This is a genomic window from Bacillus sp. FSL R5-0512 (assembly GCF_038593295.1).
GTDB lineage: Bacteria > Bacillota > Bacilli > Bacillales > Bacillaceae > Bacillus > Bacillus safensis.
The window spans coordinates 287,028-344,698 of sequence record NZ_CP151982.1 but is presented as its reverse complement, the minus strand read 5'-3'; the positions used below and the strand labels follow the sequence as shown (position 1 = coordinate 344,698).

Sequence of the window (57,671 nt, the reverse complement as noted above, 5' to 3'; positions counted from 1 at the left end):
TCAAGTGTATCTCATCGCAGGCAGTGTATTAAATAAGCGGACAGAAGATGAAAATATCACCAACACGATGTATGTCTTTAACCGCCAAGGGGAGCTTTTGTTAGATTATGATAAAATTCATTTATTCCGCTTAATGGATGAGCATAACTATTTAACCGCTGGTGATCAGCTTGGTTTATTTGACTATGGTGAAGATGTGACGATTGGTGCAATGATTTGCTATGACCTCCGTTTCCCGCAGCTTTCCAGAACACTTGTGAACAAAGGAGCGAAGGTGCTCGTCAATACGGCGCAATGGCCGTCAGCAAGAGTGGACCATTGGCGCAGCCTGCTCATCGCAAGAGCGATTGAAAACCAGTCATTTATGATTGCTGTTAACAGAACAGGCACAAGCAGAGACACGGAATTCCCTGGACACTCTATGGTAATTGATCCACTCGGCCGCATCCTGCTTGAAACAAGCGATAACGAAGATATTTATTATGCGGAAATTGATCTTCAGCTAGTGGATGAAGTCAGACAGCAAATTCCGGTTATGACGGATCAGCGTCTGGACTTATATTAAAAAGCAGGGTACTCCCCTGCTTTCAGCGTGTAGACAAACCCTCGCATTCGGTGTGAGGTCTGCGCTCCGGTGCTCACGAATGTCAAATTCGCTCCGCTCCGGTGCTCGCCCTTCCTAGACTTCAAAGGTTTTCTATCACGCTGAAAAGAAGATAAAGGGCTAAAATCAAGATCATTTTAGCCCTTTGTCACCAATCTTAAAGCAGGGTGCTCCCCTGCTTTTTGCGTTTAATTAAACGTTTGTTTAAGCCTTCCCTTGATTCTGATAAAGGTCCATGAAGGCTTGAGCGGCTTTCGTTAAATACCTTTCTTCCACATATGCAAACACAAGTGTGCGGGTTGGGCATGAATCAATGTGTAAATAAATGACCCCGTTCCTATCCTCTTGTGCCACCATTTTCGGCACAACGGTCACACCTAGTTCGTTTTTGACCAATGCCTGTGCTGTTTGAATATGACTTGTTTCAAAAGCCGCTTTTGGCTGAAAACCGTGATGACGGCACAGCTCCATGACCACTTGCCGAAAACCGTATCCCTCTTTCAGCATAATAAATGGGGTACCTTCAAGAAGTTGAAAGGGAACGATTTCGTGACCGGACTCTTTTTGCCCTGCTTGCTTGATAATCTCGTTCAATTCCTCTGATAACCATGGCTGAGCAGCTTGCGGAACTGCAAGAAGGAGCGGCTCTGTCAGCATTTGTTTCGTTTTCAATGATTCATGCTCGACAGGCATAGATAAAACAGCCAAATCCAGTTTTCCAGCCAATAGACGTTTTTCGATCTCACGAGGAGACTCTTCTATCAGTTGAACGTGAACATGAGGATACGTTTGACAAAAAGTTTTTAATAAACCGGGCAAGACATAGCCCCCAGTCACTGCTGGCGCTCCAATGTTCAGCTCTTTCCCGATTTCATAAGCTGCCTCTCCCATTTCACGCAGCAAATCATCTCTTTCCTTCAAAATATTCTCAGCCCTTTTAATGAATCGTCTCCCTTGAGGTGTGGGCGTTACTTGTCCATACTTTCGAATAAATAGCGGTGTGTCTAATTCCTCTTCCAGCTTCTTCATTTGCTGGCTTAAAGAAGGCTGTGCAATATGAAGTTGATCCGCTGCTTTTGTAAAGCTTTGCTGCCGGTACACTTCCATGACATATTCCATCATTCGTATATCCACTTTCATCACCTCATAGGTTTTAACTATCCATGTCATATCTTTTATGTCTTAGACAAATAACAGAAGGAATTCTACGATAAAGAGACCACAAAGGGGGAAAAGAAATGAATCCATATGCTAAAGCCGAGAACCAATTTTCACAAAATGCCGAGAACTATCGAGATTCACCTATATTTGCGGCCGGAGAAGAGCTGGAATGGATGAAAACAACTGCAAATGCGAAGGGACATGAGCATTTACTTGATATTGGCTGCGCGGCAGGACATACCGTTTTTTCCTTTTCAGACGTCATCTCTAAAGGGGTCGGCATTGATGTCACGCAAAAAATGATTGAGATTGCAGCAGCACTTGCGGAAGAACGCTGCCTGAACCACATTACTTTTGAGCAGGCAGCCGCAGAAGCATTGCCCTTCTCTGATGAATCATTTGATTTAGTGACGTGCCGATTTGCTGCTCACCACTTTCCAAACCTTCCGGCAGCCATGTCTGAAATCAGCCGAGTCTTAAAAAAAGGCGGCCAATTTCTGCTCGTCGATCATTATGCACCTGAAAACCCTGCACAGGATTCATTTATTAATCACTTAAATAGACTGAGAGACCCTTCTCATGTGCGGGAAAGCTCGTTATCAGAATGGAAAGAGCTTTTCGATGACAACCAATTGACTCAGAAAGAGATTCGTTCCTGGGACCTGCATATTGATTATCAGGACTGGATTATACGTGGACGCACGCCAGAGAATACTCAAAAGGAGATCGTTTCCCACCTTCAAGCCGCAGACCCTGACACAAAGCAGCTGTTTCAGCTTCAATTCGATGCGCAGCATCAGCCCATTTCCTTCTGTTTAAAAGCTGCACTGCTTCAGGGAATCAAGAATTGACCTTATAGAAAAAGTCTACCATTGTCGGTAGACTTTTTTAATCTTCACTGTCTCACAGGTATTGCTTTTCATGTTCGTGACACGTCTCTCCTTACGACAAGGAGTGCTAGATCGTGTTTCTATTATATGATAAATGAACGAAGATAGGTGAGGCATTTTAGATCCTCTGAATAAAAAAAGAACCTACCCTCATTGGAATAAGTTCTTCACTGCACGCATAACTTACGGTGCAATATCCTCTAATACTTTCTCGCGCGTTTCTATCATTTTAAAAGCAAGAATTGCTCCCACTACCGTCACACTTGCAAAAAGAATAAAAATAGTTGAAACACCGCTTACCTCTAAAATAAAACCTATCATAATAGGAGCGATCGCTGAGGCCAGCCTAAGCCACGCTGTAGCAAATGCCGTTCCAATCACCCTCATACGTGTCGGATAAATTTCAGGTGTATATAGATAAAGAAGTACTGTAATTGTCCCCATCATTCCGTAAGCTGCGGACCCTAAATAGATGACACTTTCTGGAGAAGTCGCTCCGCTGATCCATAAAGCCGTTAATAAAACACCTGTTAATACAAATGCAATGGTTGCCCAGCGCTTTCGTCCTACTTTATCAATTAAAAATGCACAAGCGAATACCCCTATGGTTTGTAAAATATTTGTGAGAGATGCTGCCCTTAATGAATCTCCGACTGGCAAATGGTAAACCGTATTATAAAGACTCGGTAACCAGTTATTTAAACCATTCGATACAAAGTAGGCAGAAAACCATAGTCCCCATACGACCAATGTTCTTTTACGGTAAAAAGTTGAAAATAGCTCTTTCCAGTCGCCTTTTTCAGTACTGCTGGATACTTGATTTGCGACAGGCATTCGTTTGTCAGTACTAGCTTCAATTTCTTCAATAATTCTTTCGGCTTCATCTAACCTGCCTTTCGAAATAAGCCACCTTGGCGATTCACGCAGCATGAAAAAGAATACAAAGACGATTAAACCTCCAATGCCTCCAATCAAGAACATCCATTTCCACCCAAAGCTAGGTACAACGAATGCGCCAATTTGTGCTGAAATCATTAATCCTAATGGAAAAATCATCTCATAAAGCATAAAAAATCGACCTCTTCCTTGGGCTCGGGACAACTCATTAATATATGAGGCTGCTACCGGCACCTCTCCTCCGACTCCAATCCCTTGTATAAAACGGAAAATAAAAAGGGCCATAAAATTACCTGAAAATACACATGCGATACTCATAATAGACATGAGGAACACCGTCCACTTTGCACTAAATACACGGCCGCGCCTTTCTGCTAACCACCCAAAGAAAATAGCACCAATCGCTTGTCCTATATAACCAGACCCAATAAGAAGACCAATCTGTGCAGGTGATAAATTCCACATGCCGATGAGGACCGGGAGAACAAACGCTAAAGATAGCGCATCAAAAGCATCAAAAAAGGTAGCAGATCCCATAATGATCCGAGGTTTTAAATGCCACCTCGAAAAAGGCACACTTTCCATCCTGGTCAATAGCTGTGAAGCTCTATCAACAACTTGCTCATCACGAGAATTTGAATTTCCGCTGAGTTCTAACGTCATGGTATCTCCTCCTTATTAGAGGAAATGATGCAAAAGTACATGCCGAAGAGCGCTGAAGAAATCGCTTACATTTTAAATCAAGCTGAAATTCTGCAGCGTTCATACGAGTTTTCAGCATCTATCACATCTTTTTTGGCGTTCCCGTGGTGCCCCGATCTATATAATACATAGGGAAAATATGCTCCATCGCCTCTAACTGTTCTCCTTCCAACAACTGTGTTAGTAAAGAAACAGCTTTTCTTCCCATTCCAACTAAATCAACATGAACAGAAGATAAAGAAGGGGTTAGAAAACTTGCAATGGGCACATCATCGGCACCAACGACAGACAAATCATGAGGTATTGACACATTTGCGTTTTCTGCCGCTTTCATGACCCCTATCGCCAAAAAATCTGAAGAGCAAACAACTCCAGTCATGTGCTGGTTTCCTTGGAGAAATTGAGAAACCACTTCTACTACTTTTCCCCCATCAAATTCATCTAACTCAAACACAAGCTCTTTGTTCATTGTTAATCCTAAACGTTTCAGTGTGCGCTCATACCCCTTGTAGTACCTCACGCTATGCATCGAACTCATTGGACCATTGACCAGCCCAATGGTTCGATGACCTTTATCAAATAAGGCCGTTACAGATTGACAAACACCTTCTTCATCATCTGGCCTGACACATGGAAATGGTGAATCCTCTAAGTAACTTCCGACAACGATAATGGGAATAGCCAAACTTTTTAGCCAATCCATGCTCAATTCTTCATTTCTTGGAGAAAATAAAATGGCACCATCTACAGCCTGCGTCTCAAGTAACCGCTGCTGCTGAACAGATGTAAATGACATCAGCATATTGAATTCGGTCTCATCTAATTCCTTCGCTATTCCATCTAAAATCGTTGAAAAAAATGGATTATTCAAAATATATGAACCGCGGGGAACCACTACAGCAATATTCCCAGTCTTTCTTTTCACGAGCCCTCTCGCTCCTAAATTAGGGCGGTAGCCTAACTCATCAATCACTTGTTTGATTCTTTCAGCCGTTTGAGCACCTACTCCTGGTTTACCACTTAATACTCGGGAAACAGAGGCTATAGACACTCCTGCTTTCAATGCTACATCTTTAATACTTACTGACACATTTCATACCTCCGGGAGTCTGTTGTTTTATACCCTATTATAACCTGACTCACCTTCATCATGAAATCAATGGTCTGTTATCTACTGACGTTTTCCTTAAGCAAACCAACACTTTGAAGGCCCTGGCGAATCTCTTCTTTTTCCTTTTGAGTTAAAGGTAATACCGGCTTCCTAGCAAGCGAACTGCTGATCAAGCCTCTCTGGAACATCGCTTCCTTCATTCGCAGATGAGAGGTAGAGGAAGGTTCATCCATTTTATATACAGCATGCTTTAATTCAAAGATTCTATCGTACACTTTATTAGCTGCTGCAAGGTCTTGTTCTTCCACACATTTCACAAGTTCAGCGATCAAATCTGGCACAAAACAGCCGAAACCGACAAGCGCCCCATCAATCCCTTGAACTAATGTTGGCAATAAATATTCATCGTGACATGTGAGCAGCGATACATCTGGTGCATGCTTTTTCAGTGCGCGCACATCGACTTCATATTGTGCCATGTCTCTTTGACCAATTTTGAATGAGACAACATTTTCAATTTCCGACATTTCTAGTATTTGATTCGTTGTATATGAGGTTTTTGTCCACGTTGGATATTGATGGACGATGATTGAAATGTCAATCGCTTCTGCAACATCTTTAAAGAATTGGACAGGTGATTCAGGCTGCATACCGAATCTCAGCCATGAATGCGGCGGCATGAGAAGGATACCTTCTCCGCCAGCTTCTTGAACTGCTTTTGCATGCTGGATTGCTTCAATTGTCCCTTCAGCTGAAACCCCTGAAATGACAGGTACTTCCCCTTTTAATTCGTCGGCTGCAATACGCACAGCTTCAGCTCGTTCATGTGGCAGCAGGGTCATAATCTCGCCCGTATGTCCATTGACAACGATCCCGTTAATCCCTTTGTGCTCCGCCACCCAGCGAACAAGCTTGCGAAATGCAGGTTCATCAATTGAATAGTCATCTTTAAAAGGAATTAAGACAGCCGGGAATACACCGCTCCATTTTTCTTTATTTTTCATCAACAAATTCCTCCCCATTCGATTATAGTAAACGTTTACCGTAAGCGTTTACGTAAACAATCATAGAATGTCCTCACGGAAGTTGTCAACATTATTTTTTAAAGATTATAATAATTCAAAAAACTCTTATTGAAATTTAGATACTATTTTATTTTTCCGAAAAAGAAAATGATCTATATCAAAAACCTCATCATCATGAACTGATTGAAGGAGGATCACCGCTTTTTCCAAACGGCTGCACACCAAAAAAAGGATAAATACATTTTGGTTGTCAAAACATCATCATATGTACGAAGGAAAAGAATTCAATAGAAAAAAAGTCTATCCTAAACGGTAGACTTTTTTTATTTCGAATATAAATCCCAGCCAAGCTTGAGTGTGTCCACAATATAATTGGCGACTTCCTCAGCCTCTAAATGATCTGTTTCCACTCTTGAATTATGAAGAGAATAAATCTCCCGGCGCTCCTCAAACAGCTCTTTCATCTCATCAAGCGTCCGGTTGTGAAGAACAGGGCGGTTTTCAATTAAAATATCAAGCCGCTGCTTCCAATTCTCCCAAGACAAGTCAAGGAAAAGAACGGTACAATGCTTCAAGCAGGCGCGTTTGATTTCTTCCTGTTTGAATGCCCCCCCTCCAAGGGAAACGATCTTGAGCTGTGTATGTTCACATAAATCGACGATATAATCCTTTTCAGCCTGCCTGAAGAATGCTTCTCCTTTTTGCTGAAACATCTCTGGAATCGTCATGTTGTACTTTTTCTCAATCTCCTGATCGACATCAATAAAATCTCTATATAGCTTTTTGGCAACCAGCTGCCCAATGGTTGTTTTCCCAACACCCATAAAGCCAATGAGGACAATATTCCGCTGTCTTACAGGAATTTCTCTATTGATTTTCATGGTCGTGACACGTCCTCCCTACGACAAGGAATGCTACATAATGTTTCTATTATATGATAAATGGAGCGCGAAAAGATAGGCAATCTTAAAAATTGTGTTTGACGACGTAGCCGAGCTGTTCAGAAAGCCTCTGTGCCTGTTCTTTCACTTTTTGCTGCAGCTTAGGAATGACTTCTTCAGTAAACCGATGGGTTGGACCAGATATGGATAAACAAGCCTTCACTTCTCCATGAATGTTAAAGACTGGTGCCGCTACTGCCGCAGATCCTACCTCTCGTTCATCGATACTGCAAGAAGTATACGTGTCAAGAATATGTTTACGTTCCTCTTGCCAGTCATCTCTCTTCACATGATCAGCCTCAGACGCTAATACTTTTTGTTGAAATTCTTCACTTTGAAATGCCAATAATACCTTTCCGCCTGCACCTGCGTACAATGGCAGCTTCTCACCAATCTTGACAAGATGGCGAATCGATTGCAGCCCTTCCGCTTGTTCGATACAAACCCTGCTTGTTGAATCCAGTACATACAGGTTGACGGTTTCCTTTGTTTCATCACGAAGTGAGTACATGAGTGGCTTAGCCAGTTCCCTCAATTTAATGGACTTTCCTGCAATGTATCCAAGGAGATAAAGCCTTTGACCCAATCGGTATTTCATTGTTTCTTGATTCTTCTCCACAAAATGATTCATTTCAAGCGCCTTGAGCAGTCTCGTTGTCGTAGACATTGCTAAATTCATCTCTTTTGAAATATCCGTTAGCGTCAGCTCTTGACGTTCTTCACTAAAACAATAAAGAATATCCAAAGCACGCTGAACTGTACGCAGTCCTGATTCTTCTTTTGACTTTTTATCAGCCATGTTCATTTTCTCCTTTTCCCCTTTGATTTCTTATCGACATCAACGATCGATTTTGCTATAATCCATTTTAAACGTTCCACTAAAAGAAAACAAATTCCACCAGTCAGAATAAAATCACTTGAAGATATTTGATGGAGGAGATATTTGAATGTACCTGCTCGTTTTTACACTTCTTATCAGTCTATATATTGTTCATCAACTATTTCCTGCTCCTATACTCTCCTATTTTGTTGGTCTGCTGGCCGCTGCCTCGCTCACCATTTCTTTTAAGAAAGCAAATGGGCTTTATTTGAAAACAGGTGCTGTATTTCTCATCATTGGGTTGTTCTTATTCTTCTTATCCGGCCAGCCATTGCACACGTTTTTTCTTCACTTTCATTCCATGCTGGGCTTGCTTTCTCTCTTTTTCATGCTGCCTTTTATTCATTCTCTCATACATGTTGGACATTTCGATACACAATTAAATAAACTGCTCACACTGCATACAACGAGCTCAAACCAGCTTTATCGCAAGAGTTCATTTGTCACGCATATTCTCGGCATGTTTTTAAATATCGCGACGATTCCTTTACTATATACATCGCTCAAACCGTCGCTCGAATCTCTAAAAGAACAAGTGAAACAACATCTTTATACACGCAACCTCTTGAGGTCATATGCATTATGTTTAAGCTGGAGTCCTGTTGAAGTGCTGGTAAGCGTCACCATTGATGCAACCAAACTAAAATATTATCAAATTGCACCTATTACTTTTGGTTTAATGGTCGTCGTGCTGGCGATAGATTGGATGCTTTTTTCTCGTCAAAGCAAACGATTACCAAACATCATTCAGTCTTCAGAAACAAACGCCAATCCTCATCGAATTAAGCGAAAAACCCTTCAGCTCGCTTTCATGCTGCTAGGTTTTATGACAGTCGTCTCACTTGTCGATGCATGGATTGGGAAAGGCTATTTATTCGCTGTAGTACTGACGATTATTCCATTTGCTCTATTATTCTCTTCTATTATCAAAAAAAGAAAACAATATATCGCTGCCTCTGTGCCTCATTGGAAAGAAAGAACCCGTCAGCTCTCCAACTATATGTGTCTATTTTTAAGTGCAGGCTTCTTTGTCGATATGCTCCTTGCGACAAACAGTATGCAGCCGATTCAAGCATTTATTGTCAGTATATCAGACCATGCCATTTGGGTTTATTGTGTCATTGGGTTGTATTTTCTGATCACCGCCCTTTGCGGTTTTCACCCGCTTGTCTCGCTTGCTTTGTTAGTCAGCATGATGGCACCAGTCATCCATGAACTGCCTGCTCTTCCGATCGCAATCATGCTGATCGTTGCTGGCACATCAACTGTTATGTTTAGCCCTTTTAATGTTTCTGTCTCCTTATTGGCTGATTTGATGAAGGTCAACCCTTACCGTATCACTCGCTGGAATATATGGTTTGCCAGCCTTTATATCAGCATGGGCATCGCATGTGCAGCGATCATCACCGTTATCTTTTATACATAAAAAAGAGAACTCACCCTTGAGTTCTCTTTTGCTTTCTCACTATGGTTTTAATTGAATACGTTCAATTTTACCTACGATAAAGATGTACGACAATGCCCCGCCTAAAGCGACTAAACTGACGAATAAAATTCCTCCATTGTAGGAGCCTGTCGCCGACACGATGAATCCGATAATCAGCGGAGTGATGATCCCAGCTAAATTAGCAAAAAAGTTAAATACGCCGCCAGCCAGCCCAACCATTTCCCGCGGTGCCACCTCAGACAGCATCGTCCAAGAGATATTAGACAGTCCTTGCGCAAATGAAGCGATGGATAAAATGGTCAGCACAAGCGGGATATTTGTTGTAAAGTTTGCTAAAACAATGGTACTCGTCATCAGCAAGCCCACCACTACTGGCAGCTTTCTGGCTACATTCACTGATACGCCCTTTTTGAGCAGCCAATCAGACACATAACCTCCAAACAAGACCCCAAAGAATGCAGCAATATAAGGAAGAGAAGCAGCAAAACCTACCTTGAGAAACGCCATATTTTTCGCCTCTGCCAAATAGGTCGGAAACCACGTTAAAAAGAAAAAAAGGGTAGACGCAACAGAGAATTGCCCAATATAAAGCCCGATCAATTTACGATATTTTAGAAGGGCGGCAAAGTCCGCCCATTTCAGCTTCTCCTGTGATGCGACTGTCAGCCCATCGCCTTGCCGGATTAATTCTAACTCATCTTCATTTATCTTCGGATGCTCTTTCGGTTCGTGATAATACTTGTACCAAAAGAAAGCAAATATGATACCGAGCGCACCTGCCGTAATAAAGACGGTTCTCCAATCGAAAGTCGTCATGATCCAAAATAGAAGAGGTGTCGCAAAGGCAAGACCCACATACTCTCCAGCAGTATAAACACCTGTTGCAAAAGCCCGTTCCCGCCTTGGAAACCATGTGGTGACAATACGGTTATTTGCAGGAAAAGCGGGAGATTCTGTAATCCCAATAAACAAACGGCAGCCGAATAAAAAGGCAAAGCTGTTCGCAAACGCCTGTAAGCCTGTGAAAATAGACCAAGTAACGAGTGATATCCCATACGTTACCTTTGAGCCAAATTTATCGAGAATAAAACCGCCTGGTATTTGCATCGCTGTATATGTCCAGCTAAATGCCGAAAAAATCAAGCCTAATAAGGCAGGATTTAATTGCAATGAAGATTGAATCGCAGGAGCAACAATGGATACACTGGCTCGATCAATATAATTAATAGCGGTAATAAAAAACAACAGAATCAATATGCCAAAACGGGCTTTCGTTGGTTTCACATATGCGGGCTGCAATTCATTCCCCTTCAGTTCTGAATGCACTTTCATAACCATCCTCCTTTGTTTCCGCAGCGTGCGGTTCGGTTGAGCGTATTAAATTACCCCTTTTTCTTCTAACTGCTTACACTCTTCTTCTGTTAAGCCAAGCATATTTGTTAAAATCTCATAATTATGTTCGCCTAAATCAGGTGCAATGTGACGGATACTTCCAGGTGTTTTTTCAAACTTCGGAATGATCCCAGGCACCTTCACTTTTCCAAGACGAGGGTGATGCACCTCGACGATATTCTCTCGTGCTTTAAATTGTGGATGCTCAAAAATATCTCGAATACTTAAGATTGGGCTCACAGGTACGCCATGTGTATCTAAAATTTCTAATACGTCATCCCTTGTTTTCGACGCGATCCATTGCGAAACGATCGCATCCATTTCTTTGTTATGCTTCAGCCTGGATGCATTGACCGCGAATTTTTCATTCTCTAGTAAATCTAATCGATTCATCGCCTCTGCCAATCGATTGAAGGTCGAATCTGTACTCGTCACAAGAACCAAATAATGACCATCCTTTGTCTCATAGGTACCGGCAGGGCTTGAATGTCCGCTCAGCCCCGGTGAACGCTCACGCACCTTCCCAAGCTTGTCATATTCTGCAACCAAAAACTCTAACATACGAAACACAGATTCATAGAGGGCCAAATCCACCATTTGCCCAGTTCCTTCTGGATGTGTATCCCTGTAATACATCGCTGTCACAGTAGCAAACGCCACATAGATGCCAGCAATATAATCAGTGAGAGAAAAGGAAGGGCTGACTGGATGCCGGTCTGGAAACCCTTGAATATATGTAAAGCCGCTAAACGCCGTCGCTGGTGTTCCAAATCCGGCTTTGTCCTTAAACGGGCCCGTTTGACCATAACCCGATACACGAATCATAATTAAACGAGGGTTGATTTCTTTTAACACATCGTACCCAACGCCCCATTTTTCCAGTGTTCCAGGGCGGAAATTTTCAATCAGCACATCGACCTGACCAGCAAGTTTTTTAAAAATGTCCTTTGCTTCGTCTTTGTGCAGATCCAGTGTAAGGGATTTCTTATTCCGCGAGAGACCTGACCATCTAAGTGGTTCTCCATCTGCAAAAGGGCCGACATGCCGCAGCGTATCGCCTTTGCCAGGAATTTCGACTTTGATGACCTCTGCACCAAAATCCCCTAGAAGCACCGCGCCATAGGGTGCAGCAATCATCGTAGAGACGTCTAATATTTTTATTCCTTCGAGCGGTGTATTCATATTCATTGCTTGACTCCCTTTCATTCAAGTGATGAAGGGCTAAAATCATTCCTAATTTTAGCCCTTTTCATCTTTCTGATTGACCCGGAAAGCCCTGATGATCCAAAAGGAGGACTTACCGGTGCAGGTTTTTAATCCTTTGGAAGCTGCCCTTGCGGTGTGTAGAGCCAAATGAGCCATAAAGGTTCATCTCCTGTATTGACATGCTGGTGCGGGACACCGTCTGGAATGAACATGAAATCATTTTGTTTAAAGGACTGCCTTTCTCCATCACAAATGACTTCGCCAGATCCTTTAATCACAAAATCAAATTCCTCTGAACCCGGGTGATTGTGCACTGAACTTGCTTCCCCTGGTTCAAAAATGGTGAGACCCGCCATCATATGCTCTGATCCAACAGTATCTGGTGTAATGGTTTGAAATACCTTTCGAATCATTTGCTCCTCTGGACGATCTAAGCCTAACCATAATGGGTTCCCATCTTGAAACGGATTCAATACTTTAATTTTCATTGTTAATTCCTCCCTCGTTCTGTTTAATTCACGCTGACATGTGAGCGCTTTGAATTTGGTGAATAAATGTCATTAATATTCCAATGTCCATCCGTAGGAACAGGATCATTTTTCATCGCTACATCAATAACGCAAGGCTCCTGAGAAGCAATGGCTTCAGCTAAAGCTTCTTTGAATTCAGAAGCAGAGGTGATTTTAATCCCCTTCATCCCATAACCTCTCGCAACGGCAGCAAAATCCGGTGAATAGCTTTCTCCACCTTTTCTGAAAACAGTGCCGTACGTCGTTTCATAGTGCGCCATTTGCAAACCGGCTATTGTTCCAAATGCACTGTTATTCATCACAATCCACACAACAGGAATGTTCTCTTCAACTGCTGTTGCAAGAACGGATGGATTTTGACCGAAGCCGCCGTCTCCAACGAGTGACACAACAACACGGTCAGGCTGGGCAATCTTTGCCCCAAGTGCGGCAGGTGCTCCAAATCCCATCGTTGCAAAGCCGCCTGGCGTTAAAATGGTACCTGGCGTGAGCACAGGAAATTGCTGTCCGACCCCATTTTTGTTCCAGCCAACATCCGTTGTAATAAAGGCATCTGGCGGCAATACTTCCCGTACTTCCTGCAAAATACGCTGCGGCTTCATTGGGAAGGATTCATCTTGAACATTCGTCAGATTGCTAGCCTGAAAATCCTTACGATATAACGCAATTTCCTTTTTCAATTCAGGACGATCCAGCCCTTTTGGCAGTCTCTCTCTCGCCACTCGATTGAGTACAGTCAAGGCTTGCTTAAGATCGGCTACTGCTCCAATTTCAACAGGATAGTTACGTCCAATTTCATTCGGGTCAATGTCAATATGAATGAGCTTGGTTGATGGGAAACGGAATGTATAATCTGATTCCCACGAGCTCGCATCAGCTTCAGCAAAACGGGTGCCTAAAGCCAATATATAATCTGCTTCTTTGCACTGATCATTGATAAATTTTGTCCCCCAAAACCCTGTCATTCCAAGAGTCATTGGATGATCATCCGGCATGGCTCCTTTCCCCATCAAAGAATGGGCGACAGGGATACTCAGATGATCAGAAAATGCCTTTAATTCTTCAGCTGCATCAGCTAAAATAATGCCTCCCCCTACATATAAGAGCGGTCTTTCTGCCTGCAGCAATCGATCCAATATCCGATTGGCCGTTTGATCATCAATAGAAGGTTTTTCAATGGTGTGTGTATGATGGTTGATTTGTTCAAACAAGGACACATCTAGGTCCTTTGAGAACACATCCATTGGAACAGAAATAAGCACCGGGCCAGGACGGCCGCTTTCAGCTAACTGAAATGCTTTTGATAAAATCTCTGGAAATAATTCTGGAATATCGACTCGCCATGCTCTTTTCACAAACGGCCGGTAAATTTCGTATTGAGAGGCATCGGAATGAAGATTGATCTCTTGATGTGGGTGCTTTCCGTAATAATGACTTGGGACATCTCCTGCAATGACAACCATTGGAATGGAATCAAGTGCTGCATTCGCTACCCCTGTTGCCGCATTGGTGAGTCCGGGTCCTAGATGACTGAGAACAACAGCCGTCTGTTTCTTTGCCCGCGCATAACCATCAGCTGCATGTGCCGCTATCTGTTCATGCCTGACATTGACAAATTGAATCGAGCTTTTTTCAAGCGCTGATAAAAAAGCAATATTCGTATGACCGCAGAGACCGAAAATATGCTCGACTCCCCGATTTTCTAAGTACTGAATAACCTGTGTAGAAATATTCTTCTTCATGTTTCTCTCCTCTCACGGTGCAGCTATGAATCTGCTACTCACTTATTCTTTGAAAACACAATAGATAGAACATTGTTCAAATCCTGTATCGCCACTTGCCCGGGAGCTGAGCTTTCTTTCCCTACAGCAAAGGTCATGACAGATCCAAAAAGTCCGCCAATCATTCTTGTAAAAGCCCCGTATTCTCCCATTGCCATTGAAATAACGGGAATTGACAGCTGCTTTTTCGCATGGCTGGTCGCCGAGAGCAGTGTTAATGCATCGTCATAGGAATGCGGCATCACTGCGATCTTTGCGATGTCGGCGCCGACTGATTCTGCATTGACGAATAGCTGCACGAGACGATCTACCTCAGGGGTACGCTGGAAATCGTGATACGACACAATCAAGGTGATCCCATTTCTTTTAGCCGCCTGACTGACTTGCTGTATGTGTGTCACATCATGCATCAATTCATAATCAACGGCGTCCACAAGCTGAGTGGAACAAAGCTCGGCAAGCAGAGAAACCTTCTCAGATTCTGAGAGTGATATACTTTCGCCGCCCTCCTTTTCAGAGCGAATCGTGAATAAAAATGGGATACCCTTTGCCTTTTCTACCATTCCCTTAAGAGTTTCTATCACTTGTTCCTTGTCATGAAGGTGATGAAAAAAATCCGCCCGCCACTCTATCACATCAGGATTTTTCTCAGTTAACACCTCGACCTCATGAAATAATTCTTCCTTTGTTTGTCCGATGAGCGGCGTACAAATCATTGGCTGACCGCCTGCCTGCACACTTTTTACCTTTTGCTGAAATGCATTCACATCCATACGCCCCTTTCACAAACCCTGTGGAAGCACGACCATTTTGGTTTCGGTCATCTCCTCAATGGCGAAACGCGGACCTTCTCTTCCAAGGCCACTTCGCTTAATCCCGCCATAAGGCCAATGATCCAGTCTAAAATTCGATGTCCCATTGATGACAACCCCGCCAGTTTCAAGCTCTTTTGCTGCGTGTAACGCCACATCCAGCTGATTCGTAAAGATCCCTGCCTGCAAACCATATCGACTATCATTTGCTTCTTTAATGGCCTGCTCCAGCTCCTCATAAGGGAGAATGCTGACAACTGGCCCGAACACTTCCTCACAGACGACCTTGGCCTGTTTCGGAGTGTTTAGCAAAATAGCCGGTGTGATGCTCGCTCCATTTCTTTTCCCCCCGCATAAAAGGTGGGCACCCATGCTCTCTGCCTCTTGTATCCATGCCTCAACACGCTTTGCCGCCTGGACATCAACCATACAGCCGATATCACTCTCACTGGACAGCGGATCTCCAACGACAAGCTGCTCTACTTTTTGTTTTAATACCTCAGTAAACGACGGCATCATTTGCTGATGGACATAAATTCTTTGAACAGAAATACAGCTTTGACCGGAATTACTAAAGCCTGTTTTGGCACACATGGATGCGGCTTGTTCAATATCTGCATCGTGATGAACAATCGTCGCGCCATTCCCTCCGAGTTCGAGCAGTACCTTTTTCAATCCCGCAGAGGTTGTAATGTGTTCGCCTCCGGCAGCCCCGCCGGTAAAAGAGATGAGATTCGTTCTTTCATCAGTGACTAACTGTTTCCCGGCCTCGACCCCGCCAATCACAAGCTGCAAACCAGCCTCAGGAAATCCTGCTTCGAGAAGGAGTTTGACAAATGCTGTGGCAACAGCTGATGTTTGCGGTGCGGGCTTCAAAATGATGACATTCCCTCCCGCAAAGGCCGGACCGACTTTGTGACAAATTAAGTTGAGCGGTGCATTAAAAGGGGTAATCGCCAGCACAACTCCGACTGGCACTTTAAATGTCATGGCCATTGCTCCCTGTCCACGTGATGATACATTGCCAGGAATGGTCTCACCTATTAATCGATTCGCTTCTTCCGCCGATTGCGCCAGCGTCTCGATTGATCGCGAGACTTCATCTCTTGTATTTTTAAGCGGTTTGCCTAATTCTAGCGAAATCAGTTTTGCAAAATGGTCTTTTTGTTCTTCAAGCAAGGTGGCTGCTTTTGTTAGAAGCTTTGAGCGTTCGATTGCCGATATTTCCGCTATTTGTTTTTTAGCCTGCTGCGCACTAGAAAGTGCCTGTTCTATGTCTTCTGATGAGGCGAGATAGGATGTTCCGATCCTTTCTCCTGAGTAAGGATTGATGATATCTGTTTTCACACGACCGGTATCCAGCCACTCGCCGTTTATATATGACAACGCTTTTAAACCACTCAAATTTTTTCTCCCTCCTTCAAGTGCCGCGTTCCATGTCCTGCATAACGAACCAATCTTTCTTCATTCGGACAAGGTCCTTTCACGAGGGCTCCCTTTGTGAGCTCCTCATATGCATGCGCCACGATGCCCATTCCTCTGGATAAGGAAAAAATGCCTTTTGCTGCTTCTGCTGGAATGTTTAATTCACATTGGATGGCAGCAGATACACCATCTATATTCATCGTGATTTTCTTCCCTTTCAGTTGTTCAAGCTCATGTCTAATCGCTTCGGCCAACCGTAAATATGTGCCGCTGATAAGACCTTGCTGGACATATGTGTGACTCAGGTCATATAGACGTCTCACCCTCGGATCATCATCATGAAGCTGATGGCCGATTCCCGGAATTTTTTCCTTGCGATTTAACCATGTTTGACACACTTGCTTTGCCGCAGCCTGTATATCCTTTTGATCATCGTAGACCGCTTTGGCCTCGTATAACATACGCATGGCCTTCTCTCCGGCTCCGCCATGAATGTCACCTAATAGATTCACCCCTGTTGCAACAGAGGAATTAAACGAAATGCCGCAAGTCACCGCCATTCTAGCTGCTGCAATAGATGGCGCTCTTGGTCCATGGTCCGCACCTGCGACAAGAACACTTTCAAAAAGAGCTGCTTTTGAATCATCCAATAATTCACCAACAAGCAGTAAATAGAGCATTTGTGGATACGACAATTCACCAATCAGTTCTTCAATCGGGTACCCTCGTAGTTCAATTGAATTTTTTTGAATATGACTAATCTCAGTCTCCCACCATGCGCCTCCCTCTTTGTAAATTTCCAGTGCACTTCGATTTTTCATTGTGTGAATCATTCCTTTAGCTTCTTATTTGGAGATGAATCACCCCTTTATTCCATTCAGTGGAACCTGATTTCACTTTTCGGAATGTGGTTTCATTGTAAGCGCATTCTTTTTGTTCGTCAATTATTTTTTCTGAAAATACTGTCAATAGAAGTGAAATTAAGTGAATCGAACTAATTATGTTTGCTTTTTTTGATCAAAAAAAGCGATATTTAGTTAAATGGACTTAAGTATATCGTTCTACTAATTTAATGAATTTTTGGTTATTTTGTCAAATCCACTTGAAATTCGACATAAAAAAAACCTCTCCATCATCGGAGAGGTTTCTTTTTATTTCCACCAGTCATCAAACATGGAAGCGGGTACTTGGCGTTTATGCTCTGATTGAACATAACGCTTTTCAATCGCTTCTGCTGCTTGATCTGAGACTGGTTTTCCTTCTAAGTAATCATCAATTTCATTGTACGTAATGCCGAGCTCTGTTTCATCCGTTTGCTGAGGTTTATCATCCAGCAGATCGGCTGTTGGTTTCTTTAAATACAGGCGTTCCGGTGCTTCTAGCGCTTCTAAAAGCGCCCGGCCTTGGCGTTTTGTCAGACCTGTGAGCGGAAGAACATCTGCACCGCCATCACCATACTTCGTGAAGAAGCCGGTTACTGCTTCAGCTGCATGATCTGTACCGATGACAAGCAATCCTTCCTCACCACCGACAGCATATTGCGCGATCATTCTCATGCGTGCTTTGACATTCCCTTTATTAAAGTCAGACAATGGTCCACCCGTTTCCTTTTGATATTGATCACTGAATGCTGACACGGCAGGTGCAATATCATATTTCCACGACTTGTCTGGCTGAATAAATGATAGGGCGAGCTGTGCATCATCTTCATCCTGCTGCACACCATGCGGAAGGCGTACCGCAATAAAGACCGCATCCTCTTTTCCTTCTTGACGAAGCTCACTGACAGCAAGCTGTGCAAGACGTCCAGCAAGCGTTGAATCCTGCCCGCCGCTAATACCGAGAACAAATCCTTTTGCCCCGGTTTTTTTCAAGTACTCTTTTAGAAATCCAACCCGTTTTTCGATCTCCTGCTTTGGGTCAATTGAGGGCTGCACATGCAACTCTTGGCTGATCTTTTTCTGCAAACTCATACACTTTTCCTCCTAAGCATCCTCTACATGAAGAGAACAGGTTTTACTCCCAATTCATTGATTTAATAACGTTTTTTGAATCTTCATTATACCATGTTTTCATCAAGAACATTTTGTTAGACGTTCCCCTATTTCTTAGATAATCAAACATTCACAAGTGAAAAAGACCATGTCTTTTTTGACTGGTCCTTTTCTTTTTTAATCGATTTCTACCCGTATGGATGTACAGCTTGATCCATTACACTTCCCAATATCAGCAGGACATGCAGACACGGCCACAATGAGGTCCATTTCAGCCCGCAGGCGAATGTAGTCACCGGGCAGCGATTTTGGCAGCTCGACAGACAGCTTTCCTTTTTCATCAATGACTGTATTCATAAAGGCGTTAAAAGGATAGTACATATCCTCCTTTGGAATTCCAAAGGGCTCAAAGGCAGTCCGCAAATTGTCGTAGCATGTATGCATGACCTCTAAGTGCGTCCGGCCGTATAAAAGCTGATACATCTCTTGCCGGCAGGCGGGCATGTATAAATCATGGCATTCTACTGTATCTTCAATGATCGTAAACATCGGTTTATATAAATTAGAATAAAGCTTATCGCCTTTTTTCACTTTAGACGAGAACAAACTGTCCATCGTCGCACCTTGGTCAAATTTTTCATAAAAATCTTTTTCATGATAGGCCATCACATCTGCTACTTGCTGGCCTTCGACATCAACCACTCGCATACATTGGCCTTTTCCTAAACGAAAGCCGAGTCTACCCTTTGGTAAAATGACATGTTCTCCGTTCATCACATGCACTCCTTTCCATGACAGTATGCCCAAAATGTCCCCTTGATCATGTATAAAAAAAAGACGCGGTCACAAGCTAATGTCATTGAAATAGAAAGGTGTTGCACTTGCATTGAAAGAAGAACAATCTTTATCTTGGTGGCAGCTTTCTCTCATCGGAGTCGGCTGTACAATTGGCACTGGGTTCTTTCTTGGTTCCAGCATCGCCATTACAAAATCCGGTTATTCCGTCTGCATCTCTTTTTTGCTTGCTGCAGTCGGAACGTATCTCGTCTTTAAACATTTAGCTGCGATGACAGCTGATAATCCTGATAAAGGGTCATTTTGTTCCTATGCTCGTAAAGCATACGGACGCTGGGCAGGGTTTAGCAATGGCTGGGTGTATTGGTTTGCAGAAATGCTGATTACAGGAAGTCAGTTAACCGCCATTTCTCTGTTTACCCGCCACTGGTTTCCTTCTGTTCCGCTTTGGGTGTTTTCTGCGATTTATTCCGCTCTTGCCCTGCTCGTGATTATCATTGGGCTTTCTTCTTTTCAAAAGACAGAAAATGTTCTTGCGGTACTGAAAACAGCGGCGATTTTTCTATTTATGATTCTTGCGGTGCTTGTATTATTCGGCATTTTGACAGAACATAAACCGACCCTTCATCTGCCTAACAAGGATCACGAATGGATGCCTCTTGGTCCGCTTGGTCTTTGGAATGGATTGATTTACGCATTTTATGCATTTGGGGGAATTGAAGTCATGGGGCTGATGGCGGTTCATTTAAAGGACCCGAAGGATGCGGCAAAAGCTGGACGTGTCATGCTGATCATTCTAGCAGTCATCTATATCGTCTCAATCGGACTTGCTCTCTTGCTTGTCCCAGTGACAGCCTTTAATGAGAACAGCAGTCCATTTATTACTTCATTAGAGCCGTTTCATTTATCGATCTTTCTTCATATCTTTAATGGCATTTTCATTATTGCTGGTTTTTCGACATTGGTTGCCTCTCTCTATGCGGTCACAACGCTGCTCGGCACAATGTCAGAGCATCAGGATGCACCTGCTTGTTTTAAACAAAAAGATCCATCGCATGTGAGATGGTCTTCGATTATCTTAACTGCTGCTGGCTTAATTGTCTCGATTTTGCTTGCACTCTTTTTGTCCAAACACATCTACGAGCATCTCACAACAGCAGCCGGTCTTACCCTGCTGTACACATGGATTTTTATTCTGTTCTCAAGTAAAAAGCTATCCAAGCCATCCACCCGCCAAACGTGCGAAATGATTCTTGCGCTGCTCTTAATTGGAGCCGCTGTATCAGGCACATTAACGGAGGCAAGCGGACGACCTGGCTTTTTTATCAGCCTTGGGATCATTGCAGTGATTGCCATCATGGTGCTATTTATGAGGAAAAAGTGGAAGCAGGATCAGACCGCATCATAATTTCATCATGTTTTTTAATGCAGTAAATGGACATTTGGCGGAGGCTGGTTTCTCCGCCTCTTCATCTGGGAGAAAGTATTGCTTCCATTCATGATTGGTCGGATCCCCGTACCATTTTAATGATGGATGAACACTGACCTCATCATATGCTTTGAGCCGCTTGCGAACGAGCTGGCTCATTTTTTGTCCAAACTTGGTCGATCCATTCATTTTCTCAAACACCCACCTAGGCTGAAATGCCATCAAGAGATAAGGGAAGTGGCGGCTTTTTCTGAGCTTATGAGCAGGTGTGGAACACAAAATAAAATACGCCTCACCATGGAAGCAATACTCCCACTCATGATGATGAGTATCTAACGGGATCTCCTCAGGCCACGGTTCTTCATCTTTATGATGCAGCCGCTTAAGCAGCGACCAAAACTGCTGCTCAAACTCTTCAAGCGAACTTTCCTTTAAGTCCTGCGGTGTTTCAAAAAAACAGATAAATGAAGCATATTGACCGGTTTCTTTCGCACAGCCTTGATATTCTCTCAGCAGCTGGGCTAATTCATCAACCGCTTCATCTTTCCTAGGGTCACCGACAAACCCATAGCGTAAATGATCGAGAAAAAATCCCTGTCTTCCGGGTACACATGGGAATGTATCGGCTTCATCTCCTACCATCTTGCCAAATTGTGTGAAAGCATCCTGCTTCCATTCTTCTAGTGATCGTAGATTTTGATCAAGGCAACTTTTTGCATACAGCTGGGCCATTTCTTTACACCTCGTTTTAGCGTCTTCTCCATAGCCTATGAGGTGCAAATGGCTGTGGTGACTGTCCTGAAACGACTTTCCTAGCGCATGACAAAATGGGGTTTCCATTCAAATTGAGCAGGTATTTGTTTCTTTTATTCTATTATGTATGATCAGACTAGTGTAAGTTAATAGAGAGCCTTTCGCCATACCTACGATCGATTATTCATCAAAAAAACGGAATCCAGCACCCAATAAATAAGGGCTGCGCAGAAGCTAAACAGATAGACTTTATAGCTCATGAACACAACAAGCCCATAATCAATCCATAAAGCCAAAGCCGAACAAACCAGCCATGCCGCAATAAAATAAATCAGTAAGTCACGGCTTCGAAACCTCTTAGGATGCCGGTGTAAAACAAACTGAATCGGTGCAGCAAAAGTGACATAAGCGGACAAAATGAACAGACTGGTCATCTCCACATAACTAAAGCCCACTTCAGGCGGCATGAATAAAAACGTATAAACGAATGTTGCTGTGATGACTGATAAAATCAACATACACACATAGTTGAATACTTGCAAAAATATACGCATAGCAGAAGCTCCTTCAAACCATTTAATATTCCACCATTATTCAAGAATGTGTTATGTCTGTCAATCCTTACAAAAAAACAGACTGAATGTGTCAGTCTGCTTCAGATTATTGACAAAGGGCTAAAATGATCTTTATTTTAGCCCTTTGTCTTCTATTCAGCGTGATAGAAAACCTTTGCAGTCTAGGAAGGGCGAGCATCGGAGCAGAGCGAATTTGACATTCGTGAGCACCGGAGCGCAGACCTGACAAAGAATGCGAGGGTTTGTCTACACGCTGAAACAGACTGAATGTGTCAGTCTGTTTTTCTACCCAATCAACGCCATGATCCCCTGATACCCAAAATAGGCGCCGAAACCAAGTAAAGATAGACCTGCAAGAACGGATAAGCCATGTAAAACACGTTCACTTAAATAACGCCTAAACGAACTAGCAAGCAGCGCCATACTGAAATCCCAGATCAGCATGCCGATAAAAATAGCCATACTGTACATGAGCATTTGGGAAGCTCCATACTTTTCGATCGTATTGGCTAAGATGCTGCCATAGATGCCAAGCCAAAACAAAATACTGAGCGGATTAGAAAGAGAAATGAAAAATCCGGTCATAAACGATTTGCCAATTGATGTGTTTTCGCTGTCTTTTTTCGGACTCTCCTGCAAATTGATTTTACGCAGACTTTCAATGCCGGTATAGGTCAAAACGAAAAAGCCGAACAGCCACAAAAAGGTTTTTACAAGAGGTGCAGTCAAAAGCTGGGCGACACCAAAATAGATGAGAAGCATATAGACAATATCCGCAGCCATAGCCCCTACACCAAAAATCCACGCATGCCAAAATCCACTTTTAATCCCTCTGTCGATTTGGGCTGCATTGACTGGCCCAACAGGCGCTGAAAGTGACAACCCTAAAAAGATATAACCAAAAAACACCGCCACATAGACGTCCTCCTTTTGATGCTGACTTGTACATGTTATTCAAACTTTCTGCGTTTTAGTACAAGTCCTTTGTCATCATTTCAGGCGGATGCTTAGCGGTCTGCTTTCAGTGCCGACTGCTGCGCGTGTATTGTTTCTTTTTTCTTAGAACGATTCATTTGAATCGTAGCTGCAAACAGAAGAACAGCTAAGAAGGCAAATACAAAGACGGCACTTGCCGCTCCTGCCCATTCCAGACTAAATCCAATCAAAAAGGACAAGCAGGCTCCGCCTAAGCTTGCGGCTGCAATAAAATAACTCGTCGCCTCATCGATGGCATTTTCAATCATTAAGGCAGATGCTGTCAGTGCGATTGGGAACATGCCCGCTGCGCAAAGGCCGATGAAAAAGATGAGAATCAACTGCGCGGTGATGTGGGTTGTCAGAGCGAATATCACAAGCAGCAGAATCATCAGAGATGCGCTTAGCTTTAAAAAACGCAGCGGATGCAGCTGATCGGCTTTTCTCGCAATTACGGTTCTGCCAATGACGATCGCTGTCCAGAAAGTAGAGACCGCAAAGAGGCCCCAATTTTCTCCCCCTTTTTCCAGCATGATCGACGGCAAAAAATTCGCAAAGTTCGTTTCAATCCCTGCGTAGAAAAAGGCAAAGCAAATCATGATCACCACAATCATTCGATTATTTCGATCAACAAGCAAGGACGGTTTCCTCGTCCCTTCTGTGGAAGGAGCATCCATCTGTCCGTGAGGCAGTTTGTTCATAAAAACAAGCCAAAGCATAAGGAAAAATGTCAGCGCACCCACCTGAAATAAAAACACATACTGCCATGTCTGTTCTGTGACAGTCAGCAGAATCACTAGCGGGAATAACAGCGCACCTAATCCAAAAAAGACCTCCATGATACTGATTCGCTTTGCACTATTTGCCATCGAAATGACATATGCCCCAGCTGTTGTCTCAAGACTGCCTGCGCCGCTCCCAAGAAAAAAACCTGCCAGCACAAGCGTTGTCCAGCCCGGCACCAATAGCCCCAGCAGAAGTGAGCCGATCATCAGCAAAAGACCCATGGTCAGCACAGTGCCATAGCCTTTTTTTCTCACTAGAATGGGTGATAACAGAACGCCTGTCAAAAAACCAATAAACTGAAAAAAAATTAAAGATGATAATTCCCCGGGGCCTTTATCGTAACTCGACAGCAAATAAGGCGTTAAGCTGCCAAAAAACACATGAATGGTCCCAATAAAAAAATAAAAGACACAGCCAAAATAAAATACCTTTTTCATCTTTTCACTTCCTCTAAAAAGGAGCGGAGTCATCACATCCTCCGCTCCACCTCTTTAATATGCCTGGGCAGAGACGACTGCCTCTTCCCTCTCAAAGCATGTATTGAGCGCAGCCTGCGCGCGATAACCATCTTCAAAATCAGCGACCTTCATATGAGATGGGTATGGATCAGTATTCACCCAATGCATCAGCTGATCGCGGAATGTATCGGACCATCCGTAAAATTCATTTGGCGGATCTGTCAGCAAAGTTTGCGGCATTTGATGACGCTCCACACACAATCCATCACTGATTTCATATTCGTTTTTCATGTTCGTATGGTATTTGAATACCTTGTCATGTCCAACGACTTCTACACTAAATCCACATTCCTCAGGCTGCGTGCTTTTGGATGTCACCAAATGAAAGAACACTTGATTCTCCATCTGCCCGAAAATTTCGGTATGATCATCCACCTGAACCTTTTTCTCTTCTTTTTCCTTTACATGTGTCAGCATCTTGGTGTTAAGTGATTCTTTCTTCATTTCACTGCCAAATAAGTACCACAGCATATCAATCAAATGAATGCCAAGATCCCCTAGTGCACCGCTCGTACGCAGACTTTCGCCGCTGTCTCTCCATGAAAATGTCTTTCTTCTGAGGGCACTGTTTTTCTTAAAATGAGTTCTAACAGTTAAAATGCGTCCTAATTCACCGTTAGCAATCAAGTTTTTCAATATATTCACAAAGGATAAATAACGATAGTTAAAGCCCATACTGGCTTGAACTTGGAACTGTTTGGCTGTCTCCACCATTTCCTTCGCTTCCTTCAGCGACACAGCCATCGGTTTTTCACATAAAATCGGCTGTCCTGCTCTTAGCGACTGAAGGGCATGGTCCTTGTGACAAAAATTAGGAGATGCAATAATCAATCCATCAGATGCATCTGCCAGTGTCTCGATACTTGAATACACACGTCCGCCGTACTGTTTAATGAATCCCTGTGCGACCGACTCATGCAAATCATAGACACCGGATAATTCTGCACCTTTGATCGTTGATAATGCTCTTGCATGTGCTTTTGCAATATTCCCTGCTCCAACAATTCCAATTTTCTTCATGAATGTGCCTCCTCATGTTTATACATCACTGTTTTCAGTGTTTCATAGATTCCTTTTGCATACCCATGATGACAAATTTGGTGATGGTGCCGTTTGGCTTCGGCTGTCGCATTTTGGACAAGGAAACCGTGTGTGACGGATTGAAGCATCCGCAAATCGTTCCCACTATCACCAAAGGCAAAGCCTTGATCTTTCGATAAATCATATTGGTTCAGCATAAAACGTACAATTTCATCCTTCCCTGTTCCGACTGGTAAAAAATCAACATCATAGCAATCCGCAGGATCTCCTGCAAGCGGGTTGCATTTGTTGATGTTGACCGCCACGCCTCGCTCTTTAGCCAGTGTTTGGATAAATGATAGATGATGAAGATCCGTCCGCTCATCCTGCTCCTGATAATAGAAATTCTTCTTATACCCTGAGCTGCCCAGCTGCGTTTGCGGCCTAAGGGAAATTCCCTTTTCTCGGATAGTTTTTAGGATGTCTTCGATTTTTTCATCTGAAAAGCCCTGCGCATCCAGCCGCTTCATCCACTCTGCATCTGGCTGTCCAAAATGAGCATCCGATGTATATACAATCTCAGTCCCTAAGTTCGACGCAATGAAATGCGGGAATTGATGAAAACCGCCCTTTTCCATTTTGCTCGTGACAGAATCGAGACTGCTTCCCGTCACCCAGCCCAGCAAGAGCTGTCCTGTTTCACTCTTTTCTGCTACAAAGGCTTCCAGCCGCTTGATATCCTCTCTCTGCTCCTCTGTCATTCCGTGAGAATAATACGTTTCATCAAAATCACAGAAGACGATCCACTGCGGATTCTTCGGCTGATTCAGCAGTTTTTTATTGAATGGAAGACTTGATAACATGTTGAACCCCCTCGATGACCTTCTCCTGATCTTGCAGCGGCATTCCTGGATAAAGCGGCAAGTGAAGTAATTGCTGTGCTGCTTTTTCCGTGTGTGGAAGTGTCGTTTGTCTATATTTTTGAGAAACAAGATTTGTTTGATGCTGATGCGATAGAACCGGGTAATAGACATCTGTCTCTATGCCCATTTCCAGCAATTTCGCTGCCAGTTCATCGCGGTCTCCCTTCAGCACTCTGATCGGGAATAGATGCCAGACATGATCATCCGTCAGCTTCGGAAGCTTCATGTATCCTTCATCCTCAAGCGGTTGCAGCTGGTCAATGTACCGCTTGGCTAAATAAAAACGTTTAAAGTTTTGCAATCCTAAATACTTCATTCGTTCAAGTCCGATCGCTGCCTGCAAATTATCAATTTTCGAATTAAAGCCGTAGTCACTGCGTTTGACATTTTTCTTTCCAGCTTCAAAGCCGTGATAGCTGATCTCCATGCATTTTTCCGCTAGGGCCTCATCATTTGTAGCGATGGCTCCTGCCTTTCCGCAGACCCCAAGGTTTTTGTATGGATTAAAGCTGAGAACAAGTCCATCTCCATAAGCGCCAAGGCCGCTGCTGCCAATCGCTTGACATCCGTCTTCAATGATTTTCAGCCCATGCTGTTTCGCAATCGCCGAAATCTCCTTCATATCCGCTTGCTTTCCATATAAATGAACCGGTAGAATGCATACCGTTTTATCTGTGATATGCTTCTCTATTTCACTCGGTGAGAGGCAGTAGGTTTCAGGATCAATATCGGCATATACCGGAACAGCCCCAATGGCAAGCACTGCATTTTCTGTTGCAGCAAAGCTATTGGCCGGCAAAATCACCTCGTCTCCTGGATGGACGCCTGCTGATATGAGACTGATCATCAATGCATCTGTTCCACTTGACGTGGCAATGACATATTTTTTCCCTAAGTACTCAGCAATCGCCTTTTCAAATGTCGGAATATATGGCCCTGAAGTAAAACGGCCAGAGCTCAATACTTCCTTCAGCACCTGCATAATATCATCGATTTCATCTTCTGAAATCAGTTTGTCAACTGGCAGAAACGGTATCTTTTTTTCCTTATTTTGTTTATAATGGAAGAGAATTTTTTCCAAACCTGTGCGCTCTATATCTTGCTCAAGGAACGTCACCAGCTTTTCATTTGCTAGATGCTTTTCAACTGAATCGGCCTTTACTTGAACACCTTGATTGATCATATCCAGCAAAGGAAGATAATCCTTGCTTTTACCTGATATCTTCGTCAATATTTGCATTCCATTCCCTCCAATTAATCAATTCCTTTTGTTAATATTTAACTTGTTTCACATTGTAAATGATGTTATCGATTTCAGAACAATAACTTTGTGTAAAGGATTTGTTAATATGTGTACAATTTATGAAATTGCCAAACGCTGCGGGGTTTCAACCACCACCGTTTCCAGAGTGCTAAACCATCACCCATATGTGTCAGAAGAAAAGCGGCAGCTCATTTTACAGGTGATGAAAGAAATGGAATATACACCGAGTTCAGCAGCCCGCACACTAAGGTCACATCAGACAAAAACCATTGCTGTGTCTGTTCCAGCTGTGGATCATCCTTTTTTTGCACAATTGATTAAAGGCATTTCAAAAGAAGCCCTTGATCAAGGATATAAAGCCATCGTGCTTCAGACGTTTTATCAAGAAGCATTGGAGCTTGAAGGGCTTCAATTATTAAAAAGAAAAGAAGTAGATGGGGTCATATTGGGGGCATTAGAAAATCAGTGGGAAAAGATCGAGCCATTTTTAACAAACGGCCCCATTGTCATGGCAAATGAATATCATCAAACAGCAAACATCCCGATTATTGGATACGATGAACGGGAAGCCGCCTATAAAGCGGTGGACTATTTGATTCGGTCGGGGCGAAAATCGATTGGGTTTTGTTTTGATACAGAAAGCAGTGAAGCGCAGAAGCAAAGGAAACAGGGCTATCTTGATGCACTCTCTGCTCACGGTTTGCCGCTGCAAGACGATTGGCTGTTTGGAGAGGCTTTTACCATTGAAGACGGCTTTCGCTTAATGGAGGTCATCCATCACATGAAGGAAGCACCTGATGCCATTTTCACCGGCAATGATCAAGTCGCAGCTGGGCTCATTAAACAGGCCATTTCATATGGCTATCAAATCCCCAAGGATCTAGCGGTCATCGGCTATGACAACCAAGACATATGTGAGGTGACAGCTCCAACGATCACCACGATTGACATACCGATCGTAGAGCTTGGCCAGCGGTCTGTACAGCAAATGATCGCACTCCTGCAAGACCAAAAACCATTGCAGCGTGAACATATCCAGCTGCCTACCCGGCTCGTGACAAGAGAATCTACATAAAGAAAAAGACTGAGATCTCTCTCAGTCTTTTTTAGTCTATCAACCTATACAAATTGAGCAAGAATGAATGTCCATATACATACAATACCGAGAAGAATGAAACTGTACTTCACGGTTTTTTTGAAGAGCTCAGATTCTTTCCCTGTTTCTCCAACAGCTGCTGTAGCGATAGCGATAGATTGTGGAGAAATTAATTTCGCCATCACACCACCGGTCGTATTCGCCCCAATTAACAAACCTGCTTGTGAGCCGATTTGAGAAGCAGTGACCGCTTGAAGGTTACCGAATAAGGCGTTGTTACTCACGACAGATCCCGTAATAAACACGCCGATCCAGCCAAGCACCGGACTGACAAGCGGGAACAAATCGCCTGTTTTGGCAAGAGCAAGTCCAATGGCTGAACTTAGTCCAGCAAAGTTTGCCAGGTTGGCAAAGCCCATGACAAAACAAATAGTAAGAACAGGAACCCAAAGCTCTTTCACCGCTGCTTTTAAGCAGACAGCGCCTTCTGTTAATGTAATATGTCTGCTAAACAGCCCTGTCAGCATGACCGCAATCAGAATGGCAGTACCCGTTGCACTGATGACATCAATTTTAAAGATCGCATCAATTGGTGTTTCCATTTGGGCAATTGGTGGTAATTTCACAATTTGCTGATGTAAAAAGGGCATTTTCACTAAAATGGTCGTCCAGTTAAGCGGTCCTCCTACAGCAAACAATGCTTTAAATGCCGGCAGACTCCATACCGTAATAACAGCAGTTAAAATATAGAACGGAGACCATGCTTTCAGTATTTCAACGCCGCGATACGTTTGTTTCTGTTCAATATCTGGCGCTCCTTCTTCACGATAAATGTGTTTTGGCTGCCATTTCCGAAGAAATAAAGCTAAAACTCCCATACTTGCCAAGGCAGAAATAATATTGGCAAGCTCAGGTCCCATCGTCACCATTGTGACAGCTTGCAAAATGGCATAGGTCCCACTCACAACAAGCAAGGCTGGCAGCGTTTCTTTGATTCCTTTGAATCCATCTACAATCAGAATGAGGAGGAACGGAATACAGAATGAAATAAACGGGATCGTATATACAAGGGTTTGAGATAACGCAAGCGGCGTCATATTGCCCATTTGCGCCCCTGTAATCACTGGGATGCCCACAGCTCCAAATGCACCAGATGCAGCATTGGCAATTAAGCAGAGCATCGCAGCTTTCAGCGGTTTAAACCCAAGCTCTGTTAAGAGAGCAGCACTGATCGCAATCGGTACACCAAAACCAGCAGCTCCCTCTAAAAATGCGTTAAAGCTAAAACCAATTAATAAGAGCTGAAGACGTTGATCTTGAGAGATTCCTGCAATACTAGAACGAATGACATCGAACTTACCAGATTTCACGGCAATTTTATAGAGCCATACCGCCATGATGACGATATATCCAATCGGCCACAGCCCATTAGATATACCGAGCAGCACAGCAGATAATGCTTTTTCAACTGGCATATGAAAGAAGAAAACAGCTGTTACAAAACTGACGATTAAGGTAAAACAAGCGGCTAAAACACCTTTTAGCTTAAAAACGGTTAATGCAAGAAGGAAAAACAAGATTGGGAGCATTGCCACCAATGCACTGACGAATTCATTACCAAACGGATCATATATTTGCTGCCACATAGTGATTCATCCTTTTCTGCTCAGATAGGTTGCTTTTGATTGATTAAAAATGAGGAGCCAAAATCTCTTTTAACACATTCACACTGTGTGCAAATTTTTCTTTCTCCGTGTCGTTCAGTGTGAGCTCCATTACTTCTGTTGCGCCATTTCGATTCACAAGGGCAGGTACACCAATGTAGACATCTTCTGCTCCGTACTCTCCATCTAAGTAAGTGCTGACAGTTAAAATGCTGTTTTCATTGTGCAGGATCGCTCTTGTAATGCGGGCTAAACTCATTGCTACGCCGTAATAAGTGGCGCCTTTTTTCTCAATGATTTGGTAAGCGGCATGACGGACATTTTCCATGATTTCATCTAAGTCTTCTTGTTTGTATTGATCATTTCTCTTCATTAATTCTGTAATCGGCACACTTCCAATATTTGCATGACTCCAAACAGCAAGCTCTGTATCTCCATGCTCGCCAATGATGTACGCATGCACGTTGTGTGCCGCTGCGTCAAAGTACTCACTGAGCATGTATCTAAATCTTGCCGTATCAAGCGTCGTACCACTGCCAATCACTCGTTCTTTTGGAAGACCACTGAATTTCCAAGTCGCATATGTCAAAATATCGACTGGGTTTGTGGCCACTAAGAAAATACCGTCGAATCCACTTTTCATCACGTTTTCTACAATGCCTTTAAATATATTTAAATTTTTCTCAACAAGGTCAAGTCTTGTTTCACCTGGCTTTTGGTTTGCACCAGCACAGATACAGACGATATCTGCATCCTTACAATCCTCATAATCTCCATACCATGTATTCACAGGATGCGGCGCAAATGCTTTTCCGTGGTTTAAATCCATCACGTCACCCATTGCTTTGTCTTGATTCAAATCGATGACAACCAATTCATCTGTGATTGCTTGATTTATTAATGTAAAGGCATAACTGCTGCCGACGAAACCTGCTCCAATAAGGGCTACTTTGTTTACTTTTTCGTTTGTCATTTATCTCATCCTCCTGAGTAAAACTAGGCTGTTTTTCTTATGTGAAGTATTTCACATTCTTATTGTGCAACATTTCACAAACTTTTGCAAGAGGGCTGCTCAAAAAAAATATGTAGCGAATTTGTGAACACATTTATTGTGCTTTCAAAGCGCCCGCTCCATACATATTTCCACAAGAAAAAAGCTGCCAAACGCTCGTCGGCAGCTTCCTACATATTTAATAAGGTCCCCAGTTGATCATGACCCCGATACAAATAAATACAAGACCGATGACAAACCAAATGAGGGCAAGCGGCACCATAAAACGCAGCCACTTTACATAAGGAATACCACTTGCAGCAAGCACAGCCATCAACACACCGGAAGTCGGATTGATACAGTTGACCACCCCTTCACCAAGCATTACCGCTTCTACAGCGACCTGTCTTGTGATGCCCATTAAATCAGCGAGCGGCGCAAGAATTGGGATAAAGACAACGGCTTCTCCTGATCCTGATGAAATCAAAAAGTGAAGAAGCGCACTCGCAATATACATCCCGATCGCACCAGCGATGGGACTAAAGCCTGTCAGCATACTCGCCAAGCCATTGACCACTGTATCAAGCAGCTTCCCGTTTTCTAAAATGACCGAAATACAGCGTGCCATCCCAACAATAAGTGCGCCGTATACAAGGCTTTGGCACCCGATAATAAACGTTTTCGCAATATCATTGGCAGCTAATCCGCCGAGCAGTCCAGCGACGATAGCCATAAAAATGAACACACCCGCCATTTCCTTATCGGTCCAGCCAAGCTGAAGTGCGCCATATAAGAAACCTCCAAGTGACAATCCGCACACCGCTAAAATCAGCTTATGTCTGCCAGTAAATGCAGGCTTGTCCACAGATTCCGCATCGGCTCCGCCAAGCCCCTTAGCAGGAAACCATTGATCGCCAAGAATGCTTCCCTTTTCTTTATTCTTCAGACGTCTTGTATATAAATAGATGTACACAATACTAGAAATAAGAAAACAAAGATAAATAATGACACGCAGGCCGATGCCAGAAAATATCGGCAGCTCTGCAATTGTTTGTGATAAACCTAATGGAGATGGAGATAAAATCGTTGCGTTAAACCCTGCATAACAGCCGATGTATATGACAGCGGCTCCTGCTACAGCATCCCATTTCAAGGATCGTGCCACAATGATGCCGATTGGAATAAACCCAATGACAGAATTCACGACAATTCCGGTCGTTCCAAGGACTGAAAATAATCCCCCAACAATACAAATAAACAATAATTGCTTCGTTTGAAACCGGCTGATGACATGGTGAATCATCCCGTTAATAGCACCTGTCTTCTCCAAAATGGCAATGGTTCCGCCCGTAAATAGAATCAGAAAAATAATAGAAGAGGACCCTACCATTCCTTCTTGTATCGCTGTGAAAAAGCCAACTGGACTCACTGGTGATTGATCAATACGGTGATAGCTGCCAGGAACGGCTGTTGTGATCTCCCCAGATGTCTTTCGGTCAAACTCACCCGCTGGTACAAAATACGTTGCTATTGTACAAATCAGTGCAATCATAAATAAGAGAACATACGCATCCGGCATTTGAAGTTTTCGTTTTTGTTTCTCTGGTGCTGATACTGTCGCTGTTTTCATGTGTCAAAACCCCTTTGTCCCGATCGGAATTTCACTTAATTTTCAGAATAATCAAATGATGTGTTATATTATAAACACTGTTGATATTTAAGATCAATATTATTTCACTAAAATAATGTTTTGACAGATTATCTGTCAGCAAGGAGGCTTCTCATGACAACTTTGACAAACGAAATGAAACAAACCGTGACAGACATCTTTGAACACTTGCATGCCCATCCAGAAATCAGCTGGGAAGAAACAGAAACGACTGCTTATATTGAAGATATATTGAAAAAATTGGGCTGCAAAACTCAAACATTTGACGACTGTACAGGGGTGATCGGTGAAATTGGAGAAGGCGCACCAGTGGTCGCTGTGAGAGCCGATATTGATGCACTTTGGCAGGAAGTAGATGGTGAGTTTCAAGCCAATCATTCATGCGGCCACGATGCACACATGACAATGGCTCTCGGCACCTTCATGGCATTAAAGGAAAAAGAACGCCCGAACGGCACGATCCGTTTCATCTTTCAGCCTGCCGAGGAAAGAGGCGGCGGTGCGCTGAAAATGATTGAAAAAGGTGTGCTCGCAGATGTCGATTACTTATATGGCGTACATGTGCGCCCAATCCAAGAAACATTAAACGGACGCTGCGCTCCTGCTATATTGCACGGATCAAGTAATCATTACGTCGGCACCATTATTGGCGAGGAAGCGCACGGTGCACGTCCACACCTTGGCGTCAACGTAATAGAAGTGGCTTCAACCCTCGTGCAGAGACTCGCGCATATCCATGTCGATCCAAGAGTCGCGCATTCTGTCAAAATGACCAATTTACATGCTGGCGGGGGCAGCTCAAACATCATCCCAGGCAAAGCCTCTTTTACATTAGATGTACGGGCACAAACAAACGAAGTGATGGATGAACTAGAAAAAGAAATTGAAAAAGCGGTTCATTCTGTAGCGGATGCCTTTGGCGCTTCCATTACACTTTCAACAGACCATCGTCTGCCTGCCGCCACCTTAAATGAAGAAGCTGTCCAGATCATGTCTCATGCAATTGAACAGGTTTTAGGCAAAGAGCAGCTTGATCCCCCGATCGTCACAACAGGTGGAGAGGACTTTCACTTTTACGCAGCAAAGCTTCCGCATATCAAATCCACGATGCTCGGTTTAGGCTGTGATTTAAAGCCCGGTCTTCATCATCCGTATATGACCTTCGACCGCTCTGCTATCTTTACTGGCATTGAGATTTTGACCGAGGCTGTCTATCAAACACTCCAGCAGCATTCATCATAAATGAAAAAGCCACCCGCCTTCTCTTCAGGGCGGGTGGTCTGCTTTATATTACGCATTCAGATCTGCCATGGCTGGAACGTTGATTTCTTTCACGCAAGATACCCTTGATAAATGAATCACACATCTCGCAAGCTCCACAATATCCTGAACAGGGATTCTCGTTTCATCATAAAGAGTGATGGCCTTTTCGGCTCCATCTTCATACGGAACCTCCGCCGCAAGTTCTCCTGGATTGATACAGGTGACGGATATTTTATCTTTCCTCACATGCTCTCTCAGTGCATTCACAATTCCGCGCAGGCCAAATTTAGATGCAACAAACGAGACCTGCGGCAGGTTCGTATGATCGAGACCCGCCGTTGAGCCAATGACGATGATTTTTCCATTCTCCGATTTCCTTACGTGAGGAAGCAGTGCCTGGATGTACGTAATGGTTGAGGTGACATTCACATTGATTAAATGTGCAATATCCTCTGGCTGATCGTGATCAAAGGAATAATCGTCTTCAAAGCCTCGTTTTTCCCATAAACCGACGTTATAGATGAGTACATCAATCGTCTTGTTCTCAAGTGCTTCGAGCATATAAGGGATATGTGTTTCGCTTGATAAGTCGATTTTCAGCCAAATTCTATGTACACCGTCATCTATGTTCAAACTGCTTGGTTCACTTCGCGACACAATCCAAACTGTATCTCCACTTGATGGAAGACCCTTTACAAAAGCATCTCCTAAGCCTTGACTTGCACCGAATATGATATAGTTTTTACTCATAGCTCCTCCTTCTAGGACACACAAACTGTAAGCGTTTTATATCTATATCATACAGATTCTAAGAGACCGGCGCCCCTTTTATGCTCGTCTTCACTTATTGATTGGCGCAGCTACTGGATTTCCTTTAATTCGACTGGTAATGCACGTGCCTCTATAAAGTTTATGACCATTTCTGTAAAAAGTTCTTTCTTTTCAAAAGTAAATGTATGCCCAATACCGGGAACAACGACGCCTGTTGCCTTCGGATGTGAATTCGTTATTTTTTTTGCTGACCGTTTCATGATGCCTTTTTCTTTTTCTCCCACTGTGACAAGAATGCGTGCCTTCGCTTGCTGAAACGTGTCTGGGAGCTTGTAATGGAGGTTTTCCTGAAACATCGTAAGAAGGGTTTTCTTTTGCAGATGTTTCGATTCCGCCGCATAATGATGCAGTACATGTTGCGGGAGCCCCATCTTTTCGGCTTGGAGCTGAATAAACCAATCTTTCTTTAATAATGGATACGTCACTGGCAAAAGGGGCCTGACCATGAAGTGGAGCCATGGCAAAGGCATTACAAGAGCGCTATTGATAACTGCTATGTCTACGATATCCGGCTCTCTTGATAACACATCAACGGCAATCTGCGCACCTAAAGAAAATCCAATCAGAATCACTTGACGGCCATTCGCGTTTTCCTTGATCCATGAGATGACTTCACGGGTGCTTTCATTCATTGAAAATATCTGTTCTTTTGCTCTTGTCCCGTGTCCAATGAGATCAGGGGCAAAGCATTCATACGTGTTTTTCAATATTTCAACCTGCTCCTGCCACATCCAGCTGCTTACTCCTCCACCATGCAGAAAAATCATGATTGACTTATCCATCGCCCGACAACTCCATCCTTCTATATAAGAAAAAAGCAGCCGCTTTTTGAGCAGACTGCTTTTTCAACATGCTCCCTTCTATTATAAGGGAACCACTACATCATTGACTATTTTTTCAAATCCTCAATGGAGTTTACGTTCTTCATATATGTCGGGACAACTAGCCCCATTCGAAGACCTTTCATACTTGTACCAAGGTCATCATATTTTCCTTTAAACTTCGCTGCATACGTTTTATGCGTATTTGGCAGCCAAGCGGATAATGATGCATCCGCACTTCCGGTTGCAATTGCTGTCCACATCGGACCTGCTTCAACCTGAGTCAAAGTTACTTTAAACCCGAGTTCACGCAATACTTCTGCTGCAACATTGGTACTTGCAATCTCACTATCCCATGCAACGTAGGCAAGATTCACTTTTCCACCATTCGACTTTTTCACGCCTTTTGTCCATTTCGCTACTTGGTCTTTATGTTTTTTCACATATTTTAAGGCGGCATCCTTTGGTTTCACACCATCTTGGATATCAATCATGACTTCGCCCATGTCATCTTGAGACCATTTAAACTGACTAAGCATTTTAGCTGCTTCCGGCTGATCCTTCGCAAAGCCTTTACGTGAAATCGTATGAATTTCTTCCGCTTCACCGTAAGATTTTTTTGGATCATCTAAATATTTTAAATCATAGCGGGAAAACATCCAGTGTGGATTCCAGCCAGTGATAATGATTGGTTTTTTACGGTCGTATGATTTTTTGAGCGTTGCCGTCATGGCTGCACTTGATGCAGACACAACCGTCCAATCCTCTAAGCCATAATCCTTTTTGGCCTGATCGGTTAGGGCCATAATACCTGAACCCGGATCAATCCCAATAATCGTTTTATTGACCTGCTGTGCTGCACTTGCATTTGAATCCGATTGTGCACCGCAAGCGGCTAGTAAAAAGACGAGCAGGGCGGTCATCCCAATGTAGAGAGACTTTTTCCACATTAAGCATTCCCCCTGGTTTTTTTCGTTTTAATGTTTTGTGTAATACGGTCGAGTGTAATCGCCACAATAACAATGGCAATACCTGCTTCAAAACCAATACCTGTTTTCAGCTGCGTTACCGCACTATATACTTCTGAACCAAGTCCTGGTGCACCTACCATTGCGGCAATAACGACCATGGATAGAGCCAGCATGATACTTTGGTTAATACCAGCTAAGATGGTTTTTGTTGCAAGTGGAAGCTGAACTTTGAATAAACGCTGGAATGTCGTTGAACCAAAAGCTTCAGTTGCTTCAATTAAATCCGCTGGTACTTGTTTAATACCGAGAATGGTCATACGAATCGTTGGCGGCATGGAGAAAATAACCGATGCCACAACCCCAGGAACAACCCCAATGTTAAAGAAAAAGATCGCTGGTAATAGATAAACGAATGCAGGCATTGTCTGCATTAAATCTAAGATAGGTGTCACAATTTTACGCACAGTTTCCTTCTGTGATGCCCAAATACCGATCGGAACCCCGATCACAATGGAAATGACCACAGCGGTCAAAACGAGTGCAAGTGTTTGAAGCATTGGATGCCAGTAGCCTAAATAGTCGATCAGTAAAAATCCAATAAGTGTGAAAAGAGCAACTCCTCTTGTACTGATCCACCAAGCAATGCCGGCAAAGATAAGGGTTAAAATAATGGATGGAATGACGCCAAGTGCAGCTACAATTCCATTTACTGTTCCAGCTAATCCATTTGTGATGCCATCAAAGAAACCACCAAACGTTAATGTTAACCAGTCAACAAATCGATCGATATAATCCGCGAACGGAATTCTAGGTAAATCACTCATACTAAACATCTTATTCTACCTCCTGTGCAGAAGGCTCTTGTGTCTTAATTTCCTCTAGCTTGTTAGAAGACATGTTGATATATTCATCATTACCTGATAATGCACCAATCAATGCACCTCTGACCACAATGCCCTTCATTCTGTTTTTCTCATCTACAACTGCAATTGGAATGTTTGCCGCATCAGACACTGCATCAAAGATTTCTGTTAAATACGTTGATTCCAATACTGTGGTAAATTCTTTATCAAGAACAGTTTCAAGCGACGCTCCCGTTTCTGCTGCTTTTTTCGCTGCTTGTGCAGAAATAACACCTAATAAATGCTTTTTCTTATCTACTGCATAGATAGACGAAATCCCAAGGTTTTTCATGAGCGTAAGCGCAACACGTGCCCCTTTATCGATCTGAACTGTTTCTGCACGTTTCATAATATGACCAGCGGTTAATACTTTAGAAAGGTCAACATCTTCAACGAAGCGTTCAACATATTCATTCGATGGGTTCATCAGAATTTCTTCTGGTGTTCCGATTTGAACGATATTTCCGTCCTTCATGAGTACAATGCGGTCACCAATACGAAGCGCCTCATCTAAATCATGGGTAATGAAAATGATCGTTTTTCCTACAGATGTATGAAGCTCAAGCAATTCATCCTGCATATCTTTCCGAATTAATGGATCTAGTGCGCTGAATGCTTCATCCATTAATAAAATGTCAGGGTCATTTGCTAAAGCACGTGCCAATCCAACACGCTGCTGCATACCACCACTTAATTGATTTGGGTATTGCTCTTCAAAGCCTTCAAGTCCAACAAGCTTTAAAGATTCAAGCGCTTTTGATCTGCGCTCTTCTTTATCTACACCTTGCAATTCAAGACCATACTCTGTGTTCTCAAGAATTGTACGGTGCGGGAACAATGCGAAGTTTTGGAAAACCATGCTGATCTTTTTCCGTCTGACTTCACGCAATTGATCCTTTGACATATTTGTTATCATATCCCCATCAATATATATTTCACCGGAGGTTGGTTCGATTAACCTGTTTAGCATCCGCACAAGTGTGGACTTTCCGCTCCCTGATAGCCCCATGATGACAAATATCTCGCCGTCATAAACATCAAAATTTGCTCGATTGACACCAACAGTTGCGCCGGTCTCTTTTAGGATTTCTCTTTTTGTTTTCCCTTTTTCAAGCATTTGAGATGCTTTTTTAGCATTTTTACCGAAAATTTTAGATACATTATTTATCTTGATTTTGATATTTCTCTCTTCAGAATTCATATTTTCCCTCCAAATTAGCATCTTTATAACCGTAACATAAGCGTTATGATGCGAACAATCTTTAGAATTCGCTTATTTCCCCACAATATGTATGAATTCCATATAGAGGTCTGGTCATTAGAGTTTATACGCCGTATTACTCGTAAATCCTATAGAATGCTTCATAAACTACATATTTTACGGGGTATTTCCTCTCATCAGACAATATTTTACTGGAAATTCCTAATTGTGCTAAAAAATAAGTCGAATCCTCGTTATAGCGGTTTTTTGAATCATGGGCGAACCATTCCCCTGAACAGGATTTACCCGAAAATGGTCACATAAAAACCTTTTTTCTCAAATTTTATTTAAATTCATAAAAAAACTGCCTGCAACTTTAGTTACAGACAGCTTGTTTTTTTAGGACTCCAGGGCAGCCCGCTTAATATTATCTTGAAGCTCAAGCATACGTTTTGTTCCATCTTCGCGTAATCGCTTGTTCTCTTCTTCGATCTGTTTCGTCTCTTTCATCCCTTGTACAATTGTATTAAAGGAAGATTCGATCGTTTCAATGTCGATGCTTGGACGGCCAGATAATTTGGCAATCTCCACACTTTGACTTGAAATGTTTTCAGCATTTCGTTTCAGCATTTCATTTGTTCTTCTATCCAGCTCACTCATAGAATCAGCCACAAGCTTTTGTCTCTTCGCTGTAACAGCTTGAATGATCCCATTTTTGAAAATTGGAATCGTGATGATGAAGGCAGAGTTGATCTTCCCGATTAATTTCGTATTCCCGCGCTGAAGCAAACGGATTTGCGGTGCTGTTTGAAGCGCCACCATTCTTGCCATATCAAGGTCATACACACGCTCTTCAAGCGCTTGAATGCCATTACGAAGCGTATCAAGCTCCATCTGCGCAAGCTGGTTTCCACTAGCTGCTTTTTCTTCATATGAAGGAACCAATTGCTTTAATTCTTCGATTTTCATTTGACCGGCCACGACATACTTTTCAAGCTCCATATAGTATTGAATGTTATGCTCATACATTTCTTCAAGCGTCACAGTCGATTTGGTCATTTCATCTTTATATTTACTAATTTCTACATTAATTTTTTCAATCTCTGCACCGAGGGTTTGATATTTACTAAAAATCTTTTCGATCATGCTGCCGCCGCGCTTAAAGATTTTTGACAACAAACCACCCTTCGGTTCGTCAAAATCATTTTTATCAAAGCGATCCATAATCTTGCCAAGCTGCGTCAGCATTGTTCCTGAGTCAGTGACACTTGTTGAACGCATCATTGAAAGGATACGATCAGAGAACTTAGAGATTTCAACGGCCGGCTGTTTTCCGTATTCAAGAAGTTCCAGCTGATTTTTCGCATCGATCTGTCTCGCAATATTTTGCACTTCTGGTTCGTTTCGAAGCTGAACGCGAATATCGTCTGCCTTCTCAATCGTGATTTCCTCTTTATCAATTGAAATGATGTCATTTCCGTTTGTATTTGTCATAAGCTTTGATCTCCTTATCGGTTTTTAATGGATTGAAATAACTTTCTAACGATGGACGGCTCTTTAAACTCCTGGTTCATGACCATCTCATCAAGCCAATGGGTATCAAATAATTGGTCATCGATATACCGTTCGATACACTGATATCCCGCCGGATGATATACGAAGAGATCCACACCCATTTCATTTAGGAAAATCAGGGCGGCCGCATCAGAGCGAGTCAGCTCACCATTATATTCTGTATGGTATAAAATCACTTTCGGTACGGTTTGTGCGTAATCAAAGGTTTGAATCAGTTCAATGAGATCCTGGCTTAAATGCAGAACCTGCTTGAATAAATAAATACGGACATCTAATTCGGTTTCATTGCCTTCTTTTAATAGCTTCGGATGCTGACAGATTCGAGATATCGCCTCTGCAATCGCACGCTGCGTACCCTCATATAGATGAGAAAACTGCCACACATTGCTTTTCATTAATAAGTCAGGATCAATCTCTCCAGCAGAAGAAAGTGCATGCTGATAATGAAATTGATAATTCGATGTCACTTCTTTCGTAAAAGGAAAATGGCGAATGGTCTTCGTCTCTTTCCCTTCCATTAACGTGTGAATGCGATCCCAGTATTTACGCTTGTCTCGTGTGACACCCATCATTTTCGCAAAGAGGTTTGGAATCTGTATCGTGTCTCGGTCTGCTTTGAAATTCGGGCGGATAAAGGATCGTTCCTTTGCAATTAAAAACAGCTCATCATACGTTGTCTTGAGTGTAATGGAATGAGGAGTATGATCTCTGAATTGCCACGGCTTATAGAGCATTGAATCTTCCGTGTGAAGCACCTCTTCAAGCTCTCTTGTCGAGCGGTACGCCACCGTTGATTTCCTCTCAGGCTTTTCAGCAGGGAACGGCTCAAGCTTTGAAGTTCCCGGGTACTGATCAATAAAAGTCAGCTTTTCTTCTGGATCTAATTCGCGGAACGAATCCTTGCCTTCTGGATGAAATAGGACAACATCACAGCCAATCAGCATGACATAGTAAAGAAAATAAAGCTGACTTTTATTCGCCTCTCCATACCAAATAACAGCCGGCATTTTTTCTTCGATATTGACTTCCTTCAGCCATGGACCTAGATGATTATTTGAAAACTTCACGACATCCAGCAGGACCCGGCGGAAATCAGGATGCTGAAATCCACCCTCGTGCAGCTGCTTGAAATGCTCAAACACCTTGATCAATGAAAGACGGATATGCCGGTTCATCACAGGGTTTGGATGGCGTACAATCAGCTGTTCACCATCTAAAAAAGCCACAAAGCGATTTACGGACAATCCCTTTTCTTCTTGGTTAATCAAATGAATACGCTGCAGTGCTTGAAAATGCTCCGGCTCAATATGGCGATTGAGTGTTTCACTTAAAATATGCATGCCGTCTGTTTCGTATAATTCATGTAAATAAATAAAATAATCGGTTGCATCATGCGGAGTTCCAAGGACCCGGGCGGCGAGACGCGGCAAGGACAGCGTATGCTCGTCCTTTACATAACCGTCTCTTTCAGGGAGCGGCTTTTTCAGCACGTTTTTCCAGGCTTCCTGCTCCGCCCGTGTATGGGTGACATTGATTTCTTTATAACTCACGCCGCTCCTTCCTTTCTCCTATATTTTCTCGAAAGCTACTACTATCATATCATTCAGCCTTCTACTTCTGCTATCGAATCGAAGGCTTTTTTGCGTTCATCATCTGCTCGATGACACAAGCGGTGATTTCATCTGCTGCGGCCATGCCAGATGCTGCTGTCGGCTCAAGTTCTGGATCAAAGCCTAGAACTTCTCCATGTCTTGGGGCAAAGCCCATATCTGACTGACGAATGAGCCCCGCATCTAACAGGGAATCACCCGCACCATAGACGTATTCTAGCTGCAGCCTGTCCTTTAGAAAAGCAACAGCATCCCACTTATTAAGCGGCTGGGGAATAAAATAAAGCTTCCGTCCCTGAAGAGAAACCTGCCATCCTCTCTCCTCACCCCACAGCTTCAATTCAGCAAGCGGAATGTGAGATAGATACTCCTCTTTCATAATCAAATAAAGGAATCTTCCCTCTGCTGTACGGGTACGCTTCACCCATGCCGCAACTGGAAGCTCGGAGATCGCCCTCAGCATCTCTCTGACTGGCATACACTCCCTAAGTCTCTCATCAACAATGGCCTGCCAATCCTCAAGCGGCTTGCCATGATGAAGAATACAGCCCCCGTTTGTTGTGACAGCATACTCAGGTTTAAGCTCTTGCTCAAAGAAGGTGATTCGTTCATACTGTGCAGTTGTTCTTGTCGTCACTGGAATGAACCAGCCTGATTGATGAATCGTATGCAAAGATTTTTTCGTTTCAACAGACATATAGGAAAGCGGCCTTTCGTCCAGCACCTCAACTAAATCGTACTCTCCTTCATACGCATACTGCTCAAGCACTCGATGTGAGTAAATCAGCGTCCGGTCTAAATCACTGGCAAATGCATATGTCTTCATGACGTTTGCTCCAGCGGACGAATTAATCCACAGCACGTGTAGGACATATTGGCATATTCAATGACAGGAACACCTCTGTCCTCAGCCAAAAGCAAAATATGCTTCAGCTTCTCCTGAGATCCAGGCTGAATTAAGATTTTCCACGGGATTCTTCTAAGCAGCACGCGGGTCGTCTCACCAACACCCGGCTTAATCAAATGGGTATTTTCAATTTGAAACTCCTGACCGATTGCTTCAATGGATGCCATTCCCCGCCAATCTGCCGGCGTCCCCTGCGTAAGGATGGTTTCTGCTTTCTCTTGTACATTTGGTTCAAGGCTGGAAAATGCTTCTTCAATCGTATCCACATACAGATTGGACACATCCTCATCGAGCAGCTCTTTATAATACTTTGCCCCATGGAAATCATCGGCATTGATCCAGCGGTTGTTTAGTACCGTACGACTGACAAGTCCAGACACCGTCGAATTCAGGCAGGCACTTGGAATGAGAAAGTCCTCTCTCGTTCCGTATACATGTGTACAATAGCCGGGGTCTGCCAGCACAGCCAGCTCACTCGAGAGACGTACACCATACTTTCTTTCAAAATCAAAAACAGCTTTTTGGAGCTCTTTCGAAATCGCACCTTTTCCAGTCCATCCATCGATAAAAGCAATTTCAAAACCTGGATGTTCTTTCAGCATATAATGCAGTGCATTCTCGTCTATTCCGCGGTCGCGAATAATAGAGATGCTGTAATGAGGCAGATCGACACCATACGTCTTTCGAATATATCGTTTGATCAGCACCCCGATCGGTGTCCCCGCACGCGCCAAACTGCAAAGCACGGTTTGGAAGCCTCGCTTCTTCACAATCTGTTCTGCTACAACAGCTACTGCTTCTGCTACCTTTTCCTTACTTTCTTCAAGAGATTGATAGAATAAAGTCATATAAGATGCCGTTGGTTTGTACTCAATTGGCAGCATTTCTGAATAATGTGCACCGCTCTGAATTGAACGCTCCCGCTCTTCTGTACTTTTCTCCATCTCAATAGAGGATAAATCTTTGAGTAAGAAGGTTACATCCTGCTCTGGATAGCTCCCCATCTTTGTATACACATTAGCCATTCACCTTCACCTCGTCTGATAAAGTCACAATATGCACATGCTTCACATGCCGCTCAGCAAATAAGTGAACAAGCGGAAGCAATGCCTCCTGAGAAACCTTTTTCTCAAAAAAGAGAAATACATCATCATATTCACCTTTTGGAATGTTGTACACGTAGTGCTGAATTCGGGCATCCTCTGGATTCATAAAGGTAAACCCATTTTGGACAGCGTATCCATCCTTTTCGACTGGGTGAATAGGACTTCTCGTTGTTGAATGAAAGAGAACACCTTGCCCCATGTGTGCAGACAGTCTCATCGGCACATACATCAGCTCACCTGTCCCTAAGCAGAGTGTTTGTTTTCCTTTGCGTTCCTGCCGCAGCCTCAATCCCGCTTCAGCAGCTGCTTGGTCGAGCGCTTCCGTATCTGCTGCCTTTAAACCAAAACGGCCCGTTTCATGTATATATGGCGAATGACCCGCCGAATTCGCTGCATGAGAAAATGAATACGGCACTTGCTTAAAGAAAGATTGAAGAGAGTGAAAAGAGAGACTTGGCTGATTCTCTTGCTCCGCAATCTCATACGAATAAGCTGGCTCATCGAGCGTTTTGCCTCGAAAAATCATCTGCCCTTTTAATAAAGACAATGATGTAATGTGAATTCCAAGCTCTTCTTCAAGCTGGCACATGGCTTTCTCATGCTCCTCCGTCCGCCAGTCCAAAATGGAAAGAATGGTATAAGAATGCCTCGGGTACTTTGCATGAAGGTCACGAATGATGTTGATATTGGTACGGCCTGTCGTGACTTCATCATCTACTAACACGATGGGGCGGTCTGTGCGAAGTAATGCTTCGTCTGCATAACAAAGCTGATCTGTTGCATGCGAATGTTCTTCTTCAAATACCAATGACGGATCAAGACCCAGCAGCTGTTCACGTGTCGTATGAATGTATGATGCGCCTTCTATCACATCATACACACCATGTCCAAGGGCTGTTGCCGTTTCCGCAAAGCCGATGACGACAGGCACATTGCCAGCTGAAAGCTTTTCTTCTTTGAGTGTTTCATAGGCTGCCGTTAACACCGTGTGATCATCCGTCTTGAGTGCCTCGACGATAAGATCTTGGTGCGGGGGCGTCTTTCCCGTTTGCGCTTTGGCATATGCCATCGCTAAAAGACCCGAGACAAGAAGCGGTTTTACTGGATGAACAGGAATATGCTTTCCAAGCACCTTACTAACAAATAAAAAGGCTCTTTTTTTGTTCACCCTTGCCGCCATCTCAAAAAGATGCTCTTTTTCCAGCTGGAGCGCACCTTCTTTGAGGTCAAGCTCAACCTCCATATGTTCCAAGATGTTCAGCGTATGCCGCTTCTGATTCTGTGAGTATGTCGATATAGCTTCTATTTTCATGAAACACCCCGTAAATGTCTGACTTAATTAATATGTGCTCTGCCCACCTGTAATGGGGCTTCGTTTCATTCATCTTATTAGAAAAGGCACTCTTCATCACGCCAACTGTACCGTCAGCATGTTCCAGAATGCTTAATGCATCCAAGTACTCTTCCTTTGTCACAACGTACATGCTTTGCACTGGCTTGAGATGTGTTGGATGGATCACTGTCTTTCCATGTATGCCGTTGGCTACATCGAGTCTTGTCTCTTTGAGTAAACCTTGTACGTCATCGAATTCAGATAAGGACAGCTCACCGCCCTTAGAAAGCGCACGGATGAATGGTTTTTGTTCCTTTCGCGCAGAGCCAAAATGCTCCCATACAGCACCTGATACAACAAAGGAACGGCCAAAATAATTGATAATATCTGTGATCAAATCAGCAATCAATCTGATTTCATAAATGGTGGTGTCGCGATCACGGCGAATGCCATATAGGCCGCAAAGATCCGTTGCCCCAATACGAATATTCAAAATATATTCTTCATCATTCAGCATGATCTGCTTTAACTCAGACAGCACCGTATATCTTGTTTCTTTTTCTAATAAATCGGGTGTTTCCAAAATGGGCATACCGTACAGCGTTGTCTTCGTTTGTGCGGACGCCTGTTTCAAGCTGTCCAAATAATCCTTCGCATTATGAATAGAACACTTTGGAAATACAAAACCCGTCAATAAACGAAGAGATGAACCAAGCAAAGCTGCCATTTTGAGCAGCTGCTTCGGCGAACGAACCCGGATAAATAAAAGCGGCATTTGTTCAGCCATTTCAGGTGTATGCGTTAATTTGTCCGACAGTTTGGCGAGTTGTACCACTAGATTCTGTTCAGCCATTTCCACTTCTTGATCACCGATGGCATCCTCTAAACAAAATACAACAGAGCAAAGCGCTTCATATTTCTGCGACAGCAGCATGTCTGCTATATCCTGTCTTGTCGCAGGCATATACAAAGTAGCACCTAATGCATGCGCAAGTACGTGCCTTGGCGTCATCAAATGCATCGCCCCCGGCCGTTTGAAAAAAATATCGCGCTGCCTCGCCTCTGATAAAAACTCAAAATACCGCATGCTGTGCCACCTCCTGTTGTTGAGAGAAAATCGAACAAATGACTTGATGATTCAAAAAAGGATGGAGCCGCTAATCAACTCCATTCCTTTTTGATCGTCCTATTCTTCTTTTGAAGCCGCAGCTTCGTTTGTCACTTCTTGATGTTTCTTCTTATTGATTTTATGAACAATAAACGTTCCGATAAATGCTAGGATAATAATCGCAAAGAATACAAGATGCGGGATTTCAATGTGAGCAGCACTCAAGCCCATTTTGATCGCAATGATCCCGATGAGAATAAACGCTGTATTCTCGAGCTCTGGAATACGGTCAATGAGAACAAGGAATAACTGCGCGACTGTACGCATCATGAGAATTCCAAGCATTCCGCCTAATAGTAGAATCCATACTTCCTCAGATACAGCGAATGCTGCAAGAATACTATCAACCGAGAAGGCAAGGTCCATAATTTCAACAGAAATAACGGTTGCCCAGAACACACCAAAGACACGAACCATCCAGCCTTCTTTTTTCAGTTCCTTCGCTTCATCATCGCCGTCACCTAACCAGAAGTGCTTAATAACAAGCCATGCTAAGTAAGCAGCTCCGAGGACCTTAATCCACCAGAACTTAATAAGCAGCATCCCTACGCCAATGAATAGAAAACGGAAGAAATAAGCGCCAATTAATCCGTAGGTTAATGCCTTTTTACGCTGCTTTTCTGGTAAATGTTTCACCATTACAGCTAATACAAGTGCGTTATCTGCAGATAACAATCCTTCAAGCACGACAAGCGTCCCAATAAGCCCCCAAGAGACAGGGTCTGTTAATACCTCTGCCCACATATGCCAATCAAAAAACGAGGCATATGTATCCAACATATGTTTCAAAATGTCCAACTGGTTTTCCTCCTATAAGTGTAGAAGCATCAGCAGGCTTTCGCCTGCTGCTATTCTTGATCGCTGTTTCTTTCTCACTTAGGAAAGGCCCTCATATGAGCTTTTGACAGCACCTCTTGAATTGATTTGTTTCTCTTATTTACACTTCTAACCCATAATTTTGACAAAGAGCTGCAAGTCCGCCAGAGAATCCGCTTCCGATCGCGTTAAACTTCCAATCACTTCCGTGTCGGTACAATTCACATACCACAACAGCTGTTTCAATTGAGAAGTCTTCGCCTAAATCGAAGCGAATCAATTCTTCCCCGCCCTCTTCATTTACAACACGAACAAATGCATTAGAGACTTGTCCAAAATTTTGGCTGCGCGCCTCTGCATCATGGATCGTAACTGTAATTCCGATACGATCAATGTTAGCAGGAATTTTCGAGAAATCAACGAGAATTTGCTCGTCGTCTCCATCTCCTTCACCCGTCCGGTTATCACCTGTATGAGTGACACTGCCGCTCGGATGCTGAAGGTTATTATAGAACACAAAATCTGTATCTTGCTGACAACGATTGTTTGCATCCACCAAGAAAGCCGAAGCGTCCAAATCAAATTCGGCTCCGCCAGAATATTTATTCGTATCCCAGCCAAGACCGATCATCACTTTCGTCAGCCCTGGGTTGGTTTTGGTTAAATCGACACGTTGTCCTTTTGAAAGCTGAATCGCCATATTCGTATCTCTCCTGTCTTTGAAAATAGGAAGTTATCGTTATCCGATATCTAAGCCAAAGTCCGTTGCAATGCGGGCAAGACCGCCTTGATAGCCTGATCCGACAGCTGAGAATTTCCATTCCCCGCCATGACGGTATAATTCACCTACAATAATGGCTGTCTCAATTGAGAAATCCTCCGCCAAATCGTAGCGAATGAGTTCTTCATTCGATGCTGCATTTAAAATACGTACATATGCGTTAGACACTTGTCCGAAATTTTGACTGCGTGCTTCTGCATCATGAATCGTAATGACAAATGAAATCTTCTCAATACTTGCTGGTACAGCTGCAAGGTCAACATTGACCTGCTCGTCATCTCCGTCCCCTTCGCCAGTGCGGTTATCGCCTGTATGTACGACACTTCCGCCTCCGCCAGTTGTTTGGTTGTAAAAGACAAAGTCAGATGGAGAGCTTGCTTTACCTGCCGCATCTAAAAGGAATACACTTGCGTCTAGATCAAAGTCATGTCCGCCGTCATACTTATTGACGTCCCAGCCAAGACCGACGACTACTTTTGTTAAACCCGGATTCGTTTTTGTTAAATCAATTTTTTGGCCTTTCGCTAAAGAAATTCCCATTAGGAACCTCTCCCTTCTGTTTAAATATAGTTTCTCGTAATATCGGCAAGCTTCGCATCATTTGTACCATTTCCAAGCGCCGCAAACTTCCACTCATTCTCTTGGCGATAAAGTTCTCCGACGATTAACGAAGTTTTTCCTGCATAGTCATCTTTTAAATTATATTTCACTAATTCTTGATTGTTTGAACGATCAACGATGCGAATGTAAGCATTTTGAATCATACCAAAGTGTTGGTTTCTTCTAAGGGCATCATAAATGTTGACGACAAACACCAATTTATTCACATTACCCGGCACCTTGCTCAAGTTGACGAGGACTTGTTCATCATCTCCGTCTCCTTCACCAGTCAGGTTGTCACCTGTATGCTCCACACTGCCGCATTTGCTTTTTAGGTTGCCAAAATAAATCAAATCTTTATTTTCCGTAAACTTATCATTTTTCAGCATGAGCACTGAAGCATCACAATCAACATCAGCGCCGCCTCCGCCGCCAAACAGCTTCCCTAAAAATCCGCCGCCTTTTGATACAGGGTCCCAGCCAAGTCCAACAAGAATATTTGTTAGCCCTGTTTTCCCTTTTGTTAAATCAATACGTTGACCTTTTTCTAATGTAATCGCCAAATCAATCACTCCTCCAGCATAATAAAAATCTATTTATTAAGCGATGGACCCTATTAAAATCATCATACATGAAAATTCGACAAAATTCATGAAATGACATTGGAGCCTCTTACTCTTTTTTCTATTTACTAGTATATACGATCTATGTTCAAGATAGGTTTCAAACACTTTATATTTTTTTAACGAAAGATGCACATTGGAAATGGTTCATGTCGTTAATGAAGTGTTTCATGTGAAACATTGTCGAAAGTTCCCGATGAACAGCTCTTGCTGATAAGGAGTGTATTGATGTGGTTTCATATGTTGATATAGAAAAGATAAAAGAAAAGGATCAAAGGATAAACCCTTTCGTTTCCTTCCACCTATGGATTTCTTTATACTTATATTCAGCATGTTGATGAAAGGATGTTGATGATGCCATCACTTCATATATTAGATCAAGTCGCCATTCCTAAAGGTCAGACAGCGCAGGAGACATTGATTCACACAACGCAGCTGGCTCAGCTGGCTGAAACGCTTGGATATGAGCGCTATTGGTTCGCTGAACACCACAGCACAAGAGGGCTCGCTAGTACAGCGCCTGAAATATTAATGGCTCATATTGCGGCTCATACATCGACCTTGCGTACCGGATCTGGCGGCATTTTACTTCCTCAGTACAGTCCTTTTAAAGTAGCAGAGGTCACGCGGCAGCTTGAAGCCCTTTATCCTGGACGGATTGAGATTGGTGTCGGCAAATCTCCGGGCGGTATTGAAAGGACGAGACTCGCTTTGACGGACGGCTTGCATAAAGACCTGTCTCAGTTTGACCGCCAGCTGAAGGACCTTCTTTTTTACTTATCAGACAGCCTGCCTTCTGGTCATCCGCATGCAGGCGTGAAAGCTGCTCCGCTTGTTGATGCTCATCCGCCGGTTTGGCTGCTTGGGCTGGGAGAAAATAGTGCCATGCAGGCGGCGGAGCTTGGAATCAACTATATTTTTGGCCACTTTATCCATCCTGCACGCGGCACACAAGCATTTGAGACGTATCGATCACACTTTTCTCCATCTGTCTTTTCCAGCCAGCCACAATCTATGTTTGCCATCTTTGTCATCTGCGGTGAAACAGATGAAGAAGCAGACAGGATCGCCAGCAGTACAGATTTATGGCTGCTGCGTGTTGAAAAAGGACTGGACAGCCGCGTTCCTTCTATAGAAGAAGCAAATGCCTATCACTACACCACACAGGAAAAGAAAAAAGTGCTGCAAAACCGCCAGCGGATGATTGTCGGCTCGAAGGAAACGGTGAAAGAGCAATTACAGATCTTGATGGACCGCTACCAAACGGATGACATCATGATTCTGAACAATTCCTTTGATCCGATTGAAAAACAACGTTCCTTCAAGAGAATAGCAGAATTATTTTGAAGCCAGCTTTCCAGGCTTCTTTTTTACATTGTCATAAAAAATGGGAAATGTAACATCAAGATGTCAAAATCCTTCCGTCTGTCATCTGATCGCAAATGTGTCTTCTAATCGTTAGCGAACTGTAAACGCATAAGAGGTGTACCTTTTATATAGTAGAGGTACATATTCAATGACCGGTTTACGCCGCTGAGAAAGAAGGAGATGACAGACATGAAAAAGAGACTCGATTGGGTAGATGCAGCTAAAGGAATTGGCATTCTGCTCGTGGTCATGGCGCATGTGCCCATTCCAGATTCGCTCAAGCAATTCATTTACTCTTTTCATATGCCGCTTTTCTTTTTACTATCAGGCATGATGTTTCGATCATCCTCATCCCCTGCTCTGTCATTTATTCAGAAAAAAGCCAAAAGCTTACTCTTGCCCTATCTCTATTTCTCCATCATTACGTATGTATTTTGGTTCTCCGTTACCCGCTTCTTCGCATTCAAGGGACAAACGGATATTGATCCCTTCGTTCCGTTTACAGGTATTTTCATATCCAATGCAGATGAAGCAAGACTCACACATAATCCAGCGATTTGGTTTTTAACAACGCTCTTTTTAGTGGAAATTTTATTTTTCTTTATGCATCGTCTGACAAAAGGAAAACCCGCTGCCGTGATCTTGCTGACTGTTCTTTGCGGAAGTGCTGGATATGCCTCTACCTTGCTTTTAGATCAAAGTCTTCCTTGGAACGCCAATGTCGCCTTGACGGCTGTTGTGTTTTATTCAATTGGATTTTTAGCAAAGCAATGGTTTGTGGAATTAAAAACAGATCCAACCCTTCTGTTATGTACAGGTCTGCTTGTGCTGACGGCTTACATGCAGAGCTTTAATTCACGGATCGATATGCGCGTCAACGACTACGGTGATCTCTTTATTTTCTATGCATGTGCTCTGCTCGGTTCAGCTGCCGTGATTTATTTAAGCTTTAAATTGAAAACTTCCCCTATTTTGACGTATCTAGGGCGAAATTCTATTGTCATTCTTGTCTTGCAGTTTGCCGGCATCGATATCATGAAAGCATTTGTTTTTTATGGACTTGGTATCAATATTGCTGATACAGCACAGCTCTCTTGGACACTTTTTTATACGATCGGCACATTGCTGCTCATGGTGCCATGTATCTCCTTCCTGAGCAAGTATCCGATGCTGCTCGGCAAAACAGCCAAAGCGGCACAACGCTACGAACAAAAAACATCCGCCGGATGAACAGGCGGATGTTTTTTGGATTAATCATTAATTTGAGAGGGATAAAGTGTCATTCCGCCATCCACAAATAAGGTGGTGCCTGTGATATATGCCGCTTCCTTAGAAACGAGGAATGCAGCAGCGGACCCAATCTCCTTCGGTTCACCAAAGGTTCTCATCGGAATTTTCTCAAGCTGCTTTTGTTTTTTCAATTCATCCTGTAAATCATCATTCGATTCGGTTGCCATGGTACCCGGCGCAATCGCGTTGATTCGAATACCCGCTTCGGCATAATCAAGAGCCAGCGTCTTCGTCATCATATTCATTCCGCCCTTTGAAGTGGAATAATGAACGTTGAACGGGCGCGGAATTTCCTGATGGACACTGGAAATGTTTAAAATGGACCCTTTGATGTCATGCTCCATCATATAGGCGAGCGCAGCCTTTGCGCCTAAAAATGCACCTGTGATATTCACATCGATGACGTTTTGCCATTGCTCCAGCGTCATCTCATGCGGCAGCGCTTCTTCGCCGTTGAAGCCTGAATTATTGACGAATACATCTACTGTACCGAAATGCTCCAGTGCTGTATCCATGATGGCTTGGATGCCTTCCTCTTTGGAGACATCTGCGTGTACTTTCACCGCCCCACCTCCGTGCTTCTGAATGGCTTGTACGGTCTCTTCAGCTCCATCTTCATCGCCTTTATAGTTCACAACCACATTCATTTCCTCTTGTCCAAACCGCAATGCGATCGCTTGTCCAATTCCTTTTGAAGAGCCTGTGACAATGGCTGTTTTCCCTTTTAAATCTTGATACATCTTTATTTCCTCCATTCACGTGCTTCATCTTGTTGATACACAATGGTTACCCATTTTGGAAAAAACAAAAACACAACCCTCTGTATTCGTACTCTAAGAGGATTGTGCGTTTCATCAAGCTAAAAGGTGTTATAGACATTTTCACACGTTTCGGCGGTTGGCTGATAAAAGCAATGCGACTTATACCTTGCCACAAACGGCTGATTGTACCAAGTCGCCGGACAATCGCCAGGCGGTTTAAAATACCAAAGGCTGAATTTTGCCGGCCAAAAACGTTCTCCGTTAATATTTCTCCGCGCAAGTGTTTTTTCCGTTTCTCGTGCTCGTTGATAAAAGTAACCATGCGTGACCGCTTCGAATGCATGCTCCTGATAAATCATTTGTGGAATCGTACGCAGCCCTTTAAAGTCAGAGCAGTTGGCACGCAAACGATTGATGCCCACGTTTCCTACGAGCAGCATCCCTCGCCTCCCTTCACCTTCTGCCTCTGCTCTCAGCAGTCTGGCCATTAAATCAATATCAGAGCTTGTCGCTCTTACCACTGCCATATATCCACCTCCAGTTCGTTTCTCTTTTATTTTATGTAGTGTTTCTGTGTAGATGACTGCCATTTTTACATGAAAAAGCATGTTCAGTGTCGGCAGCCTGTCTAAATTTGCTGGACATGTGTCTCGCTGCCAACAACACTCAAACCAAGTGACCATATACATAACAGGAAGAAATATTCATTACTATATACTCATTTACAAGTCATAAAAATCCTTCTAATTGCGACATCATCTTCAAAAACAGTCATTTGAACCTATTCAATAATCCGACTCAAAACCTTAAAATATAAAATGTTGAGTTTCTACAGGAGATATCAAATAATAAATTACAAGTTTCTCCTCTCAACTTAGTGTCATTTTTACTACTTGAAGCCAATCAACCTCAGAAACGCACTGAGGTATTGACAGTACTTTCGCTTCATTCTACAGTAAAAAACATACAGTATTTTTCTTTTTGTGCAAAAAGAACGATATGAACTACAGCTTTTCAATGAAATTCATCATAAACCCGAGGAGGAAAACACGCCATGTTTAAAAAGAAATTATCCCTGTTTCTTCTGATCTTGTGTGTAACTGTTGTCGCTGCTGCTTGTAGTGGTGGAAAAGACAAAACAGCTGCGAAAGAAAACGATACCAAAAAATCTCTTGATGCAGCAGAGGTAAAGGTAGAAAGTGCTGAGTACACATTACCACCTCAATACGATACATCTGTACAGGATGATCAGTATGTACTAAAAGTGAATGTATCTGTAAAAAATATCAGCAAAGAGCCTCTCAATGTTGATAAAAGCAACTTCACGCTTTACCAAGATGACGCACAGGTATCTACGATCTCTCCAGATGACTACAACGAAGTATTATCTTCAAGCTCTTTAAATGCAGACAAAGTCACAAAAGGCGGTCTTTTCTTTGTTGTTGATAAAGAAAAAGACTATCAGCTTGTGTACACAGAGCCAGGCAGTGGTTCTAAAAAAGATGACAAAACACTAGAGTTCGATATTAAAGGTAAAGACTTAATGAAAAAAGCAGATACACTTCAAGCATCTGCAAAAGCTCTTTCTTCTTATATTGATGTGATGATTTTTGGTAAGAAAAACGACGATTTCGAAAAACTAACAGGTGATAACAAATCAACTGTTGTGAACGAATTTGATAAATCATTCAAGCAAGGCTATATCACTTCTTCTGGTATTTCTTCTAGCTCAGCGAAGGACGAAAACCTTGATAAGCTTTTAAAAGCAGTGAAAGAAACATTAGCTGAAAAATCAAAAGTATCAACAAAAACAAAAGCGATCAGTGGTGATAAAGCTGTCGTGACTGTCACTCTTACACCAATCGATGCAAGTCCGCTTGTCGATCGTTTGAAAGAGAAAGCAACTGAGTTCTACAGCAAAAACCGTTCAGCTTCTTACGATGAAGCGCAAAAATACTTACTTTCGATTTACCCAGATGAGTTTAAAAAATTAGGACCATCATCTTCTGAAGAAACAGTAGAAGTCAACATGAAGAAAAATGATATCGACCAATGGAAACTTGATTTGAACGATTACAAAACAAGCTCATTAGTTGAGAAATTCATCAAGAACTAAAGGAAAACCCCCGATCCCGGGGGTTTTTTGTTATGATTTATCATCTGGTTTGGCGAACGTGCCCCCCCTCTATCATAAAAAACCAGAATATAGTCAAGTTATCTTATCCTTGACAACATTTCTTTCTATAATCAGTGTTCCTTTCTTTAGCTTGATCACTATGAGATATTCAATCCTGATTATTCTTTTTTGTACTTAAGATTTTTTCTTCTTATTTGTGTTAAAGATGAAGTGTAAACTCGAAGTAAAAAAAGTACCCTCATTCTTTATTTCATACTGGGGCGGTGATTGTTGTTGCAGGAGCTGGTTATGTAATTGCTACAGAAGCCAACAAGCACAGGAATAAAAAATATAACCATTATGAAGCTGTTATCCGGGGCGGAGTATATATTGGAAAAGGAATAAGTAAGTCACAAGCAATTGCTAGAATGAAATCAAGAAAGGATACTTGGTCTACTTCTAGAAGTCAGTCAAGAGGTGTTGCAGCTGCAGCTAATCCAAAAGGTGATCCAATAAATGAAGTAGATAAATATAAATCTAAGCCCAAGAAATTGGTATTATTATCACTGGCATCCCTATAAAAGAACTCCAAAGGCTCATGCTTTCTACGGAGGTCCTGTTAAATAGTTAATAGAGGTGAATAATGTATTATTACGAAAAGCTATATAAACAATATTTATATAAAAAAGATCAATTGATTTTTACTAAAGAACAAGTCGTTGAAATGATAACGTCTAAATTTAAAGCTAGAGAATTTTCAAAAACAAAGATTTTAGATTTAGTAAATGATGATCACTTTGAATATACTAAGATATATAAATGTTTTGTCATTGATGATCCGAGTATATTGATTCAATTGTTTTCGAATGAGGAAAAAAAGGATCATCGTGAACAAGTACTTCATAATCGTCTTCATCCGTTAAACCCTAAAAGAGTAAAAGAATGGGAGTATAATCACTTATTGCTTGATGAACAAGAAGGTAGAAGAATTGATATCATTTTAGAAAGTAAAGATGGATTATATGTTTCAGAATTTACCGTAAGAGATAGTTGCGAAAAGCTTAATAGGTATATAAATGCTTTAATTGAAGGTGCACTTATCGAAAATGGGTTAGAAGAATATCCTGATGGTATTCATGACGAGTATTTTCAATTTTATTTAGAGAACTTGGATCAATTCGGTTTCTTAAACTGAAAAATACGATGATCGGCATTCACTTGAAAACGCCCTCTATCAAAGAGGGCGTTTCTTTATTTCGCAAGCATCCATTTCTCTTTCATAAACAAGCTTCTGACGATGACAAACAGGATGACGACTGCCAGTGCTGAGGAGCCGAGTGTCAGGGCGATGGACATTGGATCGATGATACCAAACATCAATTGCTTACATAGCGCATGAATATTAAGGAATGGGATGGCAAAGTAATACGTATCTAGCTGCGTAGCACCTGCTCTCATGGTAAAGAACATTGGGAGCACACCTAGTGTAATGATCATGGACATGTACGACTGCGCTTCTTTCACTGAGCTTGAAACGACACTGAGTAGCAGTTCAATCATCGATACCATGAAGGAGAAAATGATTAACGCCGCAAACATGACGCCGATAATGCTCCACATTTGATCACCAAAGTTCAGAGCTTGCTTCAGCTTTTCTGTAAAGAGCAAAGTGGATAGAAGCAGCATCCCGATCGCCACAATCCCACTTAAAATACCGAACATAGAGACAGCGAGCCATTTTCCGATGAGAATCTGGAGTCTGCTGGCCGGTGTCAGGAATAAGGCTTCAATTGATTTTCGGTCTTTTTCACCTGCTACAATATCAAGCGCAGCCGGCAAAGCTCCTGAGATGACGGAGGTTACCAAAATCATCGGAAGGAGAATCGACAACAGCATAGCGGTCACTCCATTTTCCCCTTCATCACCTTCTTCTACATCAACGGATTGCACTTCAAATGGATGAATAACGGACGTGTCGATTTGATCCGCTGCTAAACGCTTCTCGACTACTTGGTTTTGATACTGCTCCAGCAATGATTGCAGCATTTGAACCGTGATCACCGAATCATCATCTGTCGTATATCCATGAATTTTAATGGCGAATGGCTTTTGATGCTTGAGCATATCACCTGCTTCTTTCGGCATTTCCAGGTAAGCATTTGCCTTACCATCCTTGACGGCTTGCTGCGGATCATCAAATGTTTCAAGGTTTAGGTTTTTGACCTCTTTGATCATTTGGTTCATTTCGGCTGGAAGCTGTTCATTGATGGCGACTGTATAGGCTTTATCCCCTGGATCTGCAATCATGCTTTCATAAAAGAACACCAGCCCAAGCATGGTCAAAAGAGGAATCAGTACGGTTAAGAGCAATG

General features: G+C 42.9%; 54 protein-coding genes (2 of these 54 cut by a window edge). 11 read left to right on the top strand and 43 right to left on the bottom strand.

Going from position 1 to position 57,671, the window contains the following annotated elements; genetic code table 11:
• Positions 1-565 carry the 3' portion of a carbon-nitrogen family hydrolase gene (locus tag NSQ25_RS01840; protein WP_326136078.1) on the top strand. Its footprint begins 221 nt before the window's first position, so 565 of the gene's 786 nt are visible here — the last part of the coding sequence; the start codon falls outside the window, past its left edge; it ends in the stop codon at positions 563-565.
• Between the two features lie 243 nt (positions 566-808).
• Here the strand turns inward: NSQ25_RS01840 and NSQ25_RS01835 are convergent, their stop codons facing one another.
• Positions 809-1,726: a LysR substrate-binding domain-containing protein gene (locus tag NSQ25_RS01835; protein ID WP_081123959.1), complete on the bottom strand. Its 918-nt coding sequence runs from the start codon at positions 1,724-1,726 to the stop codon at positions 809-811.
• A gap of 116 nt (positions 1,727-1,842) precedes the next feature.
• Here NSQ25_RS01835 and NSQ25_RS01830 point away from each other — a divergent pair, with 116 nt between their 5' ends.
• Positions 1,843-2,616, top strand: a complete 774-nt coding sequence (locus NSQ25_RS01830) for a class I SAM-dependent methyltransferase (RefSeq protein WP_326136079.1) — start codon at positions 1,843-1,845, stop codon at positions 2,614-2,616.
• A 222-nt stretch (positions 2,617-2,838) separates the two neighbouring features.
• Here NSQ25_RS01830 and NSQ25_RS01825 read toward each other — a convergent pair whose 3' ends face one another.
• The 5 genes from NSQ25_RS01825 to NSQ25_RS01805 all read right to left on the bottom strand — a co-directional run bounded on the left by NSQ25_RS01825 (position 2,839) and on the right by NSQ25_RS01805 (position 8,130).
• On the bottom strand, positions 2,839-4,215 hold the full coding sequence (locus NSQ25_RS01825) for an MFS transporter (protein WP_041116585.1): 1,377 nt from the start codon (positions 4,213-4,215) through the stop codon (positions 2,839-2,841).
• A gap of 121 nt (positions 4,216-4,336) precedes the next feature.
• On the bottom strand, positions 4,337-5,344 hold the full coding sequence (locus tag NSQ25_RS01820) for a LacI family DNA-binding transcriptional regulator (RefSeq protein ID WP_041116583.1): 1,008 nt from the start codon (positions 5,342-5,344) through the stop codon (positions 4,337-4,339).
• Between the two features lie 77 nt (positions 5,345-5,421).
• Entirely contained in the window at positions 5,422-6,369 is a 948-nt protein-coding gene (locus NSQ25_RS01815; RefSeq protein ID WP_034283267.1) for a dihydrodipicolinate synthase family protein, read from the bottom strand.
• A 344-nt stretch (positions 6,370-6,713) separates the two neighbouring features.
• The gene (locus NSQ25_RS01810) at positions 6,714-7,271 is read right to left on the bottom strand and encodes a shikimate kinase (protein WP_003214270.1); all 558 of its coding nucleotides are present in this window, start codon (positions 7,269-7,271) and stop codon (positions 6,714-6,716) included.
• Positions 7,272-7,356: 85 nt separating this feature from the next.
• Positions 7,357-8,130 (bottom strand): IclR family transcriptional regulator, encoded by a 774-nt coding sequence (locus tag NSQ25_RS01805; protein WP_034283265.1) that lies wholly within the window; start codon positions 8,128-8,130, stop codon positions 7,357-7,359.
• A gap of 148 nt (positions 8,131-8,278) precedes the next feature.
• Between NSQ25_RS01805 and NSQ25_RS01800 the strand changes: the two genes are divergently transcribed.
• Positions 8,279-9,637 (top strand): hypothetical protein, encoded by a 1,359-nt coding sequence (locus tag NSQ25_RS01800; protein ID WP_034283261.1) that lies wholly within the window; start codon positions 8,279-8,281, stop codon positions 9,635-9,637.
• 39 nt (positions 9,638-9,676) lie between these two features.
• On the opposite strand, the gene NSQ25_RS01795 is transcribed toward NSQ25_RS01800, so the two are convergent.
• The 9 genes from NSQ25_RS01795 to NSQ25_RS01755 all read right to left on the bottom strand — a co-directional run bounded on the left by NSQ25_RS01795 (position 9,677) and on the right by NSQ25_RS01755 (position 19,572).
• Positions 9,677-10,990: an MFS transporter gene (locus NSQ25_RS01795; RefSeq protein ID WP_025092799.1), complete on the bottom strand. Its 1,314-nt coding sequence runs from the start codon at positions 10,988-10,990 to the stop codon at positions 9,677-9,679.
• A 45-nt stretch (positions 10,991-11,035) separates the two neighbouring features.
• Entirely contained in the window at positions 11,036-12,238 is a 1,203-nt protein-coding gene (locus NSQ25_RS01790) for a CoA transferase (RefSeq protein WP_080701232.1), read from the bottom strand.
• 125 nt (positions 12,239-12,363) lie between these two features.
• Positions 12,364-12,744: a cupin domain-containing protein gene (locus tag NSQ25_RS01785; RefSeq protein ID WP_034283259.1), complete on the bottom strand. Its 381-nt coding sequence runs from the start codon at positions 12,742-12,744 to the stop codon at positions 12,364-12,366.
• A gap of 23 nt (positions 12,745-12,767) precedes the next feature.
• Positions 12,768-14,528: a thiamine pyrophosphate-binding protein gene (locus NSQ25_RS01780; RefSeq protein WP_034283256.1), complete on the bottom strand. Its 1,761-nt coding sequence runs from the start codon at positions 14,526-14,528 to the stop codon at positions 12,768-12,770.
• Positions 14,529-14,566: 38 nt separating this feature from the next.
• Entirely contained in the window at positions 14,567-15,340 is a 774-nt protein-coding gene (aroD, locus tag NSQ25_RS01775; protein WP_111927559.1) for a type I 3-dehydroquinate dehydratase, read from the bottom strand.
• A gap of 9 nt (positions 15,341-15,349) precedes the next feature.
• Positions 15,350-16,783 carry an aldehyde dehydrogenase family protein gene (locus tag NSQ25_RS01770; RefSeq protein ID WP_326136080.1) on the bottom strand — a complete coding sequence of 478 codons (1,434 nt, stop codon included), beginning with the start codon at positions 16,781-16,783 and terminating at the stop codon, positions 15,350-15,352.
• A complete protein-coding gene (locus NSQ25_RS01765; protein WP_101677021.1) occupies positions 16,780-17,637 on the bottom strand; it encodes a citryl-CoA lyase in 858 nt (285 codons plus the stop codon). Before NSQ25_RS01765 ends, NSQ25_RS01770 begins: the two co-directional genes overlap by 4 nt.
• 318 nt (positions 17,638-17,955) lie before the next feature.
• Positions 17,956-18,777, bottom strand: a complete 822-nt coding sequence (gene nadE, locus NSQ25_RS01760) for an ammonia-dependent NAD(+) synthetase (RefSeq protein WP_024424335.1) — start codon at positions 18,775-18,777, stop codon at positions 17,956-17,958.
• Between the two features lie 198 nt (positions 18,778-18,975).
• Complete coding sequence (locus tag NSQ25_RS01755; RefSeq protein WP_034283248.1) at positions 18,976-19,572, bottom strand: urea carboxylase-associated family protein; 597 nt, start codon at positions 19,570-19,572, stop codon at positions 18,976-18,978.
• Between the two features lie 112 nt (positions 19,573-19,684).
• Between NSQ25_RS01755 and NSQ25_RS01750 the strand changes: the two genes are divergently transcribed.
• Positions 19,685-21,001 carry an amino acid permease gene (locus NSQ25_RS01750; RefSeq protein WP_034283246.1) on the top strand — a complete coding sequence of 439 codons (1,317 nt, stop codon included), beginning with the start codon at positions 19,685-19,687 and terminating at the stop codon, positions 20,999-21,001.
• On the opposite strand, the gene NSQ25_RS01745 is transcribed toward NSQ25_RS01750, so the two are convergent.
• The 7 genes from NSQ25_RS01745 to NSQ25_RS01715 all read right to left on the bottom strand — a co-directional run bounded on the left by NSQ25_RS01745 (position 20,996) and on the right by NSQ25_RS01715 (position 27,812).
• Positions 20,996-21,754: a YqcI/YcgG family protein gene (locus NSQ25_RS01745; protein WP_070326657.1), complete on the bottom strand. Its 759-nt coding sequence runs from the start codon at positions 21,752-21,754 to the stop codon at positions 20,996-20,998. The two genes, NSQ25_RS01750 and NSQ25_RS01745, sit on opposite strands and share 6 nt — an antisense overlap.
• Before the next feature lie 191 nt (positions 21,755-21,945).
• Entirely contained in the window at positions 21,946-22,329 is a 384-nt protein-coding gene (locus tag NSQ25_RS01740; RefSeq protein WP_070326656.1) for a UPF0715 family protein, read from the bottom strand.
• A gap of 306 nt (positions 22,330-22,635) precedes the next feature.
• Entirely contained in the window at positions 22,636-23,265 is a 630-nt protein-coding gene (locus NSQ25_RS01735; RefSeq protein WP_024424337.1) for a LysE family translocator, read from the bottom strand.
• Positions 23,266-23,357: 92 nt separating this feature from the next.
• Entirely contained in the window at positions 23,358-24,548 is a 1,191-nt protein-coding gene (locus NSQ25_RS01730; protein ID WP_326136081.1) for an MFS transporter, read from the bottom strand.
• Positions 24,549-24,602: 54 nt separating this feature from the next.
• On the bottom strand, positions 24,603-25,649 hold the full coding sequence (locus NSQ25_RS01725) for a Gfo/Idh/MocA family oxidoreductase (RefSeq protein ID WP_024424339.1): 1,047 nt from the start codon (positions 25,647-25,649) through the stop codon (positions 24,603-24,605).
• Positions 25,646-26,512 (bottom strand): HAD-IIB family hydrolase, encoded by an 867-nt coding sequence (locus NSQ25_RS01720; protein WP_211043915.1) that lies wholly within the window; start codon positions 26,510-26,512, stop codon positions 25,646-25,648. The genes NSQ25_RS01725 and NSQ25_RS01720 overlap by 4 nt, the downstream gene beginning before the upstream one ends.
• Positions 26,487-27,812: a DegT/DnrJ/EryC1/StrS family aminotransferase gene (locus NSQ25_RS01715; RefSeq protein WP_046313757.1), complete on the bottom strand. Its 1,326-nt coding sequence runs from the start codon at positions 27,810-27,812 to the stop codon at positions 26,487-26,489. Before NSQ25_RS01715 ends, NSQ25_RS01720 begins: the two co-directional genes overlap by 26 nt.
• 109 nt (positions 27,813-27,921) lie before the next feature.
• Here NSQ25_RS01715 and NSQ25_RS01710 point away from each other — a divergent pair, with 109 nt between their 5' ends.
• Positions 27,922-28,911, top strand: a complete 990-nt coding sequence (locus tag NSQ25_RS01710; protein ID WP_034283236.1) for a LacI family DNA-binding transcriptional regulator — start codon at positions 27,922-27,924, stop codon at positions 28,909-28,911.
• A 44-nt stretch (positions 28,912-28,955) separates the two neighbouring features.
• Here the strand turns inward: NSQ25_RS01710 and NSQ25_RS01705 are convergent, their stop codons facing one another.
• The 3 genes from NSQ25_RS01705 to NSQ25_RS01695 form a co-directional block, all read right to left on the bottom strand.
• Positions 28,956-30,578, bottom strand: coding sequence for an L-lactate permease (locus NSQ25_RS01705; RefSeq protein WP_098677404.1), 1,623 nt, complete (start codon positions 30,576-30,578; stop codon positions 28,956-28,958).
• Between the two features lie 43 nt (positions 30,579-30,621).
• Positions 30,622-31,569, bottom strand: coding sequence for an L-lactate dehydrogenase (locus tag NSQ25_RS01700; RefSeq protein ID WP_070326655.1), 948 nt, complete (start codon positions 31,567-31,569; stop codon positions 30,622-30,624).
• 217 nt (positions 31,570-31,786) lie between these two features.
• Positions 31,787-33,217, bottom strand: a complete 1,431-nt coding sequence (locus NSQ25_RS01695; protein WP_034283233.1) for a YfcC family protein — start codon at positions 33,215-33,217, stop codon at positions 31,787-31,789.
• A gap of 153 nt (positions 33,218-33,370) precedes the next feature.
• Between NSQ25_RS01695 and NSQ25_RS01690 the strand changes: the two genes are divergently transcribed.
• On the top strand, positions 33,371-34,498 hold the full coding sequence (locus tag NSQ25_RS01690) for a M20 peptidase aminoacylase family protein (protein WP_070326653.1): 1,128 nt from the start codon (positions 33,371-33,373) through the stop codon (positions 34,496-34,498).
• Positions 34,499-34,546: 48 nt separating this feature from the next.
• On the opposite strand, the gene NSQ25_RS01685 is transcribed toward NSQ25_RS01690, so the two are convergent.
• The 15 genes from NSQ25_RS01685 to NSQ25_RS01615 all read right to left on the bottom strand — a co-directional run bounded on the left by NSQ25_RS01685 (position 34,547) and on the right by NSQ25_RS01615 (position 49,704).
• A complete protein-coding gene (locus NSQ25_RS01685; protein ID WP_120208445.1) occupies positions 34,547-35,269 on the bottom strand; it encodes an SDR family oxidoreductase in 723 nt (240 codons plus the stop codon).
• A 110-nt stretch (positions 35,270-35,379) separates the two neighbouring features.
• On the bottom strand, positions 35,380-36,132 hold the full coding sequence (locus NSQ25_RS01680; RefSeq protein ID WP_120208447.1) for an alpha/beta hydrolase: 753 nt from the start codon (positions 36,130-36,132) through the stop codon (positions 35,380-35,382).
• 107 nt (positions 36,133-36,239) lie between these two features.
• A complete protein-coding gene (locus tag NSQ25_RS01675; protein WP_034283229.1) occupies positions 36,240-37,121 on the bottom strand; it encodes a glycine betaine ABC transporter substrate-binding protein in 882 nt (293 codons plus the stop codon).
• Positions 37,121-37,966 carry a glycine/proline betaine ABC transporter permease subunit OpuAB gene (gene opuAB / locus NSQ25_RS01670; RefSeq protein WP_034283343.1) on the bottom strand — a complete coding sequence of 282 codons (846 nt, stop codon included), beginning with the start codon at positions 37,964-37,966 and terminating at the stop codon, positions 37,121-37,123. The genes NSQ25_RS01675 and opuAB overlap by 1 nt, the downstream gene beginning before the upstream one ends.
• Positions 37,967-37,976: 10 nt before the next feature.
• Entirely contained in the window at positions 37,977-39,245 is a 1,269-nt protein-coding gene (opuAA, locus tag NSQ25_RS01665) for a glycine/proline betaine ABC transporter ATP-binding protein OpuAA (protein WP_034283228.1), read from the bottom strand.
• A 399-nt stretch (positions 39,246-39,644) separates the two neighbouring features.
• Entirely contained in the window at positions 39,645-40,739 is a 1,095-nt protein-coding gene (locus tag NSQ25_RS01660) for a toxic anion resistance protein (RefSeq protein WP_034283225.1), read from the bottom strand.
• 14 nt (positions 40,740-40,753) lie between these two features.
• The gene (locus NSQ25_RS01655) at positions 40,754-42,370 is read right to left on the bottom strand and encodes a YceG family protein (protein ID WP_326136082.1); all 1,617 of its coding nucleotides are present in this window, start codon (positions 42,368-42,370) and stop codon (positions 40,754-40,756) included.
• 70 nt (positions 42,371-42,440) lie between these two features.
• Positions 42,441-43,256, bottom strand: coding sequence for an HAD family hydrolase (locus tag NSQ25_RS01650; protein WP_120208450.1), 816 nt, complete (start codon positions 43,254-43,256; stop codon positions 42,441-42,443).
• Entirely contained in the window at positions 43,253-44,362 is a 1,110-nt protein-coding gene (locus NSQ25_RS01645; protein ID WP_041116548.1) for a cysteine protease StiP family protein, read from the bottom strand. The genes NSQ25_RS01650 and NSQ25_RS01645 overlap by 4 nt, the downstream gene beginning before the upstream one ends.
• Positions 44,355-45,686 carry a phosphoribosyltransferase family protein gene (locus NSQ25_RS01640; RefSeq protein WP_046313743.1) on the bottom strand — a complete coding sequence of 444 codons (1,332 nt, stop codon included), beginning with the start codon at positions 45,684-45,686 and terminating at the stop codon, positions 44,355-44,357. The genes NSQ25_RS01645 and NSQ25_RS01640 overlap by 8 nt, the downstream gene beginning before the upstream one ends.
• The gene (locus NSQ25_RS01635; RefSeq protein WP_034283217.1) at positions 45,676-46,863 is read right to left on the bottom strand and encodes an HpcH/HpaI aldolase/citrate lyase family protein; all 1,188 of its coding nucleotides are present in this window, start codon (positions 46,861-46,863) and stop codon (positions 45,676-45,678) included. The genes NSQ25_RS01640 and NSQ25_RS01635 overlap by 11 nt, the downstream gene beginning before the upstream one ends.
• Positions 46,864-46,962: 99 nt before the next feature.
• Entirely contained in the window at positions 46,963-47,742 is a 780-nt protein-coding gene (locus NSQ25_RS01630) for a TerC family protein (RefSeq protein ID WP_034283214.1), read from the bottom strand.
• A gap of 139 nt (positions 47,743-47,881) precedes the next feature.
• Positions 47,882-48,460, bottom strand: a complete 579-nt coding sequence (locus tag NSQ25_RS01625) for a TerD family protein (RefSeq protein ID WP_007498343.1) — start codon at positions 48,458-48,460, stop codon at positions 47,882-47,884.
• Between the two features lie 39 nt (positions 48,461-48,499).
• Complete coding sequence (locus tag NSQ25_RS01620) at positions 48,500-49,081, bottom strand: TerD family protein (protein ID WP_039176267.1); 582 nt, start codon at positions 49,079-49,081, stop codon at positions 48,500-48,502.
• Positions 49,082-49,101: 20 nt separating this feature from the next.
• Positions 49,102-49,704, bottom strand: coding sequence for a TerD family protein (locus tag NSQ25_RS01615; protein ID WP_326136083.1), 603 nt, complete (start codon positions 49,702-49,704; stop codon positions 49,102-49,104).
• Positions 49,705-50,118: 414 nt separating this feature from the next.
• Between NSQ25_RS01615 and NSQ25_RS01610 the strand changes: the two genes are divergently transcribed.
• On the top strand, positions 50,119-51,111 hold the full coding sequence (locus NSQ25_RS01610) for an LLM class flavin-dependent oxidoreductase (protein ID WP_061110418.1): 993 nt from the start codon (positions 50,119-50,121) through the stop codon (positions 51,109-51,111).
• Between the two features lie 210 nt (positions 51,112-51,321).
• Entirely contained in the window at positions 51,322-52,362 is a 1,041-nt protein-coding gene (locus tag NSQ25_RS01605) for an acyltransferase family protein (RefSeq protein WP_061110419.1), read from the top strand.
• Between the two features lie 20 nt (positions 52,363-52,382).
• Here the strand turns inward: NSQ25_RS01605 and NSQ25_RS01600 are convergent, their stop codons facing one another.
• On the bottom strand, positions 52,383-53,162 hold the full coding sequence (locus NSQ25_RS01600; RefSeq protein WP_034283207.1) for a glucose 1-dehydrogenase: 780 nt from the start codon (positions 53,160-53,162) through the stop codon (positions 52,383-52,385).
• Between the two features lie 119 nt (positions 53,163-53,281).
• Positions 53,282-53,710 carry a cell wall hydrolase gene (locus NSQ25_RS01595; RefSeq protein WP_024424361.1) on the bottom strand — a complete coding sequence of 143 codons (429 nt, stop codon included), beginning with the start codon at positions 53,708-53,710 and terminating at the stop codon, positions 53,282-53,284.
• Positions 53,711-54,237: 527 nt separating this feature from the next.
• Between NSQ25_RS01595 and NSQ25_RS01590 the strand changes: the two genes are divergently transcribed.
• From NSQ25_RS01590 to NSQ25_RS01580, 3 genes are all read left to right on the top strand, one after another.
• Positions 54,238-55,299: a DUF4352 domain-containing protein gene (locus tag NSQ25_RS01590; protein ID WP_034283205.1), complete on the top strand. Its 1,062-nt coding sequence runs from the start codon at positions 54,238-54,240 to the stop codon at positions 55,297-55,299.
• A gap of 284 nt (positions 55,300-55,583) precedes the next feature.
• Positions 55,584-55,880 carry a hypothetical protein gene (locus tag NSQ25_RS01585; protein ID WP_081123946.1) on the top strand — a complete coding sequence of 99 codons (297 nt, stop codon included), beginning with the start codon at positions 55,584-55,586 and terminating at the stop codon, positions 55,878-55,880.
• A gap of 62 nt (positions 55,881-55,942) precedes the next feature.
• Entirely contained in the window at positions 55,943-56,494 is a 552-nt protein-coding gene (locus NSQ25_RS01580) for a hypothetical protein (RefSeq protein WP_326136084.1), read from the top strand.
• A 56-nt stretch (positions 56,495-56,550) separates the two neighbouring features.
• On the opposite strand, the gene NSQ25_RS01575 is transcribed toward NSQ25_RS01580, so the two are convergent.
• Positions 56,551-57,671, bottom strand: partial view of an ABC transporter permease gene (locus NSQ25_RS01575; protein ID WP_326136085.1) — the 3' portion only. 55 nt of this gene lie beyond the right edge of the window; the window shows 1,121 of its 1,176 coding nt (coding positions 56-1,176); its start codon lies off the right edge, out of view; its stop codon occupies positions 56,551-56,553.

Excerpts from the sequence above, each read along its gene's own strand:
- NSQ25_RS01705 (WP_098677404.1), bottom strand. The coding sequence starts at position 30,578 with ATGTGGCAGCAAATATATGATCCGTTTGGTAATGAATTCGTCAGTGCA.
- opuAB (WP_034283343.1), bottom strand. The coding sequence starts at position 37,966 with ATGAGTGATTTACCTAGAATTCCGTTCGCGGATTATATCGATCGATTT.
- NSQ25_RS01595 (WP_024424361.1), bottom strand. The coding sequence starts at position 53,710 with ATGGCAGTGGTAAGAGCGACAAGCTCTGATATTGATTTAATGGCCAGA.
- NSQ25_RS01620 (WP_039176267.1), bottom strand. The coding sequence starts at position 49,081 with ATGGGAATTTCTTTAGCGAAAGGCCAAAAAATTGATTTAACAAAAACG.
- NSQ25_RS01830 (WP_326136079.1), top strand. The coding sequence starts at position 1,843 with ATGAATCCATATGCTAAAGCCGAGAACCAATTTTCACAAAATGCCGAG.
- NSQ25_RS01645 (WP_041116548.1), bottom strand. The coding sequence starts at position 44,362 with ATGGCTAATGTGTATACAAAGATGGGGAGCTATCCAGAGCAGGATGTA.
- NSQ25_RS01675 (WP_034283229.1), bottom strand. The coding sequence starts at position 37,121 with ATGTGGAAAAAGTCTCTCTACATTGGGATGACCGCCCTGCTCGTCTTT.
- NSQ25_RS01640 (WP_046313743.1), bottom strand. The coding sequence starts at position 45,686 with ATGGAGGTTGAGCTTGACCTCAAAGAAGGTGCGCTCCAGCTGGAAAAA.
- NSQ25_RS01755 (WP_034283248.1), bottom strand. The coding sequence starts at position 19,572 with ATGAACGGAGAACATGTCATTTTACCAAAGGGTAGACTCGGCTTTCGT.
- opuAA (WP_034283228.1), bottom strand. The coding sequence starts at position 39,245 with ATGAATTCTGAAGAGAGAAATATCAAAATCAAGATAAATAATGTATCT.
- NSQ25_RS01695 (WP_034283233.1), bottom strand. The coding sequence starts at position 33,217 with ATGAAAACAGCGACAGTATCAGCACCAGAGAAACAAAAACGAAAACTT.
- NSQ25_RS01625 (WP_007498343.1), bottom strand. The coding sequence starts at position 48,460 with ATGGCGATTCAGCTTTCAAAAGGACAACGTGTCGATTTAACCAAAACC.
- NSQ25_RS01610 (WP_061110418.1), top strand. The coding sequence starts at position 50,119 with ATGCCATCACTTCATATATTAGATCAAGTCGCCATTCCTAAAGGTCAG.
- NSQ25_RS01725 (WP_024424339.1), bottom strand. The coding sequence starts at position 25,649 with ATGAAGAAAATTGGAATTGTTGGAGCAGGGAATATTGCAAAAGCACAT.
- NSQ25_RS01715 (WP_046313757.1), bottom strand. The coding sequence starts at position 27,812 with ATGCAAATATTGACGAAGATATCAGGTAAAAGCAAGGATTATCTTCCT.
- NSQ25_RS01810 (WP_003214270.1), bottom strand. The coding sequence starts at position 7,271 with ATGAAAATCAATAGAGAAATTCCTGTAAGACAGCGGAATATTGTCCTC.
- NSQ25_RS01710 (WP_034283236.1), top strand. The coding sequence starts at position 27,922 with ATGTGTACAATTTATGAAATTGCCAAACGCTGCGGGGTTTCAACCACC.
- NSQ25_RS01650 (WP_120208450.1), bottom strand. The coding sequence starts at position 43,256 with ATGAAGACATATGCATTTGCCAGTGATTTAGACCGGACGCTGATTTAC.
- NSQ25_RS01580 (WP_326136084.1), top strand. The coding sequence starts at position 55,943 with ATGTATTATTACGAAAAGCTATATAAACAATATTTATATAAAAAAGAT.
- NSQ25_RS01660 (WP_034283225.1), bottom strand. The coding sequence starts at position 40,739 with ATGACAAATACAAACGGAAATGACATCATTTCAATTGATAAAGAGGAA.
- NSQ25_RS01805 (WP_034283265.1), bottom strand. The coding sequence starts at position 8,130 with ATGGCTGATAAAAAGTCAAAAGAAGAATCAGGACTGCGTACAGTTCAG.
- NSQ25_RS01730 (WP_326136081.1), bottom strand. The coding sequence starts at position 24,548 with ATGAAAAAGGTATTTTATTTTGGCTGTGTCTTTTATTTTTTTATTGGG.
- NSQ25_RS01800 (WP_034283261.1), top strand. The coding sequence starts at position 8,279 with ATGTACCTGCTCGTTTTTACACTTCTTATCAGTCTATATATTGTTCAT.
- NSQ25_RS01680 (WP_120208447.1), bottom strand. The coding sequence starts at position 36,132 with ATGGATAAGTCAATCATGATTTTTCTGCATGGTGGAGGAGTAAGCAGC.
- aroD (WP_111927559.1), bottom strand. The coding sequence starts at position 15,340 with ATGGATGTGAATGCATTTCAGCAAAAGGTAAAAAGTGTGCAGGCAGGC.
- NSQ25_RS01635 (WP_034283217.1), bottom strand. The coding sequence starts at position 46,863 with ATGCGGTATTTTGAGTTTTTATCAGAGGCGAGGCAGCGCGATATTTTT.
- NSQ25_RS01685 (WP_120208445.1), bottom strand. The coding sequence starts at position 35,269 with ATGAGTAAAAACTATATCATATTCGGTGCAAGTCAAGGCTTAGGAGAT.
- NSQ25_RS01700 (WP_070326655.1), bottom strand. The coding sequence starts at position 31,569 with ATGACAAACGAAAAAGTAAACAAAGTAGCCCTTATTGGAGCAGGTTTC.
- NSQ25_RS01785 (WP_034283259.1), bottom strand. The coding sequence starts at position 12,744 with ATGAAAATTAAAGTATTGAATCCGTTTCAAGATGGGAACCCATTATGG.
- NSQ25_RS01720 (WP_211043915.1), bottom strand. The coding sequence starts at position 26,512 with ATGTTATCAAGTCTTCCATTCAATAAAAAACTGCTGAATCAGCCGAAG.
- NSQ25_RS01590 (WP_034283205.1), top strand. The coding sequence starts at position 54,238 with ATGTTTAAAAAGAAATTATCCCTGTTTCTTCTGATCTTGTGTGTAACT.
- NSQ25_RS01825 (WP_041116585.1), bottom strand. The coding sequence starts at position 4,215 with ATGACGTTAGAACTCAGCGGAAATTCAAATTCTCGTGATGAGCAAGTT.
- NSQ25_RS01745 (WP_070326657.1), bottom strand. The coding sequence starts at position 21,754 with ATGGCCCAGCTGTATGCAAAAAGTTGCCTTGATCAAAATCTACGATCA.
- NSQ25_RS01690 (WP_070326653.1), top strand. The coding sequence starts at position 33,371 with ATGACAACTTTGACAAACGAAATGAAACAAACCGTGACAGACATCTTT.
- NSQ25_RS01815 (WP_034283267.1), bottom strand. The coding sequence starts at position 6,369 with ATGAAAAATAAAGAAAAATGGAGCGGTGTATTCCCGGCTGTCTTAATT.
- NSQ25_RS01780 (WP_034283256.1), bottom strand. The coding sequence starts at position 14,528 with ATGAAGAAGAATATTTCTACACAGGTTATTCAGTACTTAGAAAATCGG.
- NSQ25_RS01605 (WP_061110419.1), top strand. The coding sequence starts at position 51,322 with ATGAAAAAGAGACTCGATTGGGTAGATGCAGCTAAAGGAATTGGCATT.
- NSQ25_RS01740 (WP_070326656.1), bottom strand. The coding sequence starts at position 22,329 with ATGCGTATATTTTTGCAAGTATTCAACTATGTGTGTATGTTGATTTTA.
- nadE (WP_024424335.1), bottom strand. The coding sequence starts at position 18,777 with ATGAGTTTGCAGAAAAAGATCAGCCAAGAGTTGCATGTGCAGCCCTCA.
- NSQ25_RS01790 (WP_080701232.1), bottom strand. The coding sequence starts at position 12,238 with ATGAATATGAATACACCGCTCGAAGGAATAAAAATATTAGACGTCTCT.
- NSQ25_RS01765 (WP_101677021.1), bottom strand. The coding sequence starts at position 17,637 with ATGATTCACACAATGAAAAATCGAAGTGCACTGGAAATTTACAAAGAG.
- NSQ25_RS01835 (WP_081123959.1), bottom strand. The coding sequence starts at position 1,726 with ATGATGGAATATGTCATGGAAGTGTACCGGCAGCAAAGCTTTACAAAA.
- NSQ25_RS01795 (WP_025092799.1), bottom strand. The coding sequence starts at position 10,990 with ATGAAAGTGCATTCAGAACTGAAGGGGAATGAATTGCAGCCCGCATAT.
- NSQ25_RS01600 (WP_034283207.1), bottom strand. The coding sequence starts at position 53,162 with ATGTATCAAGATTTAAAAGGGAAAACAGCCATTGTCACAGGCTCTTCA.